Origin of the sequence: Streptomyces niveiscabiei (assembly GCF_033794345.1) — a bacterium.
Taxonomy (GTDB): domain Bacteria; phylum Actinomycetota; class Actinomycetes; order Streptomycetales; family Streptomycetaceae; genus Streptomyces; species Streptomyces niveiscabiei.
In genome coordinates, this window is record NZ_JARAYJ010000006.1 from 115,344 (window position 1) to 173,014 (window position 57,671).

General features: G+C 72.1%; 27 protein-coding genes and 1 pseudogene (2 of these 28 cut by a window edge). 14 read left to right on the top strand and 14 right to left on the bottom strand.

Going from position 1 to position 57,671, the window contains the following annotated elements; all coding sequences use genetic code 11:
* Positions 1-18,580, bottom strand: partial view of a non-ribosomal peptide synthetase gene (locus PV682_RS10500; protein WP_319726500.1) — the 5' portion only. The gene continues 2,000 nt to the left of window position 1, outside the view; only the first 18,580 of its 20,580 coding nucleotides appear in the window; it begins with the start codon at positions 18,578-18,580; its stop codon lies beyond the left edge, outside the window.
* Between the two features lie 811 nt (positions 18,581-19,391).
* Here PV682_RS10500 and PV682_RS10505 point away from each other — a divergent pair.
* From PV682_RS10505 to PV682_RS10515, 3 genes are all read left to right on the top strand, one after another.
* Positions 19,392-21,710 carry a helix-turn-helix transcriptional regulator gene (locus tag PV682_RS10505; protein ID WP_407705636.1) on the top strand — a complete coding sequence of 773 codons (2,319 nt, stop codon included), beginning with the start codon at positions 19,392-19,394 and terminating at the stop codon, positions 21,708-21,710.
* A 70-nt stretch (positions 21,711-21,780) separates the two neighbouring features.
* Complete coding sequence (car, locus tag PV682_RS10510) at positions 21,781-25,254, top strand: carboxylic acid reductase (RefSeq protein WP_319726504.1); 3,474 nt, start codon at positions 21,781-21,783, stop codon at positions 25,252-25,254.
* 8 nt (positions 25,255-25,262) lie between these two features.
* Positions 25,263-25,883 (top strand): histidine phosphatase family protein, encoded by a 621-nt coding sequence (locus PV682_RS10515; protein ID WP_319726506.1) that lies wholly within the window; start codon positions 25,263-25,265, stop codon positions 25,881-25,883.
* 51 nt (positions 25,884-25,934) lie between these two features.
* On the opposite strand, the gene PV682_RS10520 is transcribed toward PV682_RS10515, so the two are convergent.
* The 3 genes from PV682_RS10520 to PV682_RS10530 all read right to left on the bottom strand — a co-directional run bounded on the left by PV682_RS10520 (position 25,935) and on the right by PV682_RS10530 (position 28,570).
* Positions 25,935-26,519 (bottom strand): alpha-lytic protease prodomain-containing protein, encoded by a 585-nt coding sequence (locus PV682_RS10520; RefSeq protein ID WP_319726510.1) that lies wholly within the window; start codon positions 26,517-26,519, stop codon positions 25,935-25,937.
* Positions 26,520-26,574: 55 nt separating this feature from the next.
* Positions 26,575-27,384: an MHYT domain-containing protein gene (locus tag PV682_RS10525; protein WP_319726512.1), complete on the bottom strand. Its 810-nt coding sequence runs from the start codon at positions 27,382-27,384 to the stop codon at positions 26,575-26,577.
* 196 nt (positions 27,385-27,580) lie between these two features.
* Positions 27,581-28,570: a LacI family DNA-binding transcriptional regulator gene (locus tag PV682_RS10530; RefSeq protein WP_319726966.1), complete on the bottom strand. Its 990-nt coding sequence runs from the start codon at positions 28,568-28,570 to the stop codon at positions 27,581-27,583.
* 304 nt (positions 28,571-28,874) lie between these two features.
* Between PV682_RS10530 and PV682_RS10535 the strand changes: the two genes are divergently transcribed.
* The 5 genes from PV682_RS10535 (at position 28,875) to PV682_RS10555 (ending at position 36,436) form a co-directional block, all read left to right on the top strand.
* Complete coding sequence (locus PV682_RS10535; RefSeq protein ID WP_319726514.1) at positions 28,875-29,801, top strand: carbohydrate ABC transporter permease; 927 nt, start codon at positions 28,875-28,877, stop codon at positions 29,799-29,801.
* A gap of 6 nt (positions 29,802-29,807) precedes the next feature.
* On the top strand, positions 29,808-30,734 hold the full coding sequence (locus tag PV682_RS10540; protein WP_319726516.1) for a carbohydrate ABC transporter permease: 927 nt from the start codon (positions 29,808-29,810) through the stop codon (positions 30,732-30,734).
* Between the two features lie 86 nt (positions 30,735-30,820).
* Positions 30,821-32,161, top strand: a complete 1,341-nt coding sequence (locus tag PV682_RS10545; RefSeq protein ID WP_319726517.1) for an ABC transporter substrate-binding protein — start codon at positions 30,821-30,823, stop codon at positions 32,159-32,161.
* An 87-nt stretch (positions 32,162-32,248) separates the two neighbouring features.
* Positions 32,249-34,276, top strand: a complete 2,028-nt coding sequence (locus tag PV682_RS10550) for a beta-galactosidase (protein ID WP_319726519.1) — start codon at positions 32,249-32,251, stop codon at positions 34,274-34,276.
* Between the two features lie 123 nt (positions 34,277-34,399).
* Entirely contained in the window at positions 34,400-36,436 is a 2,037-nt protein-coding gene (locus PV682_RS10555; RefSeq protein ID WP_319726522.1) for a glycoside hydrolase, read from the top strand.
* Positions 36,437-36,473: 37 nt separating this feature from the next.
* On the opposite strand, the gene PV682_RS10560 is transcribed toward PV682_RS10555, so the two are convergent.
* The 5 genes from PV682_RS10560 to PV682_RS10580 form a co-directional block, all read right to left on the bottom strand.
* Positions 36,474-36,950, bottom strand: a complete 477-nt coding sequence (locus PV682_RS10560; protein ID WP_319726524.1) for a hypothetical protein — start codon at positions 36,948-36,950, stop codon at positions 36,474-36,476.
* A gap of 26 nt (positions 36,951-36,976) precedes the next feature.
* Positions 36,977-37,255, bottom strand: a complete 279-nt coding sequence (locus PV682_RS10565) for a DUF3040 domain-containing protein (protein ID WP_319726526.1) — start codon at positions 37,253-37,255, stop codon at positions 36,977-36,979.
* A 48-nt stretch (positions 37,256-37,303) separates the two neighbouring features.
* Complete coding sequence (locus tag PV682_RS10570) at positions 37,304-38,545, bottom strand: cation:proton antiporter (RefSeq protein WP_319726528.1); 1,242 nt, start codon at positions 38,543-38,545, stop codon at positions 37,304-37,306.
* A gap of 182 nt (positions 38,546-38,727) precedes the next feature.
* Positions 38,728-40,368, bottom strand: coding sequence for a phosphoglucomutase (alpha-D-glucose-1,6-bisphosphate-dependent) (pgm, locus tag PV682_RS10575; protein ID WP_319726531.1), 1,641 nt, complete (start codon positions 40,366-40,368; stop codon positions 38,728-38,730).
* A gap of 123 nt (positions 40,369-40,491) precedes the next feature.
* On the bottom strand, positions 40,492-43,866 hold the full coding sequence (locus PV682_RS10580) for a pyruvate carboxylase (RefSeq protein WP_319726534.1): 3,375 nt from the start codon (positions 43,864-43,866) through the stop codon (positions 40,492-40,494).
* Between the two features lie 139 nt (positions 43,867-44,005).
* Here PV682_RS10580 and PV682_RS10585 point away from each other — a divergent pair, with 139 nt between their 5' ends.
* Both PV682_RS10585 and PV682_RS10590 read left to right on the top strand, forming a co-directional pair.
* Positions 44,006-45,619, top strand: coding sequence for a serine/threonine-protein kinase (locus PV682_RS10585; protein ID WP_319726537.1), 1,614 nt, complete (start codon positions 44,006-44,008; stop codon positions 45,617-45,619).
* Positions 45,620-45,639: 20 nt separating this feature from the next.
* Positions 45,640-46,287: an HAD family hydrolase gene (locus PV682_RS10590; protein WP_319726539.1), complete on the top strand. Its 648-nt coding sequence runs from the start codon at positions 45,640-45,642 to the stop codon at positions 46,285-46,287.
* Here PV682_RS10590 and PV682_RS10595 read toward each other — a convergent pair.
* Entirely contained in the window at positions 46,260-47,249 is a 990-nt protein-coding gene (locus PV682_RS10595) for an MASE1 domain-containing protein (protein WP_319726542.1), read from the bottom strand. The genes PV682_RS10590 and PV682_RS10595 overlap by 28 nt on opposite strands.
* Before the next feature lie 51 nt (positions 47,250-47,300).
* Complete coding sequence (locus PV682_RS10600) at positions 47,301-48,110, bottom strand: PP2C family protein-serine/threonine phosphatase (protein ID WP_407705638.1); 810 nt, start codon at positions 48,108-48,110, stop codon at positions 47,301-47,303.
* Between the two features lie 229 nt (positions 48,111-48,339).
* Between PV682_RS10600 and PV682_RS10605 the strand changes: the two genes are divergently transcribed.
* Positions 48,340-53,451, top strand: a complete 5,112-nt coding sequence (locus PV682_RS10605; protein ID WP_319726548.1) for a family 43 glycosylhydrolase — start codon at positions 48,340-48,342, stop codon at positions 53,449-53,451.
* Between the two features lie 223 nt (positions 53,452-53,674).
* Here the strand turns inward: PV682_RS10605 and PV682_RS10610 are convergent, their stop codons facing one another.
* Together PV682_RS10610 and PV682_RS10615 are read right to left on the bottom strand one after the other, a co-directional pair.
* The gene (locus PV682_RS10610; RefSeq protein WP_319726551.1) at positions 53,675-54,667 is read right to left on the bottom strand and encodes a helix-turn-helix domain-containing protein; all 993 of its coding nucleotides are present in this window, start codon (positions 54,665-54,667) and stop codon (positions 53,675-53,677) included.
* An 8-nt stretch (positions 54,668-54,675) separates the two neighbouring features.
* Complete coding sequence (locus tag PV682_RS10615) at positions 54,676-55,857, bottom strand: MFS transporter (RefSeq protein ID WP_319726554.1); 1,182 nt, start codon at positions 55,855-55,857, stop codon at positions 54,676-54,678.
* 56 nt (positions 55,858-55,913) lie between these two features.
* On the opposite strand from PV682_RS10615, the gene PV682_RS10620 reads away from it, so the two are divergent.
* The 3 genes and pseudogenes from PV682_RS10620 (at position 55,914) to PV682_RS10630 (ending at position 57,578) form a co-directional block, all read left to right on the top strand.
* Positions 55,914-56,495: a CGNR zinc finger domain-containing protein gene (locus tag PV682_RS10620; RefSeq protein ID WP_319726556.1), complete on the top strand. Its 582-nt coding sequence runs from the start codon at positions 55,914-55,916 to the stop codon at positions 56,493-56,495.
* Positions 56,496-56,505: 10 nt separating this feature from the next.
* Positions 56,506-57,132 (top strand): annotated as a pseudogene (locus tag PV682_RS10625) (class I SAM-dependent methyltransferase).
* Between the two features lie 38 nt (positions 57,133-57,170).
* Positions 57,171-57,578: a hypothetical protein gene (locus PV682_RS10630; RefSeq protein ID WP_319726558.1), complete on the top strand. Its 408-nt coding sequence runs from the start codon at positions 57,171-57,173 to the stop codon at positions 57,576-57,578.
* On the opposite strand, the gene PV682_RS10635 is transcribed toward PV682_RS10630, so the two are convergent.
* On the bottom strand, positions 57,575-57,671 hold the 3' end of the coding sequence (locus PV682_RS10635) for a GTP-binding protein (RefSeq protein ID WP_112476885.1). It continues 500 nt past the right edge of the window; the window shows 97 of its 597 coding nt (coding positions 501-597); its start codon lies off the right edge, out of view; its stop codon occupies positions 57,575-57,577. The two genes, PV682_RS10630 and PV682_RS10635, sit on opposite strands and share 4 nt — an antisense overlap.

Genomic DNA, 57,671 nt, shown 5'->3' on the forward strand with positions numbered 1-57,671 from the left:
CGGCGAAGCAGCTCACGGCGGCGACGAGCGGCGCGTGAGGCCAACTCCGCCTCTCCCGCGCGAACATGAACGGCGTGGCCGCGAAGTCGAAGTGCTCCGGCGGCTCCTGCCCCGACAGGAACGGCACCAGCTGCCGTTCCCGCAGCATCAGGACGACCTTGATGAGCCCGGCGATCCCCTCGGCGCACTGCGGATGCCCGATGTTCGGCTTCACGGACCCGAGGCTGCACGCGGCCCGCGAACCGTCCCGGTACACGGCCTGGATCGCCTTGAGTTCGACGAGGTCGTGGACGGCGGACCCGGCCGCGTTGGTCTCGATGTGCGTGACGTCCTCGGCCCGCTTCCCGCTGCGCGCCAACGCCTTGGCCATCACGGCCCGTTGAGCGACCGGGTTCGGCGAAGCGGGCCCGGCCGTACGCCCGTCGTTGTTGACGGCGATCCCCTTCAGCACCGCCTGCACCCGGTCCCCGTCGGCGAGGGCCCGGTCCAGCGGCTTCAGTACGACGACCCCGGCGCCCTCCGCGAGCACGGTCCCCCGCGCGCGCCGGTCGAAGGCGTGGAACGCGGGTTCGGGGCTCAACACCCCGCGCTGGTCGAAGAGTCGGTGCCCGGCGTCGTCCGCGAGGAGCGTCACCCCGCCGACGACGGCCGCCTCCGCGTCGCCGTCGCGCAGCGCCTGCGCGGCGGAGTGCAGGGCGACGAGGGCCGAGGAGCACGCGGTGTCGACGACGACGCTGGGTCCGCGCAGGTCGAAGAAGCGGGACACGTTGGCGGCGAGGTAGTTCTGGCCGACGGCGACGATCGGGTTCCGGGTCCGGCTGAGCGTCTCGTCGTCGGGGAGATGCCGGCTGCGGGCACCGACGTACACGCCGACCTCCCGCCCCTTGACGTCGGCGGGCGCGTACCCGGCGTCCGCGAGCGCGAACAGCGTCTCCTCCAGCAGGACCAGCGCCTGCGGGTCCATCGCCTCGGCGTCCTCGTCGGACAGCAGGAAGTACGCGGGATCGAACCCGTCCCGCTCGACGAGCCCGGCGACGAGACTCCCGTCACCGCCCCAACGCGCTGGCGGGACAGGGGAGATGGCCGAACGCCCTTCGCTCAGCAGCTTCCAGTAGGCGTCGAGGTCGGGGGCACCGGGGAAGCGGCCGGACATGCCGATGACGGCGATGTCGTGGGGCCGGGTGTCGTGCGGCGCCCGCTCATCGGCTGGCCGGGCCTCCGCAGCGGGCTCAGGCTCGAAAGGGCCAGCGTCTTCAGCCTCTCCCTCATCCCCGAACGCCCCTCCCGCATCCCCGAACGCCGCCGCGAACTCCCCGGGATGCTCCGCCGCCAGCCATGCCACGAACCCTTCGACCGTCGGATGCTCGATGAACGCCGTCGGATCGACCTCCACCCCCAGCCGCCCCCCGACCTTCCGCAGCAGCTGCACCATCACGATCGAGTCGGTCCCGAAGTCCTCGATCGGTACGTCGACGGCGAGTTGACCGGCGTCGAAGTGCAACTGCTCGGCGATCAGCCCGAGAAGCCAGGAACCGGCGGCCTCGACGGCCTCACCCCCGACCGGCGCGACCACGACCGGCTTCCCGGCACCGACCGGCTTCCGTACGACCGTCTCAGCCCGCTCCGCCTCGATTCGGCGCCCTGTCAGCGACTCGGGGCTCCAGTCGGCGTCGTGGACCACGGCAGGCAGCACGACAGGCCCGGCGCCCCGGCGCAGCAAGTGATCCAGCAGGGCCGTCCCCTCGGCCTCGGTCACGCTCCCGAGCCCGGTGCGCAGGTAGGCGGGCCCGGGGTTCTCGTCCCCCATCCCGACCCCGCTCCACGACGGCCACTGCACACTGAGCAGCGGCAGCCCGTGCGGCCGAGCGGCAGCGAGGTAGTCCTGATAGGCGTTGGCCATGGCGTAGTCGCTCTGCCCGACAGCCGCGCTCGGCACGGCGGCGGCGACGGACGAGCAGATCGCGAAGAACCGCAACGGGTGCCCGGCGAAGGCGGCCACCAGGGCATCGAGCCCGGCGACCTTGGGCGTCACGACGGCCCCGACGGCGTCCCCGGGCTTGCCGACGAAGGCGAGGTTCTCCCGGTCGGCGACCCCGGCACAGTGGATGACACCGCCGACGGCCCCCGACTCCCGTACGACACGCTCCAGTTGCCCCGACGCCGGACCGTCCAGCGGAAGGGACACCACCCGCACGTCCGCCCCGGCCCGCTCCAGCCCGAGCAGCGCCTCGAACCTGGCGTCGTCACCACGCCGGGCCTCCCACTGCGCACGGTCGGGGAACCGGCTCCGCCCGATCAGCACGAGCCGCCGAACTCCCCAGTGCTGTACGGCGTACCGGGCGAAGGCGAGCCCCAGACCGCCGGTCCCGCCGGTGATGAACAACGCCTCGTCGGCCCCGAACTCCCCGGTGAAGGGCGGCAGTCCGCCGACGCCGGGGTTCTCCCGCAGCACGGCCCGCTGCCGCTGCCCGGCACGGTGACGGACCTCCGGTTCCTCTCCGGCGCCGGCGAGTTCGGCGACGAGCTGCCGGACGGCGGTCACATCGTCGTCCAGCGGGTCCAGGTCGACGTGCCGGGAACGGACGTTGGCGTACTCGCTCTGGAGCATCCGGTACAGCCCGGCGCGCTCGGCGCCCGCGAGGTCGATCCGCTCGCCGCCCTCCAGTCCCCGGGTGACACCGAGCAGCACGACCGGTTCGGCGGCCGAGGCACGGGACACGAGGCGCTGGAGCCACGGCAGCCAGGCGTCGCCGCCGTACGAGCGCCCGCCGACCGGTCCGGTGTGCGCGCAGCCGGTCAGGTCGACGCAGGCACGGAAGCGGTCGGGGTGGGCGGACAGGTCGGTGACGACCTCGGCGTCCGGCAGTTCACGGGCGAGGCGATCGGCGAGGGCGCGCGAGCCGGGGGTGGCCAGGAGGGCCACAGGGCTGGGCAGTTGGCCTTGCGGGCCTGCGGCGGCGGGCTCCCACTCCTTGGTGAGCAGCCGCGTCCCTACCGGCGGCTGCGCGGCGACGGGATGGTGCTCGTCCAGGTATGCCGCGAGGTCCCGGATGGTCGTGTACTCGAACAACAGCGTGGGCGGCAGGCTCTTGCCGAGTTCCCGCTCCAACTGCCCGACCAGGTCCAGCACGCTGACCGAGTCGATGCCCAACTCGTAGTACCCGACGGTGGGTTCCAGCTCCCCGGCGTCCCGGTTCAACGCGTCCGCGATCAGCCGGCGTACGCGGTCCTCGGTGGCCGTGAGCGACGTCCCGCCGGCCGGTGCGGCCGTCGGGCGCGGTGTCTCGGAGCGGATCAACTTGCTGGCCATGCCCCGGAGTTCGGCGATCTTGCGCCCGTCACCGGACAGGAACTCGACGGTGATGCGGGCGATCTCGTCGCGACGGCTCACCGAGGACCGCAACACCCTTGCCGTGCACGCACTGTTGAGCGGAGCCGCCGCGCGGAACGACTCCACATACATCGGCAGGAAGAACCCGCCCTCGGCCACGTCCGCCAGCAACGCACCCGCCGCCACCGCGCCACCGAGCATCAGCCCGGGATGGAAGAGGTGCCCACTGCCGGCGGCACCCGGCGGCGGGGTCAGCTCGGCGATCAACTGCTCGCCGTCCCGCCAGACTTGGCCGCCGGCCCGCACGGCCCCGCTGTAGACCTGCCCGAGTCCGGCGTCCCGGTCGTACACGGCGCCAAGGTCCTGGACGACGGCCGACGGCGACGGAACGGCAGGGGGCTGGACCTCGGAGAACCTCACAGCCCCCGTCGACACCAACTCGGCGGTGGCGTAAGCCTGTCCGCCCTGCTCGGCGATGCGGATCGCCCACCGGTCCGGGGCGGACCGCTCGGCGTCCAGGGTGATCCGGACGGGGGATTCGGCGGTGACCGCCAAGGGACGCAGGACGGTCAGATCGCGCAGTTCCAGGCTGTCGTACGCGAACCCCCGCTTGCGGAACGCCTGGTGGACGAGGTCGACATAGGCGAGGGCGGGCAGCAGGAGCCGGCCCGACACGCGGTGCCCGGCGACGACGGGAGTCGCAGCCGTGAGGGTGAACTCCTCCTTGACCCTGACCGCTTCGGGCGCCTCGGCCACAGCCGACCCGTACCAGCACCGCACCCCCGCGAACGGGTACCCCGGCAACTCCACACGCGGCGGCGGCACTTCGTACAGCACACGCCAGTCCACAACCTCCCCGGCAGCCCAAGCGGCAGCCAGCGCACGCGGTTGCGAACCGGACGCGGCGGCACCCCGCGCGTTACGCCGCACGACTCCGGTCCAGACACCCGGAATCTCGGCGTCCCCCTTCACGAACGCGTCCAGCCGCCCCAGCAGTTCGGCCTTGTCCTCGTACACCACGGCGACCCGGTGGGCCATGGCCTCGCGCCCTGTCTGAAGGGTGTACGCGAGGGACGCCGGATGCGTGTCCTTGCCGTCGGCGCGGAGGAAGTCCGCCACGTCGGCGGCGTACACACCGAGTTGACCGGCGTCGCGGGCCGACAGGGTGCACACGTACGGAGTGCTGGCCTGCGGGTTCGGTCGGGGGTGGGCCGGCACGTACTCCTCCAACAGGACGTGGGCATTGGACCCGCCCGCGCCGAAGGCGCTCACAGCGGCCGTACGCGGCAGTGGACGCCCGCCCGCGTCGACGCGAGGCGCCCACACAGCGAGGTCGCGCTGGACACGCAGAGGCGCCGACTCGAAGTCGATGTTGGGATTGAGCGTGTCGGCGTGCAGCGAGGGAGCGAGCCGGCCGTGCCGGAGCTGGAGCAGCACCTTGGTGACGGCGGCCATCCCGGCAGCCGACTCCGCGTGACCGATGTTGGACTTGACCGAGCCGATCGGAATCTTCCGCCCACCGAGGTCCTGGCCGCCGAACGCCCGCAGCAGGCCGGTGACTTCGATGGGATCGCCGAGGGACGTCCCGGTGCCGTGGGCCTCGATGTAGTCGAGGTCGGCGGCAGTCCACCCCGCGCGCGCGAGCGCCGTACCGATGAGGTCGCCCTGCGCACGGGCGTTGGGCACGCTGAACCCCTTGCCCGCGCCACCGTGGTTGACGGCGGACGCCTTGACGACGGCGAGGATCCGGTCCCCGTCGCGCTCGGCGGCGGCCCGCCGCTTGAGCAGCACGGCCCCGGCCCCCTCGGCGGGCACATAGCCGTCACCGTCCGCGCCGAAGCTCCGGCACCGCCCGTCCGTGGACAGGAACCCGCCCCGGCTGAGCTGGAGGTACTTGAGCGGATGGCTGGAGATGTTGACGCCGCCCGCGACGGCCGTGTCGCAGTCCCCGGCCCGGATCGCCTGCGCGGCGAGGTGTATCGCCGTGAGGGAGGACGAACACATGGTGTCCAGGCCGACGCTGGGCCCGTCGAGGTCGAAGAAGTACGAGACACGGTTCGCGACGGACGCGTACGAGGAGGAGGTCGCGGCCCCTTCACCGCGCAGCGCCTCCTCTACGCCGTACAGCTGGTAGTGGCCGTACATCATGCCGACGAACACACCGGTACGGCTGCCGGCGAGCGCGGAGCGGGTGATGCCGGCGTCCTCCAGGAGGTGCCAGACGGTCTCCAGGAAGATGCGTTCCTGGGGGTCGATGTGCTCGGCCTCGACCTGGGACATGCGGAAGAACAGGGGGTCGAACCGGTCGACGTCCCGCAGGAACCCGCCCCACTTGGAGTAGGACGTGCCGACGGCGTCACGGTCGGGGTCGAACCACCGGGCGTGGTCCCAGCGGTCGCCGGGGATCTCCTCGACGGAGTCGACGCCTTCCCGGAGGTTGCGCCAGAACTCCCGGAGGTCGTCGGCGCCGGGGTAGCGACCGCTGACGCCGATGATGACGATGTCGTCGTCGGACACGCTCGCCGGCACGGCAGACGGGGCCTCTCCCGAACCGGCGTCCGCCACCGGCTCCTCGACCACCGAGTCCGCAGCCGGAGCCGGGCTCTCCACCAACTCCGCGAGCTTCTCCCCGTGTTGCTCCACGAAGTACCCCGCCAGCTCGGCCACCGTGAAGTACTCGAAGAACAGCGTCTTCGACAACTCCCCGAACCGTGCCTCCAGTTCCCGGGTCAGGCTCAACACCAGCAGCGAGTCGATCCCGTACCGATCGAACTGCTCGTCGGAATCGATCTCCTCCACCGGCATCTTCAGCTCACCGGCGAGCAGTTCACGCAAGAACCCCTCAGCCGCCTCCTGAAGCGCGGCACCCCCCACCTCCGCAGCCCGCCGACCGGCATCGGCCGACCCCTCACGCGGCGCCGCATGTTCACTCTCCAGCGCCCGTCGAATGACCCCGGCGTCCCCGGCGGCGAGCAGCAGCCGAGGCGCGGTACCCCCCAGCGCCCGCTCAAGCCCGTCGAGCGCGACCCCGGTGGCCAGCGGCCCGAACCCCAGCTCCCGTCGCATGGCCTGCTGAGCGGCCGTGTCCATGGTCATCCCGCCGTCCCGCCACAGGGGCCAGTTGACGGAGAGACTCGGCCCGGACCGCTCGCCCCGGGCGCGGAGTCGCTCGCGCCCCAGGACGAAGTGATCGAGGTAGGCGTTGGCGTAGGAGTAGTCGGACTGCCCGACGCTGCTCAACGCGGCGGCGGTCGAGGAGAACGCGGCGAAGTACTCCAGCTCTTCTTCCCGGGTCTCCTCGTCCAGCCACCGAACGCCCAGCATCTTGGGGGCGATCACGGCATCGGCCTCGTCCCGGTTCTTGCGCAGCACGAACCCGTCCCGCAGCACCCCGGCCGCGTGCAGCACCCCGGCGATCCGCCCGGAGTGCTCGCGGGCGGCCTGGACGAGCGCGGCAACGTCCTCGCGCCGGGTGACGTCGGCGGCGACGTGCAGAATCCGCGCCCCGGTCCCCGCGAGCCGGGCCACCCGCTCCACGACCTCGGCCGACGGCTGGTTCCGGGAGGCGAGCACGATGTCCGCGCCGTGCGAGGCGAGCCGCTCGGTGAGGTGCAGCCCGATTCCCCCGGTCCCTCCGGTGACGATGTGCGCTCCTGGCGCGGCGAACACCCCGGAGCCCGCGGCGGGAAGCTCCGCCGGGCGCCACGCGCCGACGAGCCGCCGCACGCCGTCCGCACGAACCTCGACCGGCGCCTCGGCACAGCCCAGTTCAGCGGCGATGACCGCCACGAGGTCGGCGTCCTCGGGGCACGCCACCGCACTCATCCGCAGCCCCGGATACTCCCCCCGCACGGCCCGCGCCAACCCGCTGATCGCGGCATGCTCGGGCGCGCCCTCGGGATGGACGTACAGATACCGGGCCTCCCCGCCACTGCGCGAGATCCACGCCCGGCACAGCGCGAGCGCCTCATGGAACCCGTCACCCGCCAGATGGACGATCCCGACGGGCCCGGCCAACTCCGACGGCTCGAACCCGGCACCGGGCTCGACGCTGACGACCCGGGCCCCGGTCCGCTCCGCGACCCGCGCCCCGATCCCCCGCCGGGCCCCGTCGACCAGCAGCACGGTCCTGGGCGGCGCGGCCGGAGCCGGAGCGCTCTCCCGCCAGTACGGCTCGAAGGCAGCCAACGGCTCGTCGGCGCTCTTCGCGGAGGGCAGGGCCCGCAGGGTGAACCGCTCGATCCGGGCGGCAACGACACCGTCGTCGTCCGTCACCAGGATGTCGAAGACCCGCACGCCGGGCGTCGAGCCGTCGTCGGTACGCCGGGCATGCGCGTGCCCACTCTCCGGCAGCCGCTCGGCGAGCAGTTCGACGGCCCCCACCGAGTACGGCAGGTGCGCGGGCGCGGCGGGATCGTCCTCGCCCGTGGCGATGCTCCCGGCGGTCTGGAGGGCCGCGTCCATCAGCGCGGGGTGGAACCGATAGGCGCCGGCCTCTTCCCGCAGGTGAGCGGGGGTGACGAGCCGTGCGAGGGCCTCCCGGTCACCGGTCGCGAGCCACTCGACGACCTGGAAGGACGGACCGTAGTGGAATCCGGTCGCGTCGACACGCCGGTAGTACTCGGCCCCGGTGGTCCGCCCGGCGCAACGCCCTTCCACCGCGCCGAGATCCAGCGTCCGCCGCTCCCCCTTCGCGGCGGTGACGACCGTACCGGTGGCGTGCGGCCGTCCGCCCCCGGTGAGCACCTCGAACCCGGTGCGCCCCGGCTGCCGGTCGAGCTTGATCCGTACGGTGACGTCTCCCGTGCCGGTACGGATGGGCGCGGCCCAGGTGACGTCCTCGACCCGCTGGGCCAACTGTCCGTCGCCGCCCGTGAGTTCAGCGGCGGCGCGGGCCATCTCCAGCAGGACGACACCCGGCAGGATCGGGGTCCCGTCGGCGCGGTGGTCGCGGAGGTAGAACTCGTTTCCGGTGAGGCGCTTGGCGCATTCGCCGGGGTCGACGGTGTCGAGGAGGGGATGCGCCGGCGTGGTCGCGGCGCCGCTCTCCACCCAGTGCCGGGCCCGGTCGAACACGTACGTCGGAATCCGCACCCGGCGCGCCCCGTCGGCGAGCCCCGACCAGTCGAACTCCTCGCCCTCCACCCAGAGTTCGGCGAGCGCTTCGAGCTCGCGCTCGGTGATCAGCGAGTCCAGGTACCGCCGCCAGGACGCGCTCTGCGCACGCCCCTGCCCGGCCCGGCCGCTGTGCCCCACCGGTTCCCCGGCGGCGAACGCGTCGAGCGCGGCGAGCGCCTCCGCCCGGTCGCCGGCGACGAACGCGAGCCGCTGCGGCATGGGTTCACGGCCGACCCGGAGCGTGTGGGCGACGTCCGCGAGCGACGTGCGGCCCTCGCGCAGGTGCGCGGCGAGCCGTCCGGCGTACGCGGTCAGTGCCGTCCTGCTGTGCGCGGAGAGGACCAGCAGCACCGGCCCGCCCTCATCGGCACCCGCAGCCTCCGACGGCGCCTCCTCCAGCACCAGATGCGCTCCCGCCCCGCCGAACCCGAACGAGCTGAGTCCGGCCCGGCGCGGCAGCGACCCGGCGCGCTCCCAGGGGGTTGCCTCGGTGACGATCCTGAACGGCCCCCCGTCCAGGTCGAGATAGCGGTTCTCCTCGACGACGTGCAGGCTGGCCGGGATCATCTCGTGCCGCATCGCGAGGACCACCTTGAACAGCCCCGCCATCCCGGCGGCGCCCTCCAGGTGTCCCACGTTGCTCTTGACCGACCCGAGGCCGACCGTCGGTACGGCGGGCACCGGGCGCCCGGCGTCCTCGTACAACCGCGTGAAGGCGGTGCGCAGTCCGGTCACCTCGATGGGGTCGCCGAGCGCGGTGCCGGTGCCATGGGCCTCGATGTAGCCGACGGCCGCCGGATCGGTCCCCGCGCTGCGGTGGGCGCGGGTGATGACCTCGGCCTGGGCGTCGGGGCTGGGCGCGGTGAGGGAGTTGGTGCGTCCGCCGTGGTTGACGGCGGAGCCCCGGATCACCGCGTGGACGGGGTCGCCGTCGCGCTCGGCGGCGTCAACCGCCTTGAGGACGACGGCTCCTACGCCCTCGCCGCGTACGTATCCGTTGGCGCGGCTGTCGAACGCCTTGCAGCGGCCGTCCTCGCTGAGCATCTCGTTCTTGCTGAGGGCGACGTACAGGGACGGGTCGAGGATGAGGCTGACGCCGCCCGCGACGGCGAGGTCGCAGGAGCCGTCGCGCAGCGCCGAGACCGCCTGGTGGATCGCGGTGAGGGAGCTGGAGCAGGCGGTGTCGACGGCGACGCTGGGCCCGCGCAGGTCGAGGAGGTAGGAGACGCGATTGGGGATGATGGACAGGGCGGCGCCGGTGATGGTGTGGCCGTCGGTCTCCTCTCCGGCGGCGCGCTGGACCTCCAGGTAGTCGGAGTTGGTGACGCCGAGGAAGACGCCGACGCGGCGCCCGGCGAGTTCGGAGGGCCGGATCGCGGCGTCCTCCAGCGCCGTCCACACGGTTTCGAGGACCAGCCGCTGCTGCGGGTCCATGAGCCTGGCCTCGCGCGGGGAGATCCCGAAGAACTTCGCGTCGAACCGGTCGACGTCCGGCACGAACCCGCCCCAGCGGGACCGGGACCCTTCGGCGGCCCGCCAGTCCCAGCGGTCGGCGGGGATCTCCTGGATCAAGTCGTCGCCGTCGGCGAGGTGTTGCCAGAAGGCGTCCAGGTCGGGGGATTGCGGGAGGCGTCCGGCCATGCCGACGACGGCGATCCCGGCGCTGTTCCCGGTCCGGGCGGCCTCGACGGGGACCGCCCGGGTGGCCGAGGTCTGGGCCCCGAAGCGGGCGCGCAACTGCGGGTGTGCGTGCAGGAGATGGGCGGCCATGCCGGTGACGGTCGGGTACTGGTAGAAGGCGGTCGGGTAGACCTCGACGCCGAGCACGGTGCCGATGCGGGTGCTGAGCGTCGTGAACCCGACGGAGTTCAGGCCGAGTTCACCGAGCGGCCGGTCCTTCGGGACGCGGTCCTCGGCGACTTCGGCGACCTCGGCGACGAGGCGGGCCAGTTCACCGACGAGAGGGCTTTCCGATACGGCTACAGCTCGCGCGGTGCTCGACTCGCCGTACGCGGCCCGGAGTTCGTCGAGGGGAGCCGACCCGAGCCGTACCCGGTCCGTCTTGGCGTTGAGTGTCTGCGGGAACTCCCGCAGGGGGACCAGCACATCGGGGACCATGTACTCGGGCAGCCAGGCACCCAGCGGCGCCGGGTCGACCGGCTCCCCGGTCCCGGTGTAGAAGCCGCGCAGCATCACCCCGTTGCCGCCCGCGGCTGCGGCCGGTACGACGACGGCCTCGGTGACCCCGGCCAGCCTCCGCATGGCCGCCTCGACTTCGCCGGTCTCGACGCGGTAGCCGCGCACCTTGACCTGGGTGTCCGCGCGGCCGAGGTATGCGAGCGTGCCGTCGGGCAGGGCGCGGACGAGGTCGCCGGTGCGGTAGAGGCGCGGGGAGAGGTCGGGGGCGATGGGGTTGGGGACGAAGCGTTCGGCGGTGAGGTCGGGGCGGTTGACGTACCCGGTCGCCAGTCCGTCGCCGCCGATGTGGAGTTCGCCGGGGACGCCGGGCGGTACCTGCTGGCCGTGCGCGTCGAGGACGAGGAGCTGCGTGTTGGCGACGGCCCGCCCGAGGGTGACCGGGCCGCCGGGGGTGAGGCGTCCGACGGCGGACCAGATGGTCGTCTCCGTGGGGCCGTAGAGGTTCCAGGCAGTGCGGGTGCGCTCGACCAGGGCGTCGGCGGTGTCCTGGTCGAGCGCCTCTCCCCCGCACAGCGCGGTCAGCGACGGGTCGCCGGCCCACCCCGTGGCGAGGAGCATCTTCCAGGTGCTCGGCGTCGCCTGCATGGCGGTCGCGCCGCACCTCTCCAGGTGGCGGCGGAGTCTGACGCCGTCCTTGGCGACGTCGGCGGGCGCGATGTCGACCTGCCCGCCGGTGATCAGCGGCAGGTACAGCTCCAGCGCCGCGATGTCGAAGCACACGGTCGTCAGCGCGAGCAGCGTGTCGTCCGGCCCGAACCCGGGCTCGTCCTTCATCGAGACGAGGAAGTTGACGAGCGCCCGGTGCGGTACGGCGACTCCCTTGGGGCGCCCGGTGGATCCGGACGTGTAGATGATGTACGCCGTGTCGTCGGGCCCGGCGGCCCGCCCCGGGATGTCGGCCCGCCCGGTGAGCTGGTCGAGCCGGAGCCTCGGTACGGTGATCCCGCCGAGCGCGCTCTCGGCCGTGGCGGTGGTGAGGACGAGGTGGAGTCCGGCGTCCTCGGCCATGTAACTCAGCCTGTCCAGCGGGAAGGTGGGATCGAGGGGGACGTAACTCCCGCCCGCCTTCAGGACGGCGAGCAGCGCGACGGGCAGGTGGCCCCGCTCGACGAGGACACCGACGGCACGGCCGGGCCGTACGCCCTCCGCCCTCAGGTGTCCGGCCAACGCGTCGATCTTCTCGGTCAGTTGACGGTACGTCAGGGGCTCGATGTCGCTGGTGACGGCGAGGGCGTCGGGGCGGCGTGCGGCCTGCTCCTCGACGAGGTCGGGGAGGGTCAGCTCACGCGGGTAGGGGCGGCGCGCCTGCTCCCACCGCCGCTCGATCTGCCGCCGTTCGTCGCCGGTCAACAGCGGCAGCCTGCCTACGGGGCGGGCGGGTTCGGTGAGCGCGGACCGCAGCAGGGCGAGGAAGTGTTCGCCGAGGCGGCGCACGGTGGCCTCGTCGAAGAGGTCGGGGTCGTACTTGAGGGTGTACGTGCAGTCGGCGGCGCCCTCGACGACCTCCAGGGTGACGTCGAACTCGCCCTCCTGGTGCACCCCGTGGAACACCTCGCGCACCGGGTCGCGGTCGCCGGGCTCCACCCAGTTCTGGAAGTAGAACGCGGTCCGGAAGAGGTCGGCGGTGTCGGTGCGGCCCGCCTGGCGCAGGGTCTCCGCGAGGGTGATCAGCGGGAGGTGGGCGTGTTCGAGGGCCTCCAGGACCGTGCGGTGCACCTGGCCGGCGAGGGTGCCGAAGTCGTTCTCCGGGTCCACATCGGCCTGGAGGACCACCATGTTCATGAAGTAGCCGAGGGTGTCCTCGAACGTCGCGGACGGGCGTCCGGCGGCCGGGGTGCCGACGCGGATGCCGCGCTGCTGGGTGTAGCGGTGGAGCAGGGTGAAGTAGCCGGAGAGCAGGACGGCGAACAGCGAGGTGCGCTTCTCGGCGGCGAACCGCCGTGCCAGGTCGACGAGTTCGGCGTCCATCCGGCCCTCGACGGCGGCGCCCCGGTAGCCGGGGACCTGGGGGCGCGGGCGGTCGTAGGGCAGGGCGAGGGGCTCCGTGGCCGCGTCGAGGCGGCGCAGCCAGTAGGCGCGCAGCCGGTCGCCCTCGGGGCCCGCGAGGAGGTCGCGCTGCCAGGCGGTGAAGTCGGCGTAGGTCGCCTCGGCGGGGGCCGTGCCGGGCCTGCGTCCGGCTCGCGCCTCGCGGTAACCGGCGGTGAGTTCGCGCAGGAACGCGGCGATGGAGACGCCGTCGAACACGATGTGGTGGAAGGCGAGGAGCAGGACCTGGGCGCCGTCGCCCTGGGTGAAGAGGGTGACGCGCAGGAGGGGGCCGTGTTCCAGGTCGAAGGGGCGGCGGGCCTCCTCGCGGACGCGGTCGCGTACGGCCGGCTCGTCGGTGACGGCCAGGTAGCGGTGCTGGAAGTGGAGTTCCTGCCACGCCGCGACCGTGCGGACGGGGCCGTCGGCGGTGGTGCGGATCGTGGAGCGCAGGCTGTCGTGCCGGTCGAGGATGTTCTGGAGGGCGAGGCGCAGGGCGCCGACGTCGGTGCCGGGGTCCAGGCGGAAGGCGAGGGGGAGGTTGTAGGCGTAGGTGCCGGGGTTCATCCGCTCGATGACCCACAGGGCGCGCTGGCCCTCGGAGAGGGGGTGATCGGTGGCGGGGCCGTCGGTGATGAGGATCGGAGGGAGGGGGGAGTGGACGGGGACGGGGACGGGGACGGTGGTGGCAGGGGCGGCGGCCGGGTCGCCGCCCGGAGCCCCGGACCCCTCTGCCCCCTCCGCGACGTCGCCCAAGGTCCCCGACTCCGCGTAGTGCTCGGCGAGTTCGCGCAGCGTCGGGTGGTCGTAGAAGTCCCCCAGCGACACGGTCACACCGAACTCGTCCGCGATCCCGGCCACGATCTTCATGCCGGTGAGCGAGTCGAACCCGTAGGAGGCGAGGGGCTGTTCGGGGTCCACGTCCTCGTCCAGCTTCAGGCACCGCGCGACGATGGCGGCGAGCCGGCCCTGAAGTCGCCCGGACGGCACGGCACTTACGGCCGCCTCGACGGCAGCCTCTTCAACTGCCGCTTCGCGCACGGCGATCGGCCGCAGCCCGTCGCTCTCCCCGACGATGACGTGCTGGCCCCGGGCCCGCCCGTCCGCGCCGGTCCCCCCGGTCACGGTGACGTCCCCGAAGCCCTGTTCCCGCAGCAGCCTGCGCCACGTGTCGGGGTGCACCAACGGCGAGTCCGGCAGCCGGAGTTCGCGGTCGTCGAACAGCCACCACCCGTCCAGTACTCCGCCCACGACGGTGGTGGAGTCCCGCACCTCGGTCAGCTCGTTGAGCACGAGCCAGCCGCCGGGCCGCAACAAATCCTTGGCCTTGCCGAGGGTCGCCCGCAGGTCGGCGGTGGCGTGGACGACGTTGGTCGCGAGGACCATGTCGTAGGTCCCGGGCTCGAACCCCTGCTCCTGGTGCCCCCGTTCGAGGTCGAGGACCCTGAAGTTCAGGAAGCCGGGAGCGTCGTACTGCGGACGCAGCCGTGCCTCGGCGTGGTCCAGGAAGTGCTGGGAGATGTCGGTGAACCAGTACGACACCCGGTCGGCGTACGGCGCGAGGACCGGCAGCACGGAGTCCGTCGTCGCCCCGGTCCCGGCGCCGAACTCGACGATCCGCAGCCGCTCTCCGGGGGCGAGCCGGGCGATCCGGTGTTCGAGGTGGACGGCGACGGCGTCGCGGACCAGTTCGTTGAAGGAGTCGGTGAGCGGGTTGGCCTTGTAGAAGTCGGCGACCAGGGCCATCGAGGAGCCCGGGAACATGATCTCGGTGGCGCGGATCTCGCCGCGCAGGATCTCGGCGTACTGGCGCAGGAAGAGCCGGGTCAGGGTGACCGTGGGCGCGAGGTCGGGGTGGTCGGCGGCGATCCGGTCGAACTGGGGCTCCAGCGCGTCACAGGAGTACGCCCCGGCCGGCCGCGCGGTGTGCGGCAGCCGTACGCGTGCCCCGTCGGACTCGATGTACCCGTTGTCCTCAAGGATGTTGAGCAGTGCCTCGTACAGCCGCCGGAACTTGGGCAACACGCCGAGCCGGTCGGCGAGTTGGTCGCGGTCGTGGCTCTCGCCCGGGGTGGTGAGGACGCCCATGCCCTGGAGGACGCCGAGGACGGCGGGGCGGCAGACCTCGGTGAGCCGCTCGTACCCGGAGATGACGCTGAGGACGCCGGGGGCGTCGTCGGCGCGCGGGGCCAGCAGGCTGGGGGCGGCCGTGCGCAGGGTGGGCGGGGCGTCGGACCGGTACTGCCGGGCGGGCGGGGCCATGGCGGCGCCGAGCGCGGTGAGCGCGGCGGTGTCCGCGTTGATCGGCAGCACCTGCGGGAGCCGGCCGCCGAGGGTGCGGGCGATGGCGGACAGGCCGTCGGGGACGGTGAGTTCACCGATGCCGAGCCCGTGGAACATCTCGCGCAGCCCAGGGCGGGCGCCGGAGCCGACCGGCCCCCAGTAGCCCCAGTCGATGACCCGTACGGGGTAGGGGCGCCGGTGGTCGAGGTGGAGCGCGTAGGCGTCCTGGACGGCTCCGGCGCAGCTGTAGGTGCCGTTCCCTGCGGTGCCGACGAGGGCGCCGACGGACGAGAAGAACACCATGAAGTCGAGCGGTTCGGCGCCGAACGCCTCGTCCGTGGCCACGCTTCCCTCGGCCTTCACCGCGAGCGCCGCCGTGAACGCGTCCTCGTCGAGCGCGGCGAGCGGGCCGGGGTCGAAGGTCATCGCCGCGTGCACGACGCCGTGGATCGCCCCGAACCTCGCCTTGGCCTCCCGCGCGGCCCGCTTGAGCGCCTCGGCGTCCCGGCAGTCGGCGCGCACATGCAGTACCTCACCGCCGAGTTCCCTCGCCCGGTCCGCGCACGCCCGCTGCTCGGGGCCGGGCGCGCTGCGGCTGATCCAGACGACCTTCGCGCGGTGCCGCTCCGCGAGGTGCAGCGTCAACTCCCGCCCGATGCCGCCGGTTCCGCCGACGACGACGTACACGCCGCCCTCGCGGTACGGCGCCTCCCTCGGCTCCGGCAGGTCGACGGGCTGCAACGCGGGGACGTACCGGGCGCCGTTCCGCAGGAGCACCGTCCGGCCGGTGGCGTCGCAGGGTTCGTCCAGTACGGCGGTCAGCAGGTCTTCCGGTGTGGACTCGCCGTGGGCGAAGTCCAGGCAGACGGCGCGGATTTCGGGGCGTTCCTTGACCAACACCCGGGTGAGGCCGTGGAGTCCGGCGGCGAAGGGGTTGGTGACGGGGTCACCGAAGGCGGCGCAGGCGTCGTTCGTGACGACCTTGACATGCAGGCGGGAGCCTCGCGGGGTGAGGTGGCGGGCCGCCTCGAACAGGGCGAGTACGCCTCGCCGGTGACTGGTCGTCAGGTCGCCCCGGGTGATGCCGCCGAGGTGGTAGACGCGGTCGACGCGGCCTGCTTCGGTGAAGGCGCGGACCAGGTCGTCGCGGTCGAGGTCGATGAGGCGGGTGTCGTCGCCCTGGTGGTGGCGGGCGATGCCGGTCGCGAGGGGGGTGGCGTCGGGGGTGGTGAGGATGAGGACTCTCTGCGGGGTCGCGGGGGTGGGTGCGGGCGTGGGGCGGGGTTCGGGGAGCCAGGTGGGGCGGTAGCAGGCCAGGGCCGGGGCGGGCTCGACGCCGGACTGCACCAAGGTGGTGGCCGGCTCGACGCCGGACTGCGACCGGGGGGTCGCGGACTCGGCAGGCTCAACGCCCTTCTGCGTCAAGGCAGTACGTGCCGTCACGGCCGCCGCGCTGACGGCCGGGCGCGGCAGCCAGTACCGCTTGCGCGCGAACGGGTACGTCGGCAGGCCCACCCGACGGCCGCCGTTCGGGGCCCACTCGACTCCGGCGCCGCGCACCCACTGCTCTGCGACCGTCCGCAAGTCGCCCTGCTCCAGGGCGCGTCGCAGACCGGCGTCCGGCGTGACGCGCTGGGCGGGTGCCGTGCCGGTGACCACCTCGGTGGTCGGCTCGCCGGCGGCGTACGCACGCAACAGCGCACGTGCCTCGGCCAAGTCCCCGGCGGGGAAGGCGAGTCGGGCGGGGAGTTCCTCGCGGCCGGCCTGGAGCGTGTGGGCGAGGTCCGCGAGGGTGACGGCCCTGGTGGCGGCCGGAGCCGGGGCGAGGTCGCGCAGGGCGGTCGCGCCCGTGAGGTGGACGCCCTGCCCGAACTCCGCGTCCAGCTTCTCCGCCAGCCGGGTCAACTCGGCGGCGCCGCAGCCGTATTCGTGAAGCGGGGTGAGGGGGTCGAGGTCGGCGGCGTCGACGCCCAGGACTTCGGCGGCGAGACGGAGGCGGGTCGCCTCGGCGTCGTCGTCGCCCTGGGCCGCGTCCGCGTCGAGGAAGTCGGCCAGGCGTCCGGCGTACACGCGGAGGCGTTCGTCGTCGCGGGCCGACAGGACGACGAGGTGGGGACCGGCCGACGTCGCAACCTCAGCCTTCCCGGCCCCTTCGAACGACCCGCCCCTCTCGTACTCCTCCACGATGAGATGAGCGTTGGCCCCTCCCCCGCCGAACGAACTGATCGCCCCCCGGCGCGGCAGAACCACCCGCCGCCCGTCCGTGTGGACCGCCTCGGCCCGCTCCCACGCCACCGCCTCCTGCGGCACGAAGAACGGCGTGCCCGCGAGGTCGATGTCCGGGTTCAGCTCGCCGGAGTTCAGGGACGGCGCGATCGTCCCGTGCTTGAGCTGCATCAGCATCTTCGTGAGCCCCGCGATCCCGGCGGCGGACTCCAGATGCCCGATGTTGGACTTCACCGAGCCGACGGCGCAGCGTTCGACCCCCTGGGCGAGGCTGTCGTCGAGGTGTTCCGCGAACGCCTCCCGCAGACCGGCGATCTCGATGGGATCGCCGAGCGGCGTACCCGTGCCGTGCGCCTCGACGCAGCCGATGGTGCGCGGGTCGATCCCGGCCCTGCGCAGGCTCGTACGGATCACCTCGGCCTGGGCCACGGGGCTGGGTACGGTGTAACCCCCGGTCTTTCCCCCGGAGTTGACGGCGGAGGAGCGGATGACGCCGTAGATGCGGTCACCGTCCGCGAGCGCCCTCTCCAGCGGTTTGAGGACGACGGCGCCGACCCCTTCCCCGTCCACGAACCCGTCGGCGCCCTTCCCGAACGCGCGGACGCGGTCCCCGGGCGAGGTCATGCCGTTCTCGGCGAGGGTGCGCAGGTGGGACTCGTGCAGGATCAGGTTGACGCCCCCGGCGACGGCGACCGAGCACTCCCCGGAGCGCAGGCTCTCGCAGGCGAGGTGCACGGCGGTGAGGGAGGCGGAGCACGCGGTGTTGACGGTGAGGCTGGGGCCCCGGAAGTCGAGGACGTACGAGACGCGGTTGGCGATGGACCAGTGGCTGGACCGGGCCGTGTTGGCGGCGCCGAGGGCGGTCGCCTCGCCGCCCATCCACTCGTAGTCGCTGTTCATGACCCCGGCGAAGACGCCGACGGGGTTGCTCGCGCGCGCGAGCCGCCGGGGCGGGTGCCCGGCGTCCTCCAGGGCGGCCCAGACGGTCTCCAGGAAGACCCGCTCCTGGGGGTCGATGCCGTCGGCGTCGACGGGCGCGATCCCGAAGAAGAGCGGATCGAAGGCGTCGGCGTCATCGATGAGCCCGGCCCAGCGCCGGGTGCCGGCCCGGCCCTCGGCGCTCCGGTCGGCGGGGAACTCGGTGATGCAGTGCTCACCGTCGCGCGTACGGACCCAGAGCTCGTCGGGGGTGGCGGCACGGGGATAGCGCCCGGCGAGCCCGATGACGGCGATCCCGGCGACGGACCCGGCCTGTGGCCGCGCGTCCCGGGGCCCACCCCGCGCCCCGGCATCCACCCCGGCCTCCCGCCCGCCCTCCGGCCGCCCGTCCCCGCGCTGCTCCTCCCCCGCCCGCGCCTCTCGCAGGAGCCGCAACAACGCCGTCCGTTTCTCGTCCATGCCCATGCCCCTGCCTGCCGTGCCGTCTGTCGTCATGTGATTCGACCGGCCCGGGGAATTACCGAGCGGTGAAAGAGCCGACTACGGAAATCCGTAGTCCCGTAGCGCAAATCCGCGTATTTCCGCAACCCCTTCCACGAGAAAGGATTGCGGCGCCGCCCGGTTCCCGGACCGATCCACCGTCCGGCCCCCAAGCGTGGCGAACCACCCCAGGCCGGACTTTCGGCGCAAGCCCCCTGTGACCCAGGGCACGATCAGCGAATATGCCGCCGCGGAACACCGCGCCGTTCAGGATTCTCGAACTGTGAGGCGCGACACCATTCATGAATGCCGGGCAGGGTGCCGATTCCCGCAAACCAGCCCCCTTCGAAGATCGAATATGCCGCGGCAGCCACCGGGGGGCCGCGCGCCCCGGCATCCACCTTCACCGCGGGATCCGGCCGGTGTCACCACCTGACCAGGTAGGTTTGCCACGAGGGGCAGGCCGCCCGCTACTCAAGCGGGTAGTGGGGTACGGCAGTTGGGCTCCGGGGACCGCGCGGCGGCCGGCAGGTTCATACCTTGCCGCCCCATCCGCCGTTTCCCTCCATTCACGGAGTTTTCGCTTCCGACGCGTAACGGGCGCACCAAGAAAGCGTGTTAATGTTCAACGGATCGCGTTAACCTTCAAGAACTCCCCCCCGCACCCTTTTGAAGGATCGTCAACTTCAACGGTACTCCGCACACCGGACGCACGATCCGTCAATTCCTCAGGTACGGGACCCACCTTCGTTCGATTCCCCCTTCCCGGACATGAACTACGTGAGGTCACGTGTCACACAGTCCCCTACGCGGCCGATCACCAGAAATGAGCCTCATACTCCAGGCCTTCGCCGAAGCGGAGTCCAGCCGCGGCGGCGTGATACTCGTCTCAGGAGACGAGGGTTTCGGGAAATCGCGCCTCGTCCATGAGGTCGGCCGCATCGCCGAGGAGCGTGAATTCCGCCTCGTCCACGCCGGTGACGGCACATTCCCGCCGCGTTCCGACGACCGCCCCACCCTGACCGTCCTCGACGACCTGCACACCCAGACCGACCAGGCTCTGCTGCGCCGGCTCACCGCCGACCTGGCGTCGCTGCGCCGCCGCCCGCACCTGTGGCTGCTGACCCTGCGCGACCAGGCGTACAACCTCGACGTGCACCGCTTCGTGCGGGCGCTGGACGACTGGGGCTGCACGCGCCTGACGCTCGGCCGGCTCGCCCCGGACGCGGTCAAGGAACTCCTCACCGACATCCTCGGCGCGGCCCCCGACGTCGGCCTGACGGCGCTGGCCGCCGAGGCGGAGGGCCACCCCCTGCTGACGACCGCGCTGGCGACGGGGCTGCGGGAGGACGGCCTGGTCCGGATCGTGGGCCGCCGGGCCGCCCTGCTCGGCACGACCGTGCCCACCCGCCTCAGGTCCACGGTGAACTGCCTGCTCAGGGAGCAGGGCGAGCAGGTGCGGGACATGCTCAGGACGGCGGCCGTGCTGGGCCCGCAGTTCAGCCTCTGCGAACTCTCCGCGGTCCTCGCCGACGTACCCGCCGTGGGCCTGGCCGCCCTCGTGCAGCGGGCCGTGGACGCCGGGCTGCTGGACTGCCACGACGACGGCCGGCTCGCCTTCCGCAACGAACTGCTGCGCAGGACCGTCGTCGACGGCACCGCGCCGGGTGTCCGCCAGGTGCTCCTGACCGCCGCGTCCGCGACCGACACCGGCGCCGCCTCGCCGCACCCGTCCGGTGAGCGGAGCGCGGCGACCCTGTACGCGCGCGCCGTCTCGTCCCTCGACGAGGGCCGCACCGACCGGGCCCAGGAGGCGGCGACCGCCCTGTTCCACAACCGCGCGGCCGTCGAGGACGCCTCGGGGCAGGCGTTCGCGCTGGCGGTGCGCTCCACCTGTGCCCGGCTCGACGGGCGCCCGGCGGAGGCGCTGCGCCTGAGCCGCGAGGCCACCGCGGTCATCCCGCCCGGCCGGGCCGACCTCATGGACCAGCAGGTGACGAACTCGGTCGCGCTGGAACTCTCCCTGCTGGGCGAGCCCTTCGAGGCCGAGCGGCTGCTGCGCAAGGCGGAGTGCTGGGCGGAGCCGTCCGGCCCGCCACCCCAGGGCCTCGCGCTCGCGACGGTCTCCGCGCGGCTGCTGAGCCTGAAGGGCGACCACCGCCGCGCCGACCGGTGGATCGCGGCGGCGCTGGACGAGGTCCGCGAACCCGACAGCGCCCTGCTGCCCCTGGCGACCACGGTCCAGGCGCTCGCGGCCCTACGCGGCGGCGATCTGCGCGACGCGGAGAAGCTGATGGCCCGCCGGCACGAGGAGCCGCTCCCCGCGCCCCGCGTGTTCTGCGCGCAGCCGGACTGGGTCGCCCTCCAGATCGCGGCCGAGCGGTACGGGGCGCCGCGCGCCGTCGAGCTGCTGGAGCGGCAGTACGCCGGCCTGGTCACCGAGCCGCTGCTGTTCACGGAGGAGCCGGGCGCCGCCGCCTGGCTGGTGCGCACCGCGCTCGCCGGGCGGGCCCCGCACCTGGCCGAGCAGGTCGTCCGTACGGTGCGCACGCTCGCCCACGACAACGCGGACTACGCCCCGCTGAGCGTCTCGGCGCTGCACGCGGCGGGCCTGCTGCACCGGGACGAGGCCGCCCTGGCCCGGGCCCGCCGCGAGCACCGCTGCTCGTGGGCGGCCGGCGGGGCCGCGGAGGACCTGGGCGTCCTGCTGCTGGCCGGGGGCCGGGGCGAGAGTTCGGCGCTGCGGCAGTTCGGCGCGGCGCGCGAGCTGTACGAGGAGGCCGGGGCGTTGCGGGACGCGGCCCGGGTCGCGGCGCGGCTCAGGCTGTCCACGGCGCCTTCAACGCGGCCCTCGAAAAACCGACCGGTCGGTCCGGAACAGGAGCTGACCCACTCCGAGCGGGCGGTCGCCGAGCTGGTCGTGCTGGGCATGACCAACCGGCAGGTCGCCGGGAAGCTGCACCTGTCCTCGTACACGGTCAACTACCACCTGCGGAACATCTTCCGGAAGTTCGGCATCAAGTCCCGGGTGGAGCTGGCGCGTTGCTACCAGGACGACGCCCCGGCCGTGCCCGAGCTGGCGCTGCGGCACGGCGCCCGTCCCGCGTAGCCCCCCGGCGACACCCCGCACAGCGAAACCCGCGAGAAAGCAGCAGAGAGCAGAGGAACAGGTGACGGTCATGCCCGCGAAGCCCTCCGACGACGTCTCCCCCATGAGCCGGGCGGCCCGCCTCGTCGCGGAGTTGTCCGCGCACGATCCGCAGTACCGGGCCGCGATGCCGCTCCCGGCGGTCCGCGAGGCGGTCCGGGAGGTCGCGCGCGACCAGGTGCTGTCGCGGACGGTGGCGACGGTGATGGAGGGGTACGCCGACCGCCCCGCCCTCGCCCGGCGTGCGACGGAGCTCGTCACGGACCCGGTCTCCGGGCGGACCCGCCTGCGAACGCTCCCCGAGTTCACGACCGTCACCTACGGCGTGCTGTGGGCGCGGGCCGGGGCGGTCTCGGCCGAGTGGGCGGCGGACCCCGCACTCCCGCTGTCCCCGGGCGACTTCGTGGCGCTCTACGGCTTCACCAGCGGCGACTACGTCACGGTCGACCTGGCGTGCCTGCGCCACGGCGCGGTGTCCGTGCCGCTCCAGTCCGGCGTGCCGGTCGCTCAACTCGCCCCGATCCTCGCGGAGACCGGGCCGAAGGTGCTCGCGGTGGGCCTCGAACTCCTCGACCGGGCCGTGGAGTTGGCCCTGTCCGCCGAACTCGCCCCGCGCCTGGTCGTGTTCGACTTCCACGCCGGGGACGACGCGCAGCGCGAGGCGTTCGAGGCGGCGTCCGCGAGGCTGACGGCCGCCGGGCACGCCGCCCCGCTGCCGCTGGAGGAGGTGATCGGACGCGGGCGCGCCCTGCCCCCGGTCCCGCTGTTCGTGCCGGGCCCCGACGAGGACCCGGTCCGCCTCCTCGTCTACACGTCCGGCAGCACCGGCACCCCCAAGGGCGCCATCCAGACGGAACGCATGCTGCACCGGGCGTGGGCGGGCGCCGTCCCGATCCCCGACGACGTGGCATCCATCGTCGTCAACTACCTGCCGCTGAGCCATGTCGCGGGCCGTTCCTCGCTGGTGGAGACGCTGCGCCGGGGCGGGATCTCCTACTTCACCGCGCACAGCGACCTGTCGGACCTGTTCGAGGACATCGCGCTCGTCCGCCCGACGGCCCTGCTGTTCGTGCCGCGCGTCTGCGACCAGCTGTTCCAGGAGTACCAGTCCGAACTGGTCCGGCGTACGGGCGAGTTCGCGGACCCCGAGGCGCTCGACGCGGCCGTGAAGGTGGACCTGCGGGAGCGGTTCCTCGGCGGCCGGCTCATCCAGGCGCTCTACGGCAGCGCGCCCCTCTCCGCCGAGCTGCGCGCGTTCATGCGCAGCTGCCTCGACCTGCCCGTCCTCGACGGCTACGGCTCCACCGAGACCGGCTCGATCCTCCTCAACACCCGCGTCCAGCGCCCTCCGGTGACCGACATCAAACTCGTCGACGTCCCCGAACTCGGCTACTTCGCCACCGACTCGCCGTACCCGCGCGGCGAGCTGGTCCTCAAGTCCGAGACCCTGACGCCCGGTTACTACCGCCGCCCCGAGGTGACGGCCGCCGCCTTCGACGCGGACGGCTTCTACCGCACCGGCGACATCATGGCCGAGGTCGGCCCCGACCAGTACGTGTACGTCGACCGCCGCAACAACGTCGTCAAGCTCGCCCAGGGCGAGTTCGTCGCCCTCTCCCGCCTCGAAGGCGTCTACGTCACGCATCCGCTGATCCGGCAGATCTACGTGTACGGCAACAGCGAACGCGCCTATCTGCTCGCGGTGATCGTCCCGGCCCGGGAGGACGTCACCCGCGAGGATCTCACCGAGGCCCTCCACCAGGCCGCCCGTGACGCCGAGTTGAACTCGTACGAGATACCGCGCGCGTTCCTCGTCGAGACCGAGCCGTTCTCGCTCGCCAATGGCCTGCTGAGCGACACCCGCAAGAACCTGCCGCCGCGCCTCAAGGCCCGGTACGGGGAGCGGCTGGAGGCGCTGTACGAGGAGTTGGCGCGGGACCAGGAGGACGCGGTGCGCGCCCTGCGCGACGAGGGCGCCGGGCGGCCGGTGGCCGAGACGGTCGAGCGTGCCGCCCGGGCGCTGCTGGGGAGTTCGGCCGCCGACGCGCGCTTCACCGACCTCGGCGGCGACTCGCTGTCCGCGCTGTCGTTCTCGACGCTGCTCACCGAGATCTTCGGGGTGGAGGTGCCGGTCGGCACGGTCCTGAGCCCCGCGAGCGACCTGCGCACCCTCGCCGCCCACATCGAGGCGCGGCTCGCGTCGGGGGCGAGCCGTCCGACGTTCGCCTCGGTGCACGGCGCGGACAGCACGGTCGTACGGGCCGCCGACCTCGCGCTGGAGAAGTTCATCGACGCCGACACCCTCGCCCGTGCGGCCCTCCTCCCCGGCCCGCGCGGCGAGGCGCCGAGGACCGTCCTGCTCACCGGCGCCAACGGCTACCTCGGCCGGTTCATGTGCCTCGACTGGCTGGAGCGACTCGCGGACGGCGGCGGCCGTCTCGTCTGCGTGGTGCGCGGCAAGGACGACGCGGACGCGCGGGCCCGCCTGGACGCGGCGTTCGACTCCGGGGACGCGGAACTCCTGCGCCGCTACCGCGAGTTGGCGGCCGGGCGGCTCGACGTGTACGCCGGGGACATCGGGGCGGAGCGCCTGGGACTGGCCGAGGAGACCTGGCGGCGCCTCGCCGAGGACGTCGACCTGATCGCCCACCCGGCGGCGCTGGTCAACCATGTCCTGCCGTACGAGCAGCTGTTCGGGCCGAACGTGGCCGGCACCGCCGAGCTGATCCGCCTCGCGCTCACGGCCCGCGTCAAGCCGTTCACCTATGTCTCGACGACGGCGATCTCCACCGCGCTGGACGAGACGTCCGACATCCGGGAGCTGATCCCCGAGCGCGCCCTGTCCGACGCGTACGCCGCCGGGTACGGCACGAGCAAGTGGGCGGGCGAGGTGCTGCTCCGGGAAGCGCACGCCCGTTTCGCCGTCCCCGTGGCCGTGTTCCGCTCGGACCTGATCCTCGCCCACCCCCGCCACACCGGCCAGCTCAACCCGGCCGACGTCCTCACCCGCCTCCTGTTCAGCGTCCTCAGCACCGGCCTGGCCCCCACGTCCTTCTACTCCGAGGAGGGCCGCGCCCACTTCGACGGCCTCCCCGTCGACTTCACGGCCGAGGCGGTGAACGCCCTGGGCGCACAGTCCACGCCGGCGCACCGCACGTACAACGCGGTGAACCCCCACGACGACGGCATCTCCCTGGACACCTTCATCACCTGGCTGGAGGAAGCGGGCCACCCCCTGCGCCGCCTCCCCCACACCACCTGGTCCCCCCGCCTCGAAACAGCCCTCCGAGCCCTCCCGGAACACCACCGCCCCCACACCCTCCTCCCCCTCCTCCACGCCTTCACCACCCCCCAACCCCCCACCCCCACCTCGACCGTCCCCGCCACCCGCTTCCACGAAGCCGTCCGATCAGCGGGCCTCGGCCCCTACAAGGACATCCCCCACCTCACCCGCGCCCTGATCACCAAGTACGCGACGGACCTACGCCAGTTGGGCCTGTGGTAAAGAGCCCCATGCGCACCCTGCACGTCGTCACCCACCCCGAAGCCACCCACCACGCCGACCGCCTCGTCGGCGGCTGGTACGACTCGGCCCTCACTCCCGGCGGTCTGCGAGCCGCGACCCGCATCGCCCGCGCCCTACGGGAGCGCATCCCACCGGAGGCCGAACCGGAGTTGTACGCGTCGGACCTCCTGCGCACCCGGCAGACGGCCGGCGAGATCGGCGAACTCCTGGGTGTGGAACCGGTGTTCACCAGCGAGCTCAGGGAGAAGTCGTACGGAGAGGCGGAGGGCAGGCCCCAGGAGTGGCTCGACCAGCGGTTCGTGGCACCGCCCGCTCAGGGGGAACGGCTGTGGCACGACGAGGGGGTCGAGGGGGCGGAGACCAAGGGGGCGTGTGTGCGGAGGGTGTACGCCGCCCTGGCCCGCATCCTGGAACGCCCCTGCCCGCACCAGATCGTGGTCACTCACGGCGGCTCGCTCACGTTCGTCGTGGCGGCGTGGATCGGCATGCCGGCCGAGGCTGCGGGACGCGTGAGTTTCCCGGTGCCCGCCGGGAGCATCACGACGCTGGTCGAGGACGACCGCTTCCACAACCGCCAGGTCACCGCCCTCGGCGTCCTGCCCGCCTGAACACGCGAACGGCGCCCTGGGGGATCCCCGGGGCGCCGACGTGATGAACCGTCAGAAGACGCTCACGCCGTACGCGTTGAGCGCCTCCGTGACCGGCTGGAAGAAGGTCGTTCCGCCGACCGTGCAGTTGCCGCTGCCGCCCGAGGTGAGGCCGAGGGCGGTGGTGCCGGGGAAGCTGGCCCCGGTCCGGGTCCCGAGGGTCGTGCTCTGGCCGGAGTTGGTGTACCAGGTGGAGCCGATGGCCGTGCAGTGCCCGGCGGTCAGGGCGCAGTATGTGTTCCCGCTGCGGACGTTGAACCCGAGGGAGCGGCGCCCGCCGGAGCAGATCGCGTCGCCGCCGGCGATGAACTTGCTGAACGTGCCGGGCGTGCGGTTGATCTGGAGTCCGCTCGCGCGGTCACCGGCGGCGGCCTTGATCTCGGCGATCTCCGCCGCGCTGGCGGTGGCGTCGGCGGTGACGACGACCTTGCCGCCGGCCGGGTCGGCGTACCAGGCCGTGCCGACGACGTCGGCGACCTGGGCGAGCTGGGCGCCGCTCAGTTTCGCGGGCGCGATGTCGGCCACCGCCGCGAGCACGGTGACCGCTGCCACGGCGACGAGACGGGCTCTCTTGGACAGGGTGCGGACAACTCTCACGGTGACCTCCGAAGTGGAGGAGGCCACCACGAGGGGGCCGCCCTCGGAGCCCGTGTCACCGCCAGTCGAACGCCCCCACGCCCCGCGCCTGTTCGGGCTCCGCGGGCGTCCGCGCCGTGTCCCACTCCGTACGCCCCATGACGACCTCCGGGTCGAACATCACGACGACCCCGGCGATCAGCAGCAGGATCAGCGGCCCGGCGAGCATGACCAGCATGAAGGAGAGCAGGGCGGCGGAGGACTGCCCGCTGACGGTGCCGTGCGCGGCGTGGACGCTGACCGCCGACATCCCCGTGTAGTGCATGACGGACACGGCGGCCCCCATGACGAGGCTCGCCCCCAGCGTCGCCCACACCGCGCTGATGGAGACGGCGGCCCACAGCGCGGCGGTCGCGGCGACCACGGCGATCACGACGGAGAGCAGGACGACCCCGCTGTCGTACCGGAGCCCGTCGACCTTGAGCGCGCCCATGCCCATGTAGTGCATCGCGGCGACCCCGAGCCCGGTGACCGTGCCGGCGACCCCCAGGGTGACGGGCCCCGACCCCCGGTAGCCGACGAGGAAGACGCCGACGGAGACGACGGCGATCGCGACGAGGAGGCTGAGGATCGTGAGGCCGGCGTCGTACTCCATGTGCTCGCCGTCGACGGTGAAGCCGATCATCGCGATGAAGTGCATGGTCCAGATCCCGCAGCCGAGGGACGTCGCACCGAGGGCGAGCCAGCCCCAGCGGCGTTCGCCGCCGCCGCGCCGCAGGGAGCGGGTGGTGCAGCGCAGGGCCAGGACGGAGCCGACGCACGCCATGACGAAGGCGGCGACGGGGGTGACGAGGCCGTAGTGGAACTCCGACAGGGTCGCGGTCACGGTGCCGATGCCTCTCTACACGGGTCCAGAACAAGCCACTTGGCCAATTCCTTCACCATTCAACCACGACTTGCTTACGTGATCATCACATCATCACCTCATGCGCCTATCTCTCACATCCGCCCCAGCCGCCCCCAGACATGCCGAATCAGCCCCCGCGCCCAGGCGCGGCGGCTGATTCAGACCTTCCGGACGCTCACCGCCCCGGCGGCGGAGCCGTGCTCTCCCGCACCACGAGCCGCGTAGGCACCAGCGTCGTCCCGTGCGCCGGCCCGTCGTGCCGCATCTTCCGCAGCACCGCCCGCACGCACAGCCGCCCCACCTCGGCGAAGTCCTGGTGCAGCGTGGTCAGCGGCGGCAGGAACGAGGACGCCTCGGGGATGTCGTCGAACCCGATGACGCTGACGTCCTGCGGCACCCGCCGCCCGCTCTCGTGCAGCGCCCGCAGCAGCCCGAGCGCCATCTGGTCGTTGGCCGCGAAGACCGCCGTGCAGTCCTCCCGCGCCGCGAGGTCGAGCCCCGCCCGATACCCGGACTCGGCCGACCAGTCCCCGCTGACCGGCGGCGGCACGGGCCGCCCGGCCTGCACGAGCGTCTCGCGCCACGCGTCCGTACGGCGCTGCGCGGCGAAGGAGTCCTCGGGCCCCGACAGGTGCCACACAGTCTCGTGCCCGAGCCCGAGAAGGTGCTGGACGGCGGTCCGGGTCCCCCCGGCCTGGTCGGTGTCGACGACCGTGTACCGCTCGCCCGCGTCGGAGTCGGCGACCACCACTTGGACGTACGGCGGCAGGTTGATCGTCGCCGCGTCGAGGAGGTGCACCTCCATGATGACGATCACGGCGTCGACGGCGAGTTCTTCGAGCCGCGTGAAGGCGCCGCGCACCTCGTCCTGGGTGGGGACGGCCACCGGCAGGAGGGTCACCGCGTACCCCTCGGCGGCGGCCGAGTTGGCGATCGCCTCCAGGGTGCGGACGTTCCCGGTGGAGGAGAGCGAGAACGTGATGACGCCGAGCGTGCGGAACTCGCCGCGCTTGAGGGCACGGGCGGCACTGTTGGGCCGGTAGCCCAATTCGCGCATCGCGTCGAGCACTTGGCGACGTGTCTCCTCAGTCACGCCCGCATAACCATTCGACACGCGCGAGACGGTCTGGGAGGACACGCCGGCGACTCTGGCGACGTCGGCCATCGACACGCTCGCGCGTCTTCCCCTGGTCTCGGCGGGTGCGGACCCCTGCGCCGGGATGCTGTGTGTCGTGTCCATTTTCAACCCCCGGCCTCTTCCTCTCGTCACCTCGGCCACACTCTCCCCCGGAGACCCTTGACCTGCGTCATCGGAGGAGTGTAGACATGCCGCCATCAGATGTTTACGTAAACATAACAGCTCAGGACTCTTTTTTTGCTGGCTGATGTTTACGCAAACATCGAGGCGGCGCCGCACTGGGAACCACGGGGCGTCGCGGGTTCCATGAGTGGACGAGCGAGGATCGATCATGAAGACGCTGCAACCGCCGGCCGCCGCCGAGCCGCGGCCGGCACCGCCTCCGGCGAAGAAGGACCGCCGTTCCTGGACCGGCTGGGGGTTCATCGGCCCCTTCGTGGCCGTGTTCGCCCTCGTCTTCCTGGCGCCGATCGCGTACTCGATCTACCTGAGCCTCTTCCGCGACCAGCTCATCGGCGGCAACCACTTCGTCGGCCTCGACAACTACACCCAGGCGCTCCAGGACTCCCAGTTCTGGGACTCCCTGGCCCGGGTCGGGCTCTTCCTGCTGATCCAGGTGCCGATCATGCTCGGCATCGCCCTGCTGGTCGCCCTCGCGCTGGACAGCGGCCGGCTGTACGGCAAGAGCTTCTTCCGCATCACGATCTTCCTGCCGTACGCGGTCCCCGCCGTGGTCGCCACCCTGATGTGGGGCTTCATGTACGGCACGAAGTACGGCCTGGTCCGTGACATCAACGACGCGTTCGGGGTCACGCTGCCGAACCTGCTCGACCCCAGCTGGGTGCTCGCCTCCATCGGCAACATCGTGACCTGGGAGTTCGTCGGCTACAACATGCTGATCTTCTACTCCGCGCTCAGGGTCGTACCGACCTCGCTGTACGAGGCGGCGGAGATCGACGGCGCCGGACAGTGGCGGATCATCCGCTCGATCAAGATCCCCGCGATCCGGGGTTCGCTCGTGATCGCGACGATCTTCTCGGTCATCGGCAGCTTCCAGCTCTTCAACGAGCCGAGCATCCTCCAGCCGCTCGCGAAGAACGCGATCACCACCGACTACACGCCGAACTTCTACACCTACTCGCTGTCCTTCAACGGCCAGCAGCACAACTACTCCGCGACCGTCGCGATCATCATGGGTGTGATCACGATGATCGTCGCCTACGTCGTGCAGCTCCGCGGCATGCGCAAGGGAGCGTGACGAACGATGACCACCTCTGTCACCACCGCTCCCGCGAAGAGCGCCCCGAAGCTGCGCACCCCGCGCAAGGGCAAGGCGTACAGCGCCGACAAGCCGCGCCGCAGCAAGCTGCTGACCGGCCTGATGGCCCTCATGGCCGTCTACACGGTCGCCCCCCTGGTGTGGCTGATCATCAGCGCCACCAAGACCCAGGAGGGCCTGGCCGACTCGAACGGCCTGTGGTTCGCGAAGCACTTCGCGCTGTGGTCGAACATCCACGACACGTTCACCTACCACGACGGCATCTTCGGCCGCTGGCTGCTGAACACCCTGCTGTACGTCGTCCTCGGCGCGGGCGGCGCGACGCTGCTCGCGGTGCTCGGCGGGTACGCGCTCGCGAAGTTCGACTTCCCCGGCAAGAAGGGCATCTTCGCCGTCGTCATCGGCGCGGTCGCCGTGCCCGGTACGGCCCTGGCGGTGCCGACGTTCCTCATGTTCAGCAAGATGGGCCTGACCGACACGCCCTGGGCGGTGATCATCCCGTCCCTGGTGTCCCCGTTCGGCCTCTACCTGATGTGGGTCTTCGCGGCCGAGGCGATCCCGGCGGAGCTGCTGGAGGCGGCCCGGATGGACGGCGCGGGCGAGGTGCGGACCTTCTTCCAGGTCGCGCTCCCGCTGCTGGCGCCGGGCATCGTCACCGTCCTGCTGTTCACGACGGTCGCCACCTGGAACAACTACTTCCTCCCCCTGATCATGCTGAAGGACCCGGACTGGTACCCGCTCACCCTGGGTCTCAGCTCCTGGAGCTCGCAGGCGCAGACGATCGGCGGTGACGTGATCTTCAACCTGGTGATCACCGGCTCGCTGCTGACGATCCTGCCGCTGATCGCGGTGTTCCTGCTGCTCCAGAAGTACTGGCAGTCCGGTCTGTCGGCCGGAAGCGTCAAAGAATGACTCCGGCGCCCCAAAGCCCCACAATTGCGCACACAACGCAGCACCCCCACCCTCACCTGTCCCACCCACGAAGAAGTGGAAGCACCATGCGCAGAACAACGAGCCGTGTCCTCCGCGGCGTCGCCCTCGTCTCCGTCCTCGCCATCGGCGCCACCGCCTGCGGCAGCTCGGACGACGACGACTCCTCGCAGAAGGCCGTCTCGGCCGGGGACCTCCAGGCGGCCCTGGACAAGGGCGGCGACATCACGGTCTGGGCCTGGGAGCCCACGCTGAAGACCGTGGCCGCCGACTTCCAGAAGAAGTACCCGAAGGTCAAGGTCAACCTGGTCGGCGAGCGCTCCGGCGACAAGCACTACACGGCGCTGTCGAACGCGATCTCGGCCGGCAAGGGCGTCCCGGACGTCGCCCAGGTGGAGTACTTCGCCGTCGGCCAGTACTCGCTCACCAAGGGCCTCACCGACCTGTCGAAGTTCGGTGCGGACAAGCTCGCCTCGAAGTACACGCCGGGCCCGTGGAACGCCGTCAGCGACGGCTCCAAGGTCTGGGGTCTGCCGATGGACTCCGGCCCGATGGCGCTGTTCTACAACAAGCAGGTCTTCGACAAGTACAAGATCGCCGTGCCCACCACGTGGGACGAGTACCTGGACGCGGCCCGCAAGCTCCACAAGGCCGACCCGAAGGCGTACATCGCCAACGACACCGGTGACGCGGGCTTCACGACCTCCATGCTGTGGCAGGCCGGCTCGCGCCCCTACAAGGTCGACGGCACCAAGGTCGGCATCAACTTCGACGACGCGGGCGCGAAGAAGTTCGAGAAGGTCTGGCAGACGCTGATCAGCGAGAAGCTCCTCGCCCCGGTCACCGGCTGGACCGACGACTGGTACAAGGGCCTCGGCGACGGCACCATCGCGACCCTCGCGACCGGCGCCTGGATGCCCGCGAACTTCGTCACCGGTGTCGCCGCAGGCGCCGGCAAGTGGCGTGCCGCGGCCATGCCGCAGTGGGCCAAGGGCGAGAAGGCGAGCGCGGAGAACGGCGGCAGCTCGCTGACCGTCCCGGCGCTGGCCAAGAACAAGGAGCTGGCGTACGCGTTCACCGAGTACGCGAACTCCGGCGCCGGTGTCGCCACCCGCGTCTCCGAGGGCGCCTTCCCCGCCACCAAGGCGGAGCTGGAGTCCCCCGCGTTCCAGGCCAAGAAGTTCGACTACTTCGGCGGCCAGGAGGCCAACAAGATCTTCGCCGAGTCCGCGGCGATGGTCGCGAGCGACTGGAAGTACCTTCCCTTCCAGCCGTACGCGAACTCGATCTTCAACGACACCGTCGGCAAGGCGTACGTCTCCTCCACCACCCTCGCGCAGGGTCTGAAGGCCTGGCAGGACGCCTCCGTGAAGTACGGCAACGAGCAGGGCTTCACGATGGAGAAGTAGGTCTTCTCCGCCAGCAGTTCAGAACGACCGGGCGGCGCGGCCCTGTGCCGCGCCGCCCCCGTGCACCACCCCTTGGGAAGGACCGCCATGATCTCCACCCTCCACGCCCGCGCCGCGCGCGGGACGGACGGTGACCTCGCCCCGCGCTTCTCCTACGGCGCCGACTACAACCCCGAGCAGTGGCCCCGGGAGGTGTGGGAGGAGGACATCCGCCTGATGCGGGCGGCGGGCGTCAACGTCGTCTCCGTGGCGATCTTCTCCTGGGCGCGCCTCCAGCCCGGCCCCGACAGCTGGGACTTCGGCTGGCTCGACGAGGTCATGGACCTGCTGCACGCCGGCGGCATAGGCGTCGACCTCGCCACCGCGACGGCCTCGCCGCCGCCGTGGCTGACGACCGCCCACCCGGAGATCCTGCCGGTCACGCAGACCGGCGAGACCCTGTGGCCGGGCGCCCGCCAGCACTGGCGGCCCACCTCCCCGGTCTTCCGCGAGCACGCCCTGCGCCTGGTGCGCGCGATGGCGGACCGCTACAAGGACCACCCGGCGCTGGTCGCCTGGCACGTCTCCAACGAGCTGGGCTGCCACAACATCTACGACTACTCGGACGACGCCGCGCGCGCCTTCCGGGGCTGGCTGCGCGCCCGCTACGGCACGCTTGAGGCCCTCAACCACGCCTGGGGCACGGCGTTCTGGTCGCAGCGCTACACCGACTGGGAGCAGATCCTGCCGCCCCGGCTCGCGGCCTCGCACCCGAACCCGACGCAGCAGCTCGACTTCAAGCGGTTCTCCTCCGACGTCCTGAAGGACTACCTGCGCGCCGAGCGCGACATCCTGAAGGAGATCACCCCGGACGTCCCCGTCACCACGAACTTCATGGTGATGGGCGAGACGAAGGGCATGGACTACGCGGACTGGGCGGCGGAGGTCGACTTCGTCTCCAACGACCACTACGTCCACCCCGGCCCGCAGTCCCGCGACGAACTGTCGTTCTCCGCGAACCTGACCAGCGGCATCGCGGGCGGCAAGCCGTGGTTCCTGATGGAGCACTCCACCAGCGCCGTGAACTGGCAGCCGGTGAACGTCGCCAAGCGCCCCGGCGAGCTGGCCCGCGACGCGCTGCTGCACGTGGCGCACGGCGCGGACGCCGTCTGCTACTTCCAGTGGCGCCAGTCCGCCGCGGGCGCCGAGAAGTACCACTCGGCGATGGTCCCGCACGCCGGTGAGGACAGCGAGGTCTTCCGCGCGGTCGCCGCCCTCGGCGCGACCCTCAAGACCCTGGCCCCGGTGGCCGGTTCGGACCGCGAGGCGGCCCGCGTCGGCATCGTCTTCGACTGGGACTCCTGGTGGGCGAGCGAGCAGGACTCGCACCCCACCGCGCTCCTCAAGTACCGCCAGGAGGGCCTGGACTGGTACTCGGCGCTCCTCGCGCTCGGCGTGCGCGCCGACCTGATCACCAAGCGCACCGACTTCTCCCGCTACGACGTGCTGATCACCCCGGTCCTGCACGTCATGCCGGCCGGGCTGGCCAAGGAGCTGACCCGGTACGCCGAGCAGGGCGGCCACCTGATCGCCACCTACTTCTCGGCGGTCGTCGACGAGAACGACCACATCTGGCTCGGCGGCTACCCCGGCGCCCTGCGCGACCTGCTCGGCATCCGCGTCGAGGAGTTCGGCCCGCTCCTGGCGGACGAGTCGGTCGCCCTGGACGACGGCACCACGGGCACCCTGTGGACCGACCGCATCACCCTCACCGACGAGGCCACCGAGGTCCTCGCCCGCTACGAGTCCGGCGACCAGTCCGGGCGCCCGGCCGTCACGCGCCGTACGACGGGCGGCGGTTCGGCGTCGTACGTGTCGACGCGCCTGGGCGTCGAGGGGCTCACCGCGCTGCTGCCGAGGCTCCTTCAGCCCGCCGGCGTGGAGAGCGAGCTGCCCGCCGCCGCGCGCGGGCGCGTGGAGCTGACCGTGCGCAAGGGCGCCGAGGACAGGTTCCTGTTCCTCGTCAACCGCACGGACGACGAGGTCGACCTGAGCGGCTTCGCCGGTGACGTGCTGTACGGGTCGCTGGTCCTCGGACCGCGTGAAGTGACCGTCGTACGCCGCCCGTCGGTCTGATCCCCCCCTTTTTTCCGACTCCCCGGGCGGCGCCTGTCCGTGCGCCCGGGGTCACCCTTCCCTGCCCGTCCGGCGGGGAGGGGCCACCGCAACGTTTCCACCTATGAGAGCTGGGAGCACACGATGGCACGACTCACCCGCAGCAGACGGTTCCTGGGAACCGCCTCGATGACCGCACTGGCGACGGGAGCGGCTCTGCTCACGTTCCCGGCGCCGCTCGCGCAGGCCGACACGGTCACCCCGACCGTGACCGTCCAGCCGGACCCGTCGTACAAGCAGGACAAGTTCGAGGGCTGGGGCACCAGCCTGGTGTGGTTCGCCAACGCGACCGGCGACTACCCGAAGGAGATCCGCGAGAAGCTCGCGAAGCTCCTGTTCGGGGACGACGGGCTCGCGCTGAACATCGCGCGTTACAACATCGGCGGCGGCAACGCCCCTGATGTGAAGGACTACTTGAGGGCCGGCGGCGCCGTCGAGGGCTGGTGGAAGGCCCCGGCGGGCACCACCCGTACCGACACGAGCTGGTGGAACGCGGACGACCCGGCCGACTGGAACCCGAAGGCGGACGCGACCCAGCGCTGGTGGGTCGACCGCATCAAGAAGGACATCACGCACTGGGAGACGTTCTCCAACTCCCCGCCGTGGTTCATGACGGTCAGCGGCTACGTCTCCGGCGGCTTCAACGCCAACGACGAGCAGCTGAAGGAGAGTTCGGTGAACGACTTCGCCGCCTACCTCGCGGGGGCGACGAAGCGTCTGGAGAAGTCCTCCGGGATCAAGGTCGACACGGTCGACCCGTTCAACGAGCCCAACACCGGCTACTGGGGCACCCGCCTCGACGCGAACGGCCAGCCGGTCGGGGGCCGTCAGGAGGGCGCGCACATCGGGCCCGCCATGCAGGAGAAGGTTCTCGCGGCGCTCGCCCCCGCGCTGAAGAAGGCCAAGGTCGGCGCCGAGATCTCGGCGATGGACGAGACCAACCCCGGTCTGTTCGCGACGAACTGGAACTCCTACTCGCAGGCGTCCAAGGACCTCGTCGGCCAGATGAACGTCCACACCTACGGCACCGGCCAGCGCACCACCGTGCGCGACCTCGCCAAGGCGGCCGACAAGCCGCTGTGGATGAGCGAGGTCGAGGGCGACTGGGGCGACGGGCAGAGCTTCACGGACATGCGTCCGGGTCTCGGCCTCGCCCAGCAGATCGTCAACGACCTGCGCGAACTGGAGCCCAAGGCCTGGGTGTTCTGGCAGCCGGTCGAGGACTACGACAACATGAAGCCGGGCGGCGAGTCCGCCAAGGGCGGCAACTGGGGTTCCATCCAGCTCCCGTTCAGCTGCACGTCCAAGGACACGCTGAAGTCGTGCCCGATCTACACGAACACCAAGTTCGACACGGCCCGTAACTTCACGCACTTCATCAAGCCCGGCGACAGCCTGATCAAGGTGGACGACACGTCCAGCGCCGCCGCGGTCACGAAGGACGGCAAGGGCGCGTCGCTGGTCCACGTCAACTCGACCACCGCGCCGCGCACGGTCGTCCTAGACCTCTCCCGGTTCGGGAAGATCGACCGGAAGGCGACGGTCACCCCGACCGTCACGGACGCCGACGGCAAGCTCGTGAAGCAGGCCGCGGTCAAGGTCGTCGACGGCAAGGCGTCGTTCACCGTGCCCGCGCAGTCGGTGACCTCGTTCGCCGTCAAGGGCGTCTCCGGTGTCGCCAAGGACGCGAGCCTGTTCAGCAAGGGCAAGGCGTACACGCTGACCGGCGTGCAGTCCAACAAGGCCGTCACCCTCGGCGCGAACGGCACCAGCCTGACCATCAACTCGGCGAACGGTGGGGTCGCCCAGCAGTGGCGTCTGGAGCAGGTGTACGGCACGACGGGCAACCGTCTGCGGTACGTCTTCGCGAACCCGGCGGAGGGCAAGCGGCTCGCCGTCCGTAACGACGTGCCGGTGGCCGAGCCGGACACGGGTACGCGTGACGCGGCGACCGAGTGGATCCTGTCCACCACGGGCGACGGCACCTGGACCCTGGTGAACGCCGCCACGGGCCGCCTGCTGGAGGTCGGCGGCCAGGCGACCAACGAGGGCGCCGCCGTCACCACCTGGTACGGCAACTCCGGTGCGAACCAGCGCTGGCGCGTCGCCCGCGTAAACTGACCCGGTACGGGGCTCCTCGCCGGAGGGGCCCCGTTCCTCATGCGGTGGGTACCGGGCTCGGCCCGCTCCCGGTGAGCCGCACAATCTCCCCGCCGATCTCGGGCTGAAGCCTCTTCAGCACCTCGGCCTTCCCGCCGACGGCCCACTGCGGCCCCACGATGTAGGTCCCGCCGTAGATGGCCGCCGCGTCGAGCCAGGTGTCCTTGAGGGACTCCTTCGGGAACGTCGTGATGATGTAGTCCCCCTGCCCGGTCCGGCAGCTCCCCTCCCGCAACTCCGCCGCCTGGATGCGGATGGTGGCGGTGCACCCCGTCATCCCGGCGATGATCTCGACCTTCGCGGGCGCGACGACCTGCGCGGCGGCGGGCTCAGCCGGCTGAGACGCCTTCGCCGCCGGCTTCCCGTCCCCTCCCCCGCAAGCGGTGAGCAGCAACAGCAGGGCGCCTGTGGCGACGCCTCGGGCGGTGTGGGGCACGGCGACGGCTCCGGGGTCGGACGGGGTGCGTACGCCCACTGGTACGGACGTACGGGTACGGGTGTTCAGCGGCGTCCGCTCCCCGGGTGCCGCCGGTGCGGGTCGAACAGGGTCGCCGCCATTCCCGCCGCCACCAGGCCCGTCGCCAGCACCAGGCCGTGCGGCAGCGCGATGCCGATGAACAGGAGGGCGCCCGCCGTGCCGAGGGCCCACCAGGCGCGGCCTCTGCGGTACTCGCGGGGCCGTTCCGGGTGGCCCTCGGCGAGGGCTCGGGCGAAGCGGGCGTCGTCGCGTTCGGTGGCGGACGCCAGGGCTTCCAGGCGGTCGTCGTGGCCGTCGGACACGGGTCCTCCTGTCCGGGCCCGTGCGGGGGCCCTTCCTCCGAGGGGCCGTTACCGGTCGGGGGCGGTGACGGGGTCCCTCGTCTCTCGTGTGAGTTCTTCCGCTTCCGCGGGCTTCTCAGTCGTCGCCGGGCCCTTCGGCTCGCGGTCGTCCGCCGCGTGCACGCGCCCCGCCGCGAGCGGCCCGAGCACGGCGAGGACGAGGACGTACCCGGCGATGAACGGCGCGAGCCGGCTGTCGAGTCCGGCGTTCGCGGCCATGGCGGCGAGGATCAGCGCGAACTCGCCGCGCGCCAGCAGCGTCGTCGCGATCAGCGTCGCCTCGCGCGCCGCGTACCCGTACAGCCGTGCCACGACGAGCCCGGCGGCGACGTTCATCGCGAGTGTCAGCACGACGGCGATCACGACGGGTACGGCGACGGCGGCGAAGTCCCCCGGGTCGATGGCGAGTCCGAAGGCGAAGAAGAAGATCGCGGCGAAGGCGTCCCGCAGCGGGTGCACGAGCCTGCGGATGCGCGGCCCGGACGGGGTGGCGCCGAAGATGAGGCCGACCATGAACGCGCCGATCGCGTCGGCGACCCCGAGGTACTCGGAGACGCCCGCGACGAAGACGGCGGCCCCGAGGAAGCTGATGACGAGGAGTTCGTCGTCGCGGACGTGGATGAGCCGGGCGACCAGGCGTGTCCCGTAGCGCGCTGCGGTGGCGAGCAGCAGCAGGAACCCGAACGCCTTGGCGACCTGCCAGGCGATCTCCAGGCCGCCCTCGGCGCCGCTGATGACGGGTTGCAGGACGGCGAGGTAGAGCGCGAGGAAGATGTCCTCGACGACGATGACCCCGAGGACGATCTTTGTGCCGGGGCGGCCGATGCGGCCGAGGTCGATGAGGATCTTCGTGACGATCGCGGACGACGAGATGCCGAGGACCCCCGCGAGGACCAGCGCCTCCCGCGCGCCCCACCCGAGGCCGAACCCGAAGGCGAGTCCCGCGCCGACGTTCAGGACGAGGTAGCTGCCGCCCGCGAGGAGGAGGCGCCTGCCGCCGTTCTTCAGGTCGTCGACGTGGAATTCGAGGCCGAGGTAGAAGAGCAGCAGCACGAGCCCGAGCGCGGAGAGCATCTCGAAGTCGTGCGCGTCCCGCACCAGCACGAGCCCCGGCGTGTGGGGGCCGAGCAGGATTCCGGCGAGGGTGAACAGGGGGATGGTGGGGAGCCCGAACCTGTTGCCGAGCCGGGCGAGGACGGCGGCGGCGAGGAAGGCTCCGCCGAGGGCCAGCAGCGAGTCAGCGTGTCCCATGGGTCACCTCCCGCCGGCGGGCGTCGGGGCGGGGTCGTACTGCGCGTGGGGAGTGGATGGGGCTGTCCTCCTGGAACGAACGACAAGGGTGGACGACCCGGGTCCGGTCAACCCGGGCCTGAAAGCCACCCTGTCATTCCGGAGGCGGTCCCCGGTATCGGGGACGACACCCATTCGGCGGGCTAGCCGCCCAGCGCGTCCAGCACGACGGTGCGGGCCTCCTCCTGCACGCGGGCGAGGTGCTCGGGCCCGTTGAAGGACTCGGCGTAGATCTTGTACACGTCCTCGGTGCCCGAAGGGCGGGCGGCGAACCAGGAGTTGGCGGTCGTCACCTTGATCCCGCCGAGCGCGGCCCCGTTCCCGGGCGCCTCGGTGAGCACGCCCGTGACGTCCTCCCCGGCGAGCGTGCGCGCGGTCACCTGGGCCGGCGACAGCTTCGCGAGGAGCGCCTTCTCCTCCCGGGAGGCGGGCGCGTCGATGCGGGCGTAGGAGGGGGCACCGAACGTCTCGGTGAGCCCGGCGTACAGCTGCGAGGGCGTCTTCCCGGTGACGGCGGTGATCTCGGAGGCGAGCAGCGCCAGGATGATGCCGTCCTTGTCGGTGGTCCACACGGAGCCGTCCCGGCGCAGGAAGGACGCGCCCGCCGACTCCTCGCCGCCGAAGCCGAGGTCCCCGCCGACCAGGCCGTCGACGAACCACTTGAAGCCGACGGGGACTTCGACGAGGGTGCGGCCGAGGCCGGCGGCGACGCGGTCGATCATCGACGAGGAGACGAGGGTCTTGCCGATCCCGGCGTCGGCGGGCCAGCCCGCGCGGTGCCGGTAGAGGTAGTCGATGGCGACGGCGAGGTAGTGGTTGGGGTTCATCAGCCCGGCGTCGGGGGTGACGATGCCGTGCCGGTCGGAGTCCGCGTCGTTGCCGGTGGAGATGTCGAAGCGGTCGCGCTGCGCGATGAGGGAGGCCATCGCGTCCGGGGAGGAGCAGTCCATGCGGATCTGGCCGTCCCAGTCCAGCGTCATGAACCGCCAGGTGGGGTCGGTGTGCGGGTTGACGACGGTCAGGTCGAGGCGGTGCTCCTCGGCGATGCGTCCCCAGTAGGCGACGGAGGCGCCGCCGAGCGGGTCGGCACCGATACGGACGCCGGCCGAGCGGATCGCGTCCAGGTCGAGGACGTTCGGCAGGTCGGCGACGTACGTGCCCAGGAAGTCGTACCGCCCGGTCGTCCCGGCGGTCAGCGCCCGCGTGTACGGGACGCGGCGGACGTCCTTCAGGCCGGCCGCGATGATCTGGTTGGCGCGGTCCTGGATCCAGGAGGTGGCGTCGGAGGCGGCGGGGCCGCCGGACGGGGGGTTGTACTTGAAGCCGCCGTCGGCGGGCGGGTTGTGCGAGGGGGTGACGACGACGCCGTCCGCGAGGCCGGTCGTGCGGCCCTTGTTGTACGCGAGGATCGCGTGCGAGACCGCCGGGGTCGGGGTGTAGCCGCCGGCGCTGTCGATCAGGGTGGTGACGCCGTTCGCGGCGAACACCTCCAGGGCGGTGACCTGGGCCGGTTCGGAGAGGGCGTGGGTGTCGGCGCCGAGGAACAGCGGTCCGTCGGTGCCCTGCGCGGCGCGGTACTCGCAGATCGCCTGGCTGGTGGCGGCGATGTGGTCCTCGTTGAACGCCGTGTTCAGCGCGGAGCCCCGGTGCCCCGAGGTGCCGAAGGCGACGCGCTGGCCGATCTCCGCCGGGTCCGGGTGCAGCGCGTAGTACGCGGTGACCAGCCGGGCCACGTCGACAAGGTCCTCGGCTCCGGCCGGCCGGCCCGCTCGCTCGTGCCGCATGGGTGGGTTCCTCCGCATCGGTTCGTTCCCTGGTGAAGGTCATCTTCCCTCGTCAGGAAGGTAACGGGGAACCCAGGGGCAGAACTGTCAGCATCCTGTCACCGCCCTGAGCCCGACCGGCGTTCAGCGCACCTCCACCAGCAGGTCGCCGCCCTCCACCTGCTGGATGCGGTTGATGGCGAGCCGGGTCACGCGGCCCGCGCCCGGTGCGGTGATCGTCGCCTCCATCTTCATCGCCTCGATGGTCGCGACGGTCGCCCCGGCGGCCACCTCGTCCCCTTCGGCGACGGCGAGGGTCACCACGCCCGCGAACGGCGCCGCGACGTGCCCGGCGTCGGACCGGTCGGCCTTCTCCGTGGCCGGGATGTCGGACGCGGCGGCCCGGTCGCGGACCTGGATCGGGCGGAGCTGCCCGTTGAGGCCGGCCATCACCGTCCGCATCCCGCGCTCGTCGGCCTCGCCGATCGCCTGGAGCTCGATCAGGAGCCGCACGCCGGGCTCCAGGTCGACGGCGTACTCCTGGCCCGGGCGCAGCCCGTAGAAGAAGTCCTTGCTGTCGAGGACGCTGGTGTCGCCGTACGCCTGCCGGTGGGTCTCGAAGTCGCGGGTCGGGCCGGGGAACAGGAGCCGGTTGAGGGTGGTCCGGCGGTGCTTCTCCAGGCCCTCGCGGTCCTCTGTGGTCAGCTCCTGGACGGGCTTCGCGGCGGGCCGCCCCTGGAGGGCGCGGGTGCGGAACGGCTCCGGCCAGCCCCCGGGCGGCGTGCCCAGCTCGCCGCGCAGGAACCCGATCACGGAGTCCGGGATGTCGAACCGGTCCGGCGTCTCCTCGAAGTCCTCGGGCGCGACGCCGGCCCCGACGAGGTGCAGGGCGAGATCCCCGACGACCTTCGAGGAGGGTGTGACCTTGACGAGCCGCCCGAGGATGCGGTCGGCGGCGGCGTACATGGACTCGATGTCCTCGAACCGGTCCCCGAGCCCCAGCGCCACCGCCTGGGTACGGAGGTTGGAGAGCTGGCCGCCGGGGATCTCGTGGTGGTAGACGCGCCCGGTGGGCGACGCGAGCCCCGCCTCGAACGGCGCGTAGACCCGCCGCACGCTCTCCCAGTACGGCTCCAGGTCCCCGACGGCCTGGAGGTCGAGCCCCGTCGTGCGCTCGGAGTGGTCGGTCGCGGCGACGATCGCGGACAGCGACGGCTGCGAGGTGGTCCCCGCCATGGACGCCACGGCCCCGTCGACCGCGTCGACCCCGGCCCCGATCGCCGCGAGGTACGTCGCGAGCTGACCGCCCGCCGTGTCGTGCGTGTGCAGGTGCACCGGCAGCCCGAACTCCCGGCGCAGCGCGGTCACGAGGGTCGCGGCGGCCGGCGCCCGCAGCAGGCCGGCCATGTCCTTGACGGCGAGGACGTGCGCCCCGGCGGCGACGATCTTCTCCGCGAGCCGCAGGTAGTAGTCGAGCGTGTAGAGCCGCTCCCCGGGGTCGGACAGGTCGGCGGTGTAGCAGAGCGCGACCTCGGCGACCGCCGTACCCGTCTGCCGTACGGCGTCGATCGCGGGCCGCATCTGGCCGACGTCGTTGAGCGCGTCGAAGATCCGGAAGATGTCGATCCCGGTGGCCGCCGCCTCCTGCACGAACGCGTCGGTCACCTCGGTCGGGTACGGCGTGTAGCCGACGGTGTTGCGTCCGCGCAGCAGCATCTGGAGGCAGATGTTGGGTACGGCCTCGCGCAGCGCGGCGAGCCGCTCCCAGGGGTCCTCGGCGAGGAAGCGCAGGGCCACGTCGTAGGTCGCGCCGCCCCAGCACTCCAGGGAGAGCAGGTCGGGGAGGGTGCGGGCGACGAGCGGGGCGGAGGCGAGCAGGTCCTTGGTGCGGACGCGGGTTGCCAGCAGGGACTGGTGGGCGTCCCTGAACGTCGTGTCGGTGACGCCGAGCCGGGGAGTCTCGCGCATCCAGGAGGCGAAGCCCTCGGGGCCCAGCTCGATCAGGCGCTGGCGGGAACCGGCCGGGGGTTCCGTGGCGGGCGTGCCCGGCAGCTTCGCCAACGGGTCGAGGAGGTCGGGGCGTTCGCCGTGCGGCTTGTTCACCGTGACGTCGGCGAGGTAGGTGAGGAGCTTCGTGCCCCGGTCGGCGGAGGTGCGTGCCGTCAGCAGGTGGGGGCGCTGCTCGATGAACGACGTGGTGACGCGGCCCGCCTGGAAGTCGGCGTCGTCCAGCACGGCTTGCAGGAACGGGATGTTGGTCGCGACGCCCCGGATGCGGAACTCCGCGACCGCACGCCGGGCCCGGCCGATCGCGGACCTGAAGTCCCGGCCCCGGCAGGTGAGTTTGACCAGCATCGAGTCGAAGTGCGCGCTGATCTCCGTACCCGCGTGGGTCGTTCCGCCGTCGAGCCGGATGCCTGAACCACCCGGTGAACGGTACGCGCTGATCCGGCCGGTGTCGGGGCGGAAGCCGTTGGCGGGGTCCTCGGTGGTGATCCGGCACTGGAGGGCCGCGCCGTGCAGCTTCACCGTCTCCTGGGACAGCCCGAGGTCCGCGAGCGACTCGCCCGAGGCGATGCGGAGCTGTGCCTGGACGAGGTCGACGTCGGTGACCTCCTCGGTGACCGTGTGCTCGACCTGGATGCGCGGGTTCATCTCGATGAAGACGTGGTTGCCGTCCCGGTCGAGGAGGAACTCGACGGTGCCCGCGTTGCGGTAGCCGATCTCGCGGGCGAACCGGACGGCGTCCGCGCAGATCCGGTCCCGCAGCGCCGGGTCCAGGTCGGGCGCGGGGGCCAGCTCGATGACCTTCTGGTGGCGCCGCTGGACCGAACAGTCGCGCTCGTAGAGGTGGATGACGTTCCCGTGGCCGTCCGCGAGGATCTGCACCTCGATGTGCCGGGGGTCGACGACCGCCTTCTCCAGGAAGACCGTCGGGTCACCGAACGCGGACGCCGCCTCGCGGGACGCGGCCTCGATGGACTCCCGCAGGGCGGCCGGGTCCTCGACGCGCCGCATACCGCGCCCGCCGCCGCCCGCGACCGCCTTCACGAACACCGGGAAGCCGATCTCCTCGGCGGCGGCCACGAGTTCGCCGACGTCGTTGGAGGGCGCGGACGAGCCCAGCACGGGGACGCCGGCCGCGCGGGCCGCCGCGACCGCGCTCGCCTTGTTGCCGGTGAGTTCCAGCGTGCGGGCGTCCGGGCCGACGAAGGTGATCCCGGCCTCCTCGCAGGCGCGGGCCAGCTCCGGGTTCTCGGAGAGGAAGCCGTACCCCGGATACACCGCGTCGGCCCCCGCGCGCCGGGCGGCGGCGACGATCTCCTCGACCGACAGGTACGCGCGCACCGGATGCCCGGGCTCACCGATCTCGTACGCCTCGTCGGCCTTCAGGCGGTGCAGCGAGTTCCGGTCCTCGTGCGGGAACACGGCGACCGTACGGGCTCCCAGCTCGTACCCGGCGCGGAACGCCCTGATCGCGATCTCGCCTCGGTTGGCCACCAGCACCTTGCGGAACATGCCGAATCCCTTCGCCGCCGTCGGCACCCATGGTGTCGGCGCCGGGGTCGGAGGTCCATGTGACCCGGGCCACCTTGTCGGCCGTCCGGGGAGCGAGCACACGATCGGCGGTGTCGGTGGGCCGAACTATGCTCCGCGCATGAACGACGCGGACAGCCGCAGGCGGGTCGTCGACGGGCGCTTCCAGTTGGAGGCGCGGCTCGGCGGGGGCGGCATGGGAATGGTGTGGCGGGCCACGGACCTCGTGCTGCGCCGGAGCGTGGCCGTGAAGGAGGTCCGGCCGCCGGACCCCGACCTCGCCGAGTACGACCCACCGGCCGCGCACCAGCTGCGGCAGCGGGTGCTGCGCGAGGCGCGGGCGCTGGCCCGGCTGGACCATCCCGGGGTCGTCACGATCCACCACATCGTGGACGAGGGTGACGGCACCTACCCGTGGATCGTCATGGAGCTGGTGCCCGGCGGCTCGTTCGCGGACCGGCTCGCGCAGGGGCCGATGGGCCCGGTCGAGGCCGCCCGGATCGGCCTCGGCGTCCTGTCCGCGCTGCGCGCCGCGCACGACGCGGGCATCCAGCACCGGGACGTCAAACCCGCGAACGTCCTGATGCGCCCCGACGGCCGCCCCGTCCTCACCGACTTCGGCATCGCCGCGATCCGCGAGGCGACGGCCCTCACCGCGACGGGCTCGATCATCGGCACACCGGACTACATGGCCCCCGAGCGCGTCTCCGGACAGTCCGGCGGCCCCTCCTCCGACCTGTGGTCCCTCGGCATGATGCTGTACACGGCGGTCGAGGGCCGCCACCCGCTGCGCAGAGGCACGACGCTGGCCACCCTCGCGGCCGTCCTCAGCGAGGACATACCCCCACCGCAGCACGCGGGCCCCCTCGCGGACGTCCTCACCCGCCTCCTCGACCGCGACCCGGCGGCACGCCCCGGCGCCCAGACGGTGGAGCGGCTGCTGACGGAGGTGGTGGAGGGCGGTACGGCGGGGCGGGGCGCGACGACGTCGTACCCGTTGCAGGCGCCCGAGCCTCCGGCGGAGCCGCAGATTCGCACCACGACGCCGACCGTCGCGGACACCCCCGCGCGGCGGCGAAGATGGCCGGCCGTGGTGCTGCCGGGGCTGGGGGTCGCCCTGGTGGGCGTGCTGGGCTGGAACCTCCTGCCCGGGGGCGCGAGCGGCGCGGCGGGACCGGCCAAGTCGCCGGTTTCGTCGGGGAGTTCGGTGCCGTCAGGGTCGCCTTCGGGCAGCACGGGGAGCGGGTCGCCGGACGAGACCACCGCCAAGAGCGGTACAGGTCTGCTGACGCCGGACGGCATCCGGACGGCGATCGCGGCGATCGAGGAGAAGACCGGGCGCAAGCGGTTCGGAGCGCTGTCGGTGTACGAGGACTACGTCTCGGCGGACGTGATGGTGGACGGCAGCGACACCAGCACCGAGTCGTACACGTACCGTCCGGGCGAGGGGGCGCGGGAGGGCATCGTCAAGAAGAGCATCTTCCCCGGCTCCAGGCCCTTCACCGTCGACGGGTTCGCGTGGGACAAGGTGCCGGCGCTGCTCGCCGAAGCCGCCAAGCGGCTGAACGTCCCCGACCCCGAGACCCGCTACCTCCTGGTGAGTCCCCCCAGAAAAGTCGTGTTCGACATCCCGGTCACCCTCAACGTGTACCTCACCGACGAGTACGGCAGCTCGGGATACCTGGAGGCGGACTCCCGGGGCAAGATCACCAAGGTCTATCCCGCACCCAAGTGACCTGCGGTTAAGGTCACTCCATGCGTCTCGCCCTCTTCGATCTCGACGGCACCCTCGTCGACCGTGCCGCCGCTCTCTCCGCCACCGTCGCCGGCCTGTGCCGGGACCACGGGTACGACCCGGCGGTCGGGGAGTGGTTGCTGGCCGAGCTCGCCGAGAACGGTGGCCGGGACGTCCTCGGCCGGCTGCCGGAGGCGTTCGGCGTCGCGGAGTCGCCGGAGCACCTGTGGCGCGTGTACGTGGACCGGATGGCCGCGTCGGTGGTGTGCCGCCCGGACGTGCTGGAGAGCCTCGGCCGGCTGAGGGAGCACGGCTGGAGCGTGGGCGTCGTGACGAACGGCTCGTCCGACCTCCAGCGCGCGAAGATCCGCTCGGCGGGCCTCGCGGACCTGGTGGACGGCATCGCCGCGTCCGGCGACATCGACGTACGGAAACCGGACGCCCGCCTGTTCGAGCTGGCGGCGGCGCGGTGCGGGACGCAGCTGACGGCCGGGGACTGGATGACGGGGGACGACCCGGTCAAGGACATCGCGGGGGCGGCGGGGGCGGGGCTGCGGGCGATCTGGGTGCGGGGCCGGGCCTGGCCGGACGGCCTCGACGTACCGCATCACGGCGTCGCGGACGTCGTGGAGGCCGTCGGTCATCTGCTGGAGCGGTCGGGCGGGTAGGCGCGGTCGGCGGCGGTGAGGTGTTCCAGGACCTCGGCGAGTTCCTCGCAGGCGCGTTCCACCGAGCGGCGGGTGTTGCGCTGTTCGGTGATCACGGCGGACAGCAGGAGCGCGGTGAGGGCGGTGGCCCCGTTGAACGCCTGGAGTTTCAGCATGACCTCGACGTGCGTGAGCCCCGCGAAGGGCCCGGCCCGGTCGGTCGCGGCGACCGTCGCGAGGACGGACGCGAGCAGCGCGCACGGCATGCTGCCGGGCAGCTCGAACCGCAGGGCCGCCCAGATCAGCACCGGGTAGCTGAGGAACAGCATGTTGATGTGGTTGTTCGTGGCGACGGGTACGACGCAGCAGGCGGTCACCGCCAGGGCCGTCGCCTCCTTCCAGCGGGCCGTGCCCGGCAGGCCCCGTGCCCGGTACGCCAGCAGCAGCAGCGGCGTCACGATCAGCACGCCCATCGCGTCGCCGACCCACCACGCGACCCACACCGGCCAGAAGCTGTCCTCGGGGAGGTCGCCGGTGAGGACGGCCACCCCGACGCCGGTCGTCGAGCTGATCAGCATCGCCGTGAGGGCGCCGAGGAAGACGAGGGCGACGCCGTCGCGCAGCCGGCTGAGGTCGGTACGGAAGCCGACGCGGCGCAGGAGGAGGCAGGCGCAGACGGGGGCGGCGACGTTGCCCGCGAGGTTGGCGATCATCGGCGGGTGCATCTCGCCCGAGGTGAGGTGCAGGATCACGAACAGGCACCCGAGCGCGATCCCGGCCCACGCCCGCACGCCGATGACCAGCAGCCAGGTCAGCGCGACGCCGGTGGGCGGCCACACCGGCGTGAACACCGTGCCCTCGACGGTCAGCCTGCGCAGCAGCCCGAGCCGCCCGGCGCCGTAGTAGGAGGCGGCCACGGCGAGCGTCTGCGCGACGAGGACCGCCGCTCGGCGCGGGTTCCAGGTGTCCACCACATGATCCATCAGACACCGTGACCACGGGGACGGCCAGACGAGAGCGGCCACTCCCCGCCCCTACCCCGGTTCGTCGTACCCCACCACCAGCACGGCGGCGTCGTCCTCGTGCCCCACCCGGGTGGCCCCCTCGATCACCGCCGCCGCCAGCGACTCCGTGCCGAGCCCCGCGACAGCCGCGATCCCGGCCAGCTTCACGACCTGGGAGAGCCCCTCGTCCAGCGGCATCGCGGGCCCCTCCACGACGCCGTCCGTGAGCAGCACGAAGACCCCGCCGCTGGTCAGGTGGTGCCGGGAGACGGGGTACCGGGCTCCGGGCTGGATCCCGAGCGGTGGCCCGGGCTCGTCGTCGGCGATGCCGGACCGCCCGTCGGCGGTGGCCCAGACGAACGGCGTGTGCCCGGCACGGGCGCTCTCCAGCACCCCGGTGACCGGGTCGAGCCGCAGGAACGTGCAGGTCGCGAAGAGGTCGCTGCCGAGGGAGAACAGCAGGTCGTTGGTCCGGGCGAGCAGTTCGCCGGGGTCGCTGGTCACGGACGTGAGCGCCCGCAGCCCCACCCGGACCTGCCCCATGAACGCGGCGGCCTCGATGTTGTGCCCCTGCACATCCCCGATGGACAGGGCGAGCCGCCCGCCGGGCAGCGAGAAGGCGTCGTACCAGTCCCCGCCCACGTTGAGCCCGTAACAAGCGGGCTCGTACCGCACGGCCAGCCGCACCCGGGGCGGACACGGCAGGTCCCTCGGCAGCATCCCGCGCTGCAAGGCGATGGCCAGCTCCACCTGGGACCGCTGCACCTCGGCCCGCTCCCGCGCCTGGGCGGTGAGCGACCGCAACCGCAGCAGCAGCTCATCGCCGTCGTCGCTCGTCACACGAGAATCTTCCAAAAGGAACCGGCCCTCCGCACCCGCACCCTCTGTTCGGTATGTCGGACATTGTTCGAGACCTCTTGACGCGCCTCCACACCCCGTCCGACACTCTCGCAACACGACGTCACACAGCTGTAACCGCACGGTCTTCCAGACGAAAGGCCGTGCGGTCCTGTCACGCCCTCCCCCAGTCCCTTCGTGTCCTCGTGTCTTCCGACAGGGAATCAAGAACATGCCGCAGCACAACGCACCCCCGGGCGCCCGGAAAGGCCGCGCGAGACGTCTGGCGGCCCGGCTCGCCGGTCTGACCGCCGCCTCGCTGGTCATCGGGCTCGCCCCGGCAGTCTCCGCGCAGGCCGCGGACGCCGACACCCTGACCGACGGCCTCGCCCTCTGGTACAAGCTCGACGCCTCCTCGGGCACCGCCACCGTCCCGGACGCCTCGGGCCACGGCCGCGACGGCGTCCTGAACGGCACGGGCTCCTGGTCGGACGGCCTGACGTTCAACGGCTCGGACACCTACGTCAAGCTCCCGGACGACGTCATGAAGGGCATGGACGCGATCAGCGTCTCCTTCGACGTGAAGATGGACCCGGCCCAGCAGGCCCCGTACTTCCTGTACGGCTTCGGCAACACGAGCGGCACCGCGGGCAACGGCTACCTCTTCACGACCGGCAACGCCCTGCGCACCTCGATCGCGTCGGGCAACTGGTCCACGGAGCAGAACACCAGGGCGGACGACGGCCACAACCTGGCCAGGGGCGTCTGGAAGCACCTGACGTACACCCAGTCGGGCACGACGGGCATCCTGTACGAGGACGGCGCCGAGGTGGGCCGCAACACCTCGGTGACGCTGACCCCGGGCTCGATCGGGGGCGGCGCGACGACCGCGAACTACCTCGGCAAGTCGGTGTACCCCGGCGACAAGCTGTTCCAGGGCACGATCCGCGACTTCCGCGTGTACGACCGCGCGCTGACCGGCACCGAGGTGGAGACCCTGTCGCTGCCGGTCGCCACACAGGGCGTCGCGGCGGACAAGGCGGCGCTGACGCTGGGCGACACGAGCGCGGTGACGGCGGACCTGACGCTCCCGAAGTCGGGCCCGGCGGGCGGCTCGAACATCACGTGGGCCAGCGATGCCCCGGACGTCGTCTCGGCGGCCGGCAAGGTCACGCGCCCGGCGGCCGGTGAGCCGAGCGGCCACGCCACGCTGACGGCGACGCTCCGCAAGGGCGCGGTGAACGACACGAAGTCCTTCGAGGTGACGGTCCTGCCCACGTTCGACGACGCGACGGCGGTCCGGCAGGCCGCCGACTCCCTGACCGTCCACAACCTGGACGACGCCCGCGGCAACCTGACCCTCCCGTCGACCGGCGCGTTCGGCACGGCGGTGACCTGGACGTCGGCGAACCCGGACACGGTCTCGGCGGACGGCGTCGTCCACCGCCCGGCGCACGGCGAGGGCGCGACGACCGCCGCCCTGACGGCGACGGTGACGAAGGGCTCGCAGAGCACGACGCGCGTCCTGACCGCGAAGGTCCCCGAACTCCCGGCAGCGCAGAAGCCGGAGGGCTACCTCTTCAGCTACTTCACCGGCGAGGGCACCTCGGACGGCGAGCAGCTGTACTTCGGCCTGAGCAAGGGCAACGACCCGCTGCACTGGCGGGAGTTGAACAACGGCCGCCCGGTCCTGACGTCGACGCTCGGCGAGCGGGGCCTGCGCGACCCGTTCATCATCCGCTCCCCCGAGGGCGACAAGTTCTACCAGATCGCCACCGACCTCAGGATCTACGGCAACGGCGACTGGGACGCCTCGCAGCGCACCGGCAGCAAGTCCATCATGGTGTGGGAGTCCACCGACCTGACGCACTGGACGAACCAGCGCCTGGTGCGGGTCTCCCCGGACAGCGCGGGCAACACCTGGGCCCCCGAGGCCTATTACGACTCCAGGCTCGGCGAGTACGTCGTCTTCTGGGCGTCGAAGCTGTACGACAACGAGGCGCACTCCGGCGACACGTACAACCGCATGATGTACGCGACGACGCGTGACTTCTACACGTTCAGCGAGCCGAAGGTGTGGGTGGACCGGGGCTACTCGGTCATCGACTCGACGGTCATCAAGCACGACGACACGTACTACCGCCTCTCGAAGGACGAGCGGAACAACACCTCGTCGACGCCGAACAGCAAGTTCATCTTCGAGGAGAAGAGCGACTCGCTGCTCAACACCTCGTGGACGCCGGTCGCCGAGGGCATCGGCAAGGGCACGATGAGCGCGGCCGAGGGCCCGCTGGTGTTCAAGTCGAACACCGAGGACAAGTGGTACGCGTTCCTCGACGAGTTCGGCGGCCGTGGCTACATCCCGTTCGAGACGACCGACCTCGACAAGGGCGTGTGGACCCCGTCCGCGAACTACGAACTCCCGGCCCGCCCCCGGCACGGCACGGTCCTGCCGGTGACGAAGGCCGAGTACGACCGCCTCCTGCGCGCCTACCAGCCCGACCAGGCGGTGGAGAGCGTCCAGGACGTCACCGTGAAGACGAGGACCGGCCAGGCTCCGGTGCTCCCGGCGACGGTCATCGCCCGGTACGCCGACGGCGTGGACCGCCCGGTCGCGGTCACGTGGGACGCGGTCCCGGCGGACGCGTACGCGAAGCCCGGCACCTTCGAGGTCAACGGCAAGCTGGCGGACGGCACTTCGCTCAAGGCGACGGTGACCGTCTCGGCCGAGGGCCCGGACGTCCCGGCGGACCTCCTGGTCCACTACAAGTTCGACGAGACCAAGGGCGACATCGCCGTCGACTCCAGCGGCCACGGCAACCACGGCACGTACGTGGGCTCCCCGGGCTTCGGCACGGGTGTGCAGGGCGGCTCGGTGAAGCTGTCCGGCGGCTCGTACGTCAAGATCCCGAACGGCGTTCTCAAGGACGCGGGTTCGGTCACCGTCTCGACGTACGCGAAGTGGCAGGGCGGCGCCGGCTTCCAGTGGCTCTTCGGGCTCGGTCCGGACAGCGACAAGTACCTGTTCGCCACGCCCTCCAACGGTGGCTCGACCCTCTACTCGGCCATCACCAAGGCGAGTTGGGGGGCGGAGTCGAAGCTGACGGGCAACTCGGCGCTCACGGCGGGCCAGTGGCAGCACGTCACGGTCACGCTGGACGGGGCGACCGGGACGATGGTCCTGTACGCCGACGGTGTCGAGGTGGCCCGCACGACGACCGGCATCAAGCCGTCGGAGCTGTACGACGCGGCCAAGGACTACTCGGGCTACATCGGCAAGTCGCTGTACGCGGCGGACCCGGCGTTCGCCGGTGAGGTCGACGACTTCCGTATCTACGGGCGGGCGTTGAGCGCCGCCGAGGTGATGGAGATCAGCGGCAACACGACGGGTATCGCCCGTGTCACGCTGCCGCAGCTGAAGACGGACGCGATCGTCTCCGACGGCAAGGTCACCCTGCCGGTGAAGCCGGGCACCGATCTGCGGCGCCTGGCACCGGAGTTCACGATCGCGCACGGCGCGGCGATCAGCCCCGCCTCGGGCAGCGTCCAGGACTTCAGCAAGCCGGTGACGTACCAAGTGACCGGCGGTGACGGCAAGAAGCGCACCTGGACCGTGTCGGCGGTCGTGATGAAGAGCCCGGTGCTGCCCGGTCTCAACGCCGACCCGAACATCGTCCGCTTCGGCGACACCTTCTACATCTATCCGACGACGGACGGCTTCGAGGGCTGGAGCGGTACGCAGTTCAAGGCGTACTCGTCGAAGGACCTCGTCCACTGGACGGACCACGGCGTGATCCTGGACCTCGGTCCGGACGTCTCCTGGGCCGACAGCAGGGCGTGGGCGCCGACGATCGCCGAGAAGGACGGCAAGTACTACTTCTACTTCTGCGCCGACGCGAACATCGGCGTCGCCGTCTCCGACTCCCCGACCGGCCCGTTCAAGGACGCCCTCGGCAAGCCGCTCCTCAAGGCGGGCCAGGCGCCGGGCCAGATGATCGACCCGGCGACGTTCACGGACGACGACGGGACGAACTACCTCTACTGGGGCAACGGCCACGCGTACGTCGCCAAGCTCAACGCGGACATGACGTCCCTGGACATGTCGACGTTCAAGGACATGACGCCGAGCGGCTACAACGAGGGCACGTTCGTCGTGAAGCGCAAGGGCACGTACTACTTCATGTGGTCGGAGAACGACACGCGGGACGTCAACTACCGTGTCGCGTACGCCACCGGGCCCTCCCCGACCGGTCCGTGGACCAAGCGGGGCGTGATCCTGGAGAAGGACCTGTCCCTCGGCATCAAGGGGCCCGGCCACCACTCGGTCGTCCAGGTCCCGAACTCCGACGACTGGTACATCGCCTACCACCGCTTCGCGATCCCCGGCGGTGACGGCACCCACCGCGAAACCACCATCGACAAGATGGAGTTCGGCGCGGACGGCCTGATCAAGAAGGTCGTGCCGACCCTGTCGAGCATCGACCCGGTGACCGTCGTGCACGCCGGCCCGGACGTCTCCGGCACCGAGGGCGCGCCGATCGCCCTGCGCGGTACGGCCTCCGGCGCGCCGGGCGCGAAGTGGTCCGTGGCGGGCGGCGCGCCGTGCAAGGTCGCGGACCCGGCGAAGGCGGCCACGACGGTGACGTGCGCGGACAACGGCACGTTCCAGCTGGCCATCGCGGGCGGCGGCAGCCGCGACACGGTGACGGTGACGGTCGCGAACGCGGCGCCGGTCATCACCAAGGCGTCCGGCCCGGCGCCGGTGGCCATCGGTCGACCGGCGTCTGTGACCGCCTCGTTCACCGACGCGGGCGCCCGTGACACCCACACCTGCACGATCGACTGGGCCGACGGCAGCAAGCCGTACACCGGTCCCGTGTGCAGGGCGGAGCACCGCTACACCAAGGCCGGTATCCGCCGTCCCGTGGTCACGGTCAAGGACGACGACGGCGGGACCGCCACGACGACCCTGCCCGAGCTGGTCGTGTACGACCGGGCGGGCAAGGCGTCCGGCGCGGGCCTGCTGCTGTCGCCCAAGGGCCGGGGGGCGTTCTCCTTCGCCGCCGCGTACGGCACGAAGGCGACCGTCCCGACCGGGCGGGTCACGTTCACCGCGCCCGGCGTGTCGCTGCGCGGCACCGGCTCGGACTGGCTGGTCGTCACCGGCAGGCAGGCCGTCTACCAGGGCACCGGCACGGTGAACAAGGCGTCCGGGTACGCCTTCCGGATCACCGCCACCGACTCCCCCGACACCTTCCGGATCAAGGTCTGGCAGAAGTCGACGGGCAAGGTCGTGTACGACGGCGGCAGCATGGCGGGAGGAGTGATCACCGTGGGCCGCTGAGGCCGCACGCGTGAGGCGGGCCCGTGCCCGGGGGGCTCCACCCCTTCGGTACGGGCCCGCCTCTTTTCAGGGCGCCCGGGTGCGTGCCAGGACTCCCCAGTGATCCTGGACCGGCCTCGGGACGTGTGTGCCCTGCGCGATGATCACCAGCATGGTCCATGGGCCGGGCGCGTGTCGTTGGCGCACCGTCCACGGACCTGACGCACTGCGTCCACCGCCCCGCCTACGGGGCCCCGGTGCGCGACAATCCCCCGCGGGCCGCCCGGGCCCGCACCTCGCTCGGCGTGTCGCCGTACGCGGAGCGGAACGCGCGCGTGAACTCGGCGGCGCGCGGGAAGCCCCAGCGTGCGGCGACCGCGTGGATGGGCAGGGCGTGCAGCGCCGGGTCCGTGAGGTCGCGGTGCGCGTTCTTCAGGCGCTGCTCGCGCAGGTAGGCCGAGACCGTGAGGCCCTCGGCCTGGAAGAGGCGGTACAGGTAGCTGCGGGAGACGTGGTGCGCGGCGGCGATCGTCGCGGGGCTGAGGTCCGGATCGGCCAGGTTGCGGCGGACGAACTCCTTGATCCGCAGCGTCAGTGCACGCGCCCTCGTCTCCGGGGTCATCGCCCGCTCGGCGTCCAGGAGGTGCGCGAACAGGGCGGTCACCAGGTCGATGACGACCGTGCCGAGGCGTGCCGCGTCCGACGGGTGATACGGCGCCGTGTCGTCGGCGAGCTGCATCAGGAACTGGGTGAGCAGCGCGCCGAGCCCGGTCTTGCCGTCGACCCTGCCGAGCACCCGGTCCTGCGCGCAGCGGCCCGGCAGGACCACCGCGCTGCGGGGTATCTCCACGCCGACGATCGACACCGGGTCGGGGCCCGTCGCCACCTCGAACGCCCTCGACGAGTGGCTGACGTGCAGATCCTTCACCCGGTACGCCGCCTGTCGGCCACCCCAGTCCGCCGCGCCCTCCCCGCGCAGCAGCAACGACAGGTGGTACACCTCCGGGTCCGACTGCCGCACCAGACGCGGGGTCCGCTGGAAGACGAGGTGGTCGAAGGAGGCCGGCCAGATCGTCACCTCGCCGAGCGGGATGAGGCGCTGGACCCCGTGGTAGTCGTGCGCGCGGTCGCTGAGCAGCCGCATCGGAGCGTGCGTACGGCCCAGCCGTTCCGTCCATGCCTCGAACCGATCGGCGGCAGGCAGTTCCTTCGTTCTCAGCACCGATTCGTGGAGCATCCGCGTAGTCAACCACACGTACCGGCAACGGTTTTCGGCCGATCTCCGGTACGGGAGAGCAGCAGGAATCCGGCCGCGGCGAGGGCCTGGCACCCGGCGGCGGCCGGCAGCGCCCCGCCGGGCGGGCAGACGGCCGCGGCTCCCGCGCCGGCCGCGTACCCGCTGATCTTCAGGCTCGCCCCGGTACTGAAGATCTGCCCCCGCAGCCGCTCGGGCGCTTCCCGGTGCCGGATCGCGAAGAGGGCGACGAGCTGGGGCCCGGCACCGAGCCCGGCGAGGAAGGACGCGGCGAGCGGGGCGGCCGGCGCGGCGAGGAAGGCGGCCCCGAGAACGAGGGTGCTCGCGAGGAGGACGGCGTCGGGACCGAGCACATCGGGGCGGCGGGCCAGCGCGAGGCTCGCGACGAGCGACGCGAACGCGAGGGCGGCGAGCAGGAAGGCCCCCGCGCTCTCGGCGCCGAAGGCCCGGACACCGAGGACGGGGGTGACGGCCGTGAAGGCGCCGAGCCCGGCGTGCGAGAGGGTGGAGGTGAGGGTGGCCCGGGCGAGGGGGCGGATACGGAGGAGGGCGGCGAACCCGTCCCGCACCTCCCCCGCGATCCCGCGAGCCCTCGTCACCCGCTCCCCCGAAGCCCCCGTCGCCCTCCCCGGCAGGCTCCACGCCGCCGGGAGCGCGCACGTGACCAGGGCCACGGACGTCAGCAGTGCCGCCTCCGGGCCCGCCGCCAGGGCCGCTCCCCCGGCGAGCGCGGGGCCCGCCAGTGCCGCGAACTCGTACGACGCGGCGTCCAGTGCGCCGGCGCGGGGGAGGTGTTCGGGGGCGGTGACGCGCGGGAGTTGGGAGGTCCAGCCCGCCGCGAGGGACGGGGCGAAGAGGCCGGCCGTCAGGGCGAGGGAGAGGGTGGCCGGGAGCGGGAGGGTGCCCAGGGACCACCACACCAGGAGGAGGGTCGTCGCGTACGCCGCCAGTGCTCCGCCGAGGAGGCGGCCGGGGTGGGGGGTGCGGTCGAGGAGGGTGCCCAGGACCGGGCCGCCGAGGGCCGCCGACGCGGTGAGCGCGGCCAGCAGGGGCGGTCCGGAACCGGCGAGCGCCGTGCCGGTGAGGAGCAGGGCCGGGGCGGACATCTCGTCGCCGGTACGGGCGGCGCCCGCGCCCAGGAGGTAACGGGACAGGGGGTAACGTCTTCTCATCCACCTGACGTTACGAAGTAACCCAGCATCCGGCCAAGGCCGTTACACTCGCCCGCATGGAGCCCTCCCCCGACGACTGGTTCACCCGCCACTCCCCCGCCCGCACCGCCCACCGCACCGTCGCCCTCGTCAACGTCCTCACGGCCGGCGAACCCCGCACGGACGCCGTCGCCGAGGTGCTGCGCGAGTACGGCGAGGCCGAACCGCTGGACCTGTCCCCCGAGGACATCGCCGGTATGCGGGACGCGGCCCTGCGCCTGCGCGAGGTGTTCGCCGCCGACTCCGCCGACGCCGCCGCCGGACGCCTCAACCGCCTCCTCGCCGAGGGCTGCGGCCCCGTACGGCTCACCTCCCACGGCGGCGCAACCCCCTGGCACCTCCACCTGGACCGGCACGACGAGGCCCCCTGGGCGGAGTGGTTCCTCGCCTCGTCCTGCATGACCCTGGCCGTCCTCCTGTGGGACCGCCAGCTCCCGCCGGGCGGCGTCTGCGCGTCGTCGGCCTGCGAGAACGTCTTCGTGACCAGCACGGGAGGCTCGACCCGCCGCTACTGCTCCGCCCGCTGCGCGACCCGGGAACGGGTGGCGGCACACCGCAGGGCGCGGAATTCGGGTGCGGACGGCCCCGGTCCTTCCTAGCCTGACCGGCATGACGGACGAGGCGTACACGCATCCGAGACTGGCCGCCTTCTACGACCCCCTCCACAGCGACCGCCCAGACCTCGACGTATACGCGGGCATCGCGAGGGAGTTGGGCGCACGTCGGATCCTGGACGTCGGCTGCGGCACCGGCACCCTGGCGCTCCTGCTGGCCGAACAGGGCTTCGGCGTCACGGGAGTCGACCCGGCGGGCGCGTCACTGGACCTCGCGCGCGCCAAGCCCGGTGCGGACAGGGTGCGCTGGCTGCACGGAGACGCCACCGGGCTGCCCGGCCTCAGCGTGGACCTGGCCGTCATGACCGGCAACGCCGCGCAGGCCGTCGTGGACGAACGAGTCTGGGCCGCGACCCTGCGCGGGGTGCGCGAGGCCCTCCGCCCCGGCGGCCGGTTCGTGTTCGAGACACGGGACCCGGCGCGGCGGGCCTGGGAGGAGTGAACCCCCGAGCGCTCCCGCCACTCCGTCCACGTACCCGGCAGCGGCGAGGTCGCCGTCGCCCTGGAGTCCCACGGGTTCGCCGTGGAGGAGGTGAGAGACGCCCCCGACCGCCCCGGCAAGGAGTTCGTGTTCTTCGCACGCACCCCCCGAGAAGTGGTGTCGCCCCGCCGACGGTCGTAGCGTCGGCAGTGGACGACGAACGGCCCAGGGAGCGGACCATGCCCAGGTACCTCAAGAGAACCGCCCTGGCGCTGTGCGCGGTGGCGTCCCTGGCGGCGGCAGGCACCACCACGACCCACCACCCCCGCACCGTCCTCCTGGACTGCGCGGGACAACCCCGGACCCGCCCGACCGACTACATCCTGGCCTGCGGCGACGGCAACAGCCGTCTGACGGCGCTGCGCTGGTCGCGCTGGACCCCGGCCGAGGCCGAGGGACACGGCGTGAACGTGGTCAACGACTGCGTCCCGTACTGCGCGGCGGGCACGTTCCGCGGCTACCCGGTGACGGTCCGCCTGGACGCCCCGAGCGCGGGGCAGGTCCGGCACTACACCCGGGTGACGCTCACGTTCACCGCGGACAGACCGGACCTGGCGCCCCGTACCGTCTCGTACCCCCTGCCCTAGCCGTGCCCGAGCCTGCTCAGGCGGGCGGCGGCGCGCATGCGGGCCACCTGGAGCACCGAGAGGAGCACTTCGCGGCTGGAGTTGCGGTCCCGC

What these genes read in the sequence shown, in the direction of transcription:
- PV682_RS10580 (WP_319726534.1), bottom strand. Translation starts at nt 43,866, where the DNA reads ATGTTCCGCAAGGTGCTGGTGGCCAACCGAGGCGAGATCGCGATCAGG.
- PV682_RS10570 (WP_319726528.1), bottom strand. Translation starts at nt 38,545, where the DNA reads ATGGGACACGCTGACTCGCTGCTGGCCCTCGGCGGAGCCTTCCTCGCC.
- PV682_RS10540 (WP_319726516.1), top strand. Translation starts at nt 29,808, where the DNA reads ATGACCACCTCTGTCACCACCGCTCCCGCGAAGAGCGCCCCGAAGCTG.
- PV682_RS10585 (WP_319726537.1), top strand. Translation starts at nt 44,006, where the DNA reads ATGAACGACGCGGACAGCCGCAGGCGGGTCGTCGACGGGCGCTTCCAG.
- PV682_RS10515 (WP_319726506.1), top strand. Translation starts at nt 25,263, where the DNA reads ATGCGCACCCTGCACGTCGTCACCCACCCCGAAGCCACCCACCACGCC.
- PV682_RS10605 (WP_319726548.1), top strand. Translation starts at nt 48,340, where the DNA reads ATGCCGCAGCACAACGCACCCCCGGGCGCCCGGAAAGGCCGCGCGAGA.
- PV682_RS10550 (WP_319726519.1), top strand. Translation starts at nt 32,249, where the DNA reads ATGATCTCCACCCTCCACGCCCGCGCCGCGCGCGGGACGGACGGTGAC.
- PV682_RS10535 (WP_319726514.1), top strand. Translation starts at nt 28,875, where the DNA reads ATGAAGACGCTGCAACCGCCGGCCGCCGCCGAGCCGCGGCCGGCACCG.
- PV682_RS10590 (WP_319726539.1), top strand. Translation starts at nt 45,640, where the DNA reads ATGCGTCTCGCCCTCTTCGATCTCGACGGCACCCTCGTCGACCGTGCC.
- pgm (WP_319726531.1), bottom strand. Translation starts at nt 40,368, where the DNA reads ATGCGGCACGAGCGAGCGGGCCGGCCGGCCGGAGCCGAGGACCTTGTC.
- PV682_RS10595 (WP_319726542.1), bottom strand. Translation starts at nt 47,249, where the DNA reads ATGGATCATGTGGTGGACACCTGGAACCCGCGCCGAGCGGCGGTCCTC.
- PV682_RS10610 (WP_319726551.1), bottom strand. Translation starts at nt 54,667, where the DNA reads ATGCTCCACGAATCGGTGCTGAGAACGAAGGAACTGCCTGCCGCCGAT.
- PV682_RS10630 (WP_319726558.1), top strand. Translation starts at nt 57,171, where the DNA reads ATGCCCAGGTACCTCAAGAGAACCGCCCTGGCGCTGTGCGCGGTGGCG.
- PV682_RS10545 (WP_319726517.1), top strand. Translation starts at nt 30,821, where the DNA reads ATGCGCAGAACAACGAGCCGTGTCCTCCGCGGCGTCGCCCTCGTCTCC.
- PV682_RS10555 (WP_319726522.1), top strand. Translation starts at nt 34,400, where the DNA reads ATGGCACGACTCACCCGCAGCAGACGGTTCCTGGGAACCGCCTCGATG.
- car (WP_319726504.1), top strand. Translation starts at nt 21,781, where the DNA reads ATGCCCGCGAAGCCCTCCGACGACGTCTCCCCCATGAGCCGGGCGGCC.
- PV682_RS10620 (WP_319726556.1), top strand. Translation starts at nt 55,914, where the DNA reads ATGGAGCCCTCCCCCGACGACTGGTTCACCCGCCACTCCCCCGCCCGC.
- PV682_RS10615 (WP_319726554.1), bottom strand. Translation starts at nt 55,857, where the DNA reads ATGAGAAGACGTTACCCCCTGTCCCGTTACCTCCTGGGCGCGGGCGCC.
- PV682_RS10530 (WP_319726966.1), bottom strand. Translation starts at nt 28,570, where the DNA reads ATGGCCGACGTCGCCAGAGTCGCCGGCGTGTCCTCCCAGACCGTCTCG.